This window comes from Cohnella cellulosilytica (assembly GCF_042431195.1).
GTDB classification, from domain to species: Bacteria; Bacillota; Bacilli; order Paenibacillales; family Paenibacillaceae; genus Cohnella; species Cohnella cellulosilytica.
Genome location: NZ_JBHMDN010000035.1, coordinates 57,672 through 115,342, shown reverse-complemented (window position 1 = coordinate 115,342; position 57,671 = coordinate 57,672). Strand labels below are relative to the sequence as shown.

The 57,671-nt window shown below is 58.4% G+C and carries 50 protein-coding genes and 1 other RNA gene (2 of these 51 cut by a window edge); 35 read left to right on the top strand and 16 right to left on the bottom strand.

Translation table 11 applies throughout. From position 1 onward, the window contains the following. The 6 genes from ACFFT4_RS25240 to ACFFT4_RS25215 all read left to right on the top strand — a co-directional run. Nucleotides 1-733: the 3' portion of a pyrimidine-nucleoside phosphorylase gene (locus ACFFT4_RS25240; RefSeq protein WP_378051740.1), read on the top strand. 578 nt of this gene lie to the left of the window's left edge; the window shows 733 of its 1,311 coding nt (coding positions 579-1,311); the start codon falls outside the window, past its left edge; it ends in the stop codon at nt 731-733. A 56-nt stretch (nt 734-789) separates the two neighbouring features. Beyond that, complete coding sequence (locus ACFFT4_RS25235; protein ID WP_378051739.1) at nt 790-1,611, top strand: purine-nucleoside phosphorylase; 822 nt, start codon at nt 790-792, stop codon at nt 1,609-1,611. 75 nt (nt 1,612-1,686) lie between these two features. Then, nucleotides 1,687-2,778 (top strand): BMP family lipoprotein, encoded by a 1,092-nt coding sequence (locus ACFFT4_RS25230; protein ID WP_378051738.1) that lies wholly within the window; start codon nt 1,687-1,689, stop codon nt 2,776-2,778. A 26-nt stretch (nt 2,779-2,804) separates the two neighbouring features. After that, nucleotides 2,805-4,361 (top strand): ABC transporter ATP-binding protein, encoded by a 1,557-nt coding sequence (locus ACFFT4_RS25225; RefSeq protein WP_378051736.1) that lies wholly within the window; start codon nt 2,805-2,807, stop codon nt 4,359-4,361. Further along, nucleotides 4,345-5,421, top strand: coding sequence for an ABC transporter permease (locus ACFFT4_RS25220; protein ID WP_378051735.1), 1,077 nt, complete (start codon nt 4,345-4,347; stop codon nt 5,419-5,421). The genes ACFFT4_RS25225 and ACFFT4_RS25220 overlap by 17 nt, the downstream gene beginning before the upstream one ends. Further along, the gene (locus ACFFT4_RS25215; protein ID WP_378051734.1) at nt 5,422-6,381 is read left to right on the top strand and encodes an ABC transporter permease; all 960 of its coding nucleotides are present in this window, start codon (nt 5,422-5,424) and stop codon (nt 6,379-6,381) included. 680 nt (nt 6,382-7,061) lie between these two features. Here ACFFT4_RS25215 and ACFFT4_RS25210 read toward each other — a convergent pair. Together ACFFT4_RS25210 and ACFFT4_RS25205 are read right to left on the bottom strand one after the other, a co-directional pair. Further along, nucleotides 7,062-8,228, bottom strand: coding sequence for a putative glycoside hydrolase (locus tag ACFFT4_RS25210; RefSeq protein WP_378051732.1), 1,167 nt, complete (start codon nt 8,226-8,228; stop codon nt 7,062-7,064). 120 nt (nt 8,229-8,348) lie between these two features. Beyond that, nucleotides 8,349-9,176: a YitT family protein gene (locus ACFFT4_RS25205; protein ID WP_378051731.1), complete on the bottom strand. Its 828-nt coding sequence runs from the start codon at nt 9,174-9,176 to the stop codon at nt 8,349-8,351. Nucleotides 9,177-9,382: 206 nt separating this feature from the next. On the opposite strand from ACFFT4_RS25205, the gene cshA reads away from it, so the two are divergent. From cshA to ACFFT4_RS25185, 4 genes are all read left to right on the top strand, one after another. Then, complete coding sequence (gene cshA, locus ACFFT4_RS25200) at nt 9,383-11,023, top strand: degradosome RNA helicase CshA (RefSeq protein ID WP_378051730.1); 1,641 nt, start codon at nt 9,383-9,385, stop codon at nt 11,021-11,023. 43 nt (nt 11,024-11,066) lie between these two features. Beyond that, nucleotides 11,067-11,852 carry a YesL family protein gene (locus ACFFT4_RS25195; RefSeq protein WP_378051729.1) on the top strand — a complete coding sequence of 262 codons (786 nt, stop codon included), beginning with the start codon at nt 11,067-11,069 and terminating at the stop codon, nt 11,850-11,852. Between the two features lie 38 nt (nt 11,853-11,890). After that, nucleotides 11,891-12,073, top strand: a non-coding RNA gene (gene ssrS / locus ACFFT4_RS25190) — 6S RNA. A gap of 38 nt (nt 12,074-12,111) precedes the next feature. Further along, a complete protein-coding gene (locus tag ACFFT4_RS25185) occupies nt 12,112-12,537 on the top strand; it encodes a DUF1499 domain-containing protein (protein WP_378051728.1) in 426 nt (141 codons plus the stop codon). An 80-nt stretch (nt 12,538-12,617) separates the two neighbouring features. Here the strand turns inward: ACFFT4_RS25185 and tpx are convergent, their stop codons facing one another. Continuing rightward, nucleotides 12,618-13,130: a thiol peroxidase gene (gene tpx / locus ACFFT4_RS25180; RefSeq protein WP_378051727.1), complete on the bottom strand. Its 513-nt coding sequence runs from the start codon at nt 13,128-13,130 to the stop codon at nt 12,618-12,620. Between the two features lie 110 nt (nt 13,131-13,240). Here tpx and gltC point away from each other — a divergent pair, with 110 nt between their 5' ends. Next, nucleotides 13,241-14,143 (top strand): glutamate biosynthesis transcriptional regulator GltC, encoded by a 903-nt coding sequence (gene gltC / locus ACFFT4_RS25175; protein ID WP_378051753.1) that lies wholly within the window; start codon nt 13,241-13,243, stop codon nt 14,141-14,143. A 68-nt stretch (nt 14,144-14,211) separates the two neighbouring features. Here gltC and ACFFT4_RS25170 read toward each other — a convergent pair whose 3' ends face one another. Together ACFFT4_RS25170 and ACFFT4_RS25165 are read right to left on the bottom strand one after the other, a co-directional pair. Then, the gene (locus ACFFT4_RS25170; RefSeq protein ID WP_378051726.1) at nt 14,212-14,895 is read right to left on the bottom strand and encodes a zinc metallopeptidase; all 684 of its coding nucleotides are present in this window, start codon (nt 14,893-14,895) and stop codon (nt 14,212-14,214) included. A 29-nt stretch (nt 14,896-14,924) separates the two neighbouring features. Further along, complete coding sequence (locus ACFFT4_RS25165; RefSeq protein WP_378051725.1) at nt 14,925-15,380, bottom strand: MerR family transcriptional regulator; 456 nt, start codon at nt 15,378-15,380, stop codon at nt 14,925-14,927. Between the two features lie 427 nt (nt 15,381-15,807). Here ACFFT4_RS25165 and ACFFT4_RS25160 point away from each other — a divergent pair, with 427 nt between their 5' ends. Genes ACFFT4_RS25160 through ACFFT4_RS25150 form a run of 3 tightly spaced genes read left to right on the top strand, consistent with a single transcriptional unit; the run spans nt 15,808 to nt 19,045 of the window. Further along, a complete protein-coding gene (locus ACFFT4_RS25160; protein ID WP_378051724.1) occupies nt 15,808-17,169 on the top strand; it encodes an ammonium transporter in 1,362 nt (453 codons plus the stop codon). 47 nt (nt 17,170-17,216) lie between these two features. Further along, entirely contained in the window at nt 17,217-18,296 is a 1,080-nt protein-coding gene (locus tag ACFFT4_RS25155; RefSeq protein ID WP_378051723.1) for a DUF294 nucleotidyltransferase-like domain-containing protein, read from the top strand. Nucleotides 18,297-18,301: 5 nt separating this feature from the next. After that, nucleotides 18,302-19,045 (top strand): exonuclease domain-containing protein, encoded by a 744-nt coding sequence (locus ACFFT4_RS25150; RefSeq protein WP_378051722.1) that lies wholly within the window; start codon nt 18,302-18,304, stop codon nt 19,043-19,045. Here ACFFT4_RS25150 and ACFFT4_RS25145 read toward each other — a convergent pair. Together ACFFT4_RS25145 and ACFFT4_RS25140 are read right to left on the bottom strand one after the other, a co-directional pair. Next, on the bottom strand, nt 18,978-19,469 hold the full coding sequence (locus tag ACFFT4_RS25145) for a M67 family metallopeptidase (RefSeq protein ID WP_378051721.1): 492 nt from the start codon (nt 19,467-19,469) through the stop codon (nt 18,978-18,980). The genes ACFFT4_RS25150 and ACFFT4_RS25145 overlap by 68 nt on opposite strands. Nucleotides 19,470-19,528: 59 nt before the next feature. Further along, a complete protein-coding gene (locus ACFFT4_RS25140) occupies nt 19,529-20,839 on the bottom strand; it encodes an MFS transporter (protein WP_378051720.1) in 1,311 nt (436 codons plus the stop codon). Nucleotides 20,840-21,036: 197 nt separating this feature from the next. Between ACFFT4_RS25140 and ACFFT4_RS25135 the strand changes: the two genes are divergently transcribed. Then, nucleotides 21,037-21,603 (top strand): TlpA family protein disulfide reductase, encoded by a 567-nt coding sequence (locus ACFFT4_RS25135; RefSeq protein ID WP_378051719.1) that lies wholly within the window; start codon nt 21,037-21,039, stop codon nt 21,601-21,603. A gap of 112 nt (nt 21,604-21,715) precedes the next feature. Here the strand turns inward: ACFFT4_RS25135 and cimA are convergent, their stop codons facing one another. Next, on the bottom strand, nt 21,716-23,329 hold the full coding sequence (cimA, locus tag ACFFT4_RS25130) for a citramalate synthase (RefSeq protein WP_378051718.1): 1,614 nt from the start codon (nt 23,327-23,329) through the stop codon (nt 21,716-21,718). Nucleotides 23,330-23,467: 138 nt separating this feature from the next. On the opposite strand from cimA, the gene ACFFT4_RS25125 reads away from it, so the two are divergent. The 8 genes from ACFFT4_RS25125 (at nt 23,468) to ACFFT4_RS25090 (ending at nt 37,522) form a co-directional block, all read left to right on the top strand. Continuing rightward, nucleotides 23,468-24,742 carry a DNA polymerase IV gene (locus ACFFT4_RS25125; protein WP_378051717.1) on the top strand — a complete coding sequence of 425 codons (1,275 nt, stop codon included), beginning with the start codon at nt 23,468-23,470 and terminating at the stop codon, nt 24,740-24,742. A gap of 135 nt (nt 24,743-24,877) precedes the next feature. Then, on the top strand, nt 24,878-25,114 hold the full coding sequence (locus tag ACFFT4_RS25120; protein WP_378051716.1) for a ferredoxin: 237 nt from the start codon (nt 24,878-24,880) through the stop codon (nt 25,112-25,114). Between the two features lie 187 nt (nt 25,115-25,301). Next, nucleotides 25,302-27,134, top strand: a complete 1,833-nt coding sequence (locus tag ACFFT4_RS25115) for a CHASE2 domain-containing protein (protein ID WP_378051715.1) — start codon at nt 25,302-25,304, stop codon at nt 27,132-27,134. Nucleotides 27,135-27,202: 68 nt separating this feature from the next. After that, entirely contained in the window at nt 27,203-30,208 is a 3,006-nt protein-coding gene (locus tag ACFFT4_RS25110; RefSeq protein WP_378051713.1) for a FecR family protein, read from the top strand. A 26-nt stretch (nt 30,209-30,234) separates the two neighbouring features. Further along, nucleotides 30,235-31,812 carry a stalk domain-containing protein gene (locus ACFFT4_RS25105; RefSeq protein ID WP_378051712.1) on the top strand — a complete coding sequence of 526 codons (1,578 nt, stop codon included), beginning with the start codon at nt 30,235-30,237 and terminating at the stop codon, nt 31,810-31,812. A 236-nt stretch (nt 31,813-32,048) separates the two neighbouring features. Next, a complete protein-coding gene (locus ACFFT4_RS25100) occupies nt 32,049-33,887 on the top strand; it encodes an assimilatory sulfite reductase (NADPH) flavoprotein subunit (protein ID WP_378051711.1) in 1,839 nt (612 codons plus the stop codon). A 33-nt stretch (nt 33,888-33,920) separates the two neighbouring features. After that, nucleotides 33,921-35,636 (top strand): assimilatory sulfite reductase (NADPH) hemoprotein subunit, encoded by a 1,716-nt coding sequence (gene cysI, locus ACFFT4_RS25095; RefSeq protein ID WP_378051710.1) that lies wholly within the window; start codon nt 33,921-33,923, stop codon nt 35,634-35,636. Between the two features lie 404 nt (nt 35,637-36,040). After that, a complete protein-coding gene (locus ACFFT4_RS25090) occupies nt 36,041-37,522 on the top strand; it encodes a L,D-transpeptidase (protein ID WP_378051709.1) in 1,482 nt (493 codons plus the stop codon). Between the two features lie 18 nt (nt 37,523-37,540). Here ACFFT4_RS25090 and ACFFT4_RS25085 read toward each other — a convergent pair whose 3' ends face one another. The 3 genes from ACFFT4_RS25085 to ACFFT4_RS25075 all read right to left on the bottom strand — a co-directional run bounded on the left by ACFFT4_RS25085 (nt 37,541) and on the right by ACFFT4_RS25075 (nt 39,683). Next, nucleotides 37,541-37,684, bottom strand: a complete 144-nt coding sequence (locus ACFFT4_RS25085) for a hypothetical protein (protein WP_378051708.1) — start codon at nt 37,682-37,684, stop codon at nt 37,541-37,543. 112 nt (nt 37,685-37,796) lie between these two features. Beyond that, nucleotides 37,797-38,690, bottom strand: coding sequence for a carbohydrate ABC transporter permease (locus tag ACFFT4_RS25080; protein WP_378051706.1), 894 nt, complete (start codon nt 38,688-38,690; stop codon nt 37,797-37,799). 21 nt (nt 38,691-38,711) lie between these two features. Beyond that, entirely contained in the window at nt 38,712-39,683 is a 972-nt protein-coding gene (locus ACFFT4_RS25075) for an ABC transporter permease (RefSeq protein ID WP_378051704.1), read from the bottom strand. Between the two features lie 194 nt (nt 39,684-39,877). Here ACFFT4_RS25075 and ACFFT4_RS25070 point away from each other — a divergent pair, with 194 nt between their 5' ends. From ACFFT4_RS25070 to ACFFT4_RS25035, 8 genes are all read left to right on the top strand, one after another. Then, nucleotides 39,878-41,431, top strand: a complete 1,554-nt coding sequence (locus ACFFT4_RS25070) for a response regulator transcription factor (RefSeq protein ID WP_378051703.1) — start codon at nt 39,878-39,880, stop codon at nt 41,429-41,431. Continuing rightward, the gene (locus ACFFT4_RS25065) at nt 41,406-43,229 is read left to right on the top strand and encodes a sensor histidine kinase (RefSeq protein ID WP_378051702.1); all 1,824 of its coding nucleotides are present in this window, start codon (nt 41,406-41,408) and stop codon (nt 43,227-43,229) included. Before ACFFT4_RS25070 ends, ACFFT4_RS25065 begins: the two co-directional genes overlap by 26 nt. A 157-nt stretch (nt 43,230-43,386) precedes the next feature. Beyond that, entirely contained in the window at nt 43,387-44,994 is a 1,608-nt protein-coding gene (locus ACFFT4_RS25060) for an ABC transporter substrate-binding protein (RefSeq protein WP_378051701.1), read from the top strand. A gap of 55 nt (nt 44,995-45,049) precedes the next feature. Then, the gene (locus tag ACFFT4_RS25055) at nt 45,050-47,284 is read left to right on the top strand and encodes an alpha-galactosidase (RefSeq protein WP_378051699.1); all 2,235 of its coding nucleotides are present in this window, start codon (nt 45,050-45,052) and stop codon (nt 47,282-47,284) included. 509 nt (nt 47,285-47,793) lie between these two features. Further along, nucleotides 47,794-48,888: a quinone-dependent dihydroorotate dehydrogenase gene (locus ACFFT4_RS25050; RefSeq protein ID WP_378051698.1), complete on the top strand. Its 1,095-nt coding sequence runs from the start codon at nt 47,794-47,796 to the stop codon at nt 48,886-48,888. An 11-nt stretch (nt 48,889-48,899) separates the two neighbouring features. Then, nucleotides 48,900-49,706: a GTP diphosphokinase gene (yjbM, locus tag ACFFT4_RS25045; RefSeq protein ID WP_378051697.1), complete on the top strand. Its 807-nt coding sequence runs from the start codon at nt 48,900-48,902 to the stop codon at nt 49,704-49,706. A gap of 208 nt (nt 49,707-49,914) precedes the next feature. Further along, nucleotides 49,915-50,349 (top strand): DUF309 domain-containing protein, encoded by a 435-nt coding sequence (locus ACFFT4_RS25040; protein WP_378051696.1) that lies wholly within the window; start codon nt 49,915-49,917, stop codon nt 50,347-50,349. A 5-nt stretch (nt 50,350-50,354) separates the two neighbouring features. Beyond that, nucleotides 50,355-50,804, top strand: coding sequence for a hypothetical protein (locus ACFFT4_RS25035; RefSeq protein ID WP_378051694.1), 450 nt, complete (start codon nt 50,355-50,357; stop codon nt 50,802-50,804). A gap of 23 nt (nt 50,805-50,827) precedes the next feature. Here ACFFT4_RS25035 and ACFFT4_RS25030 read toward each other — a convergent pair whose 3' ends face one another. Together ACFFT4_RS25030 and ACFFT4_RS25025 are read right to left on the bottom strand one after the other, a co-directional pair. Further along, complete coding sequence (locus tag ACFFT4_RS25030) at nt 50,828-51,283, bottom strand: PCYCGC motif-containing (lipo)protein (RefSeq protein WP_378051693.1); 456 nt, start codon at nt 51,281-51,283, stop codon at nt 50,828-50,830. Next, entirely contained in the window at nt 51,283-51,786 is a 504-nt protein-coding gene (locus ACFFT4_RS25025) for a thioredoxin family protein (protein WP_378051692.1), read from the bottom strand. The genes ACFFT4_RS25030 and ACFFT4_RS25025 overlap by 1 nt, the downstream gene beginning before the upstream one ends. A gap of 150 nt (nt 51,787-51,936) precedes the next feature. Here ACFFT4_RS25025 and ACFFT4_RS25020 point away from each other — a divergent pair, with 150 nt between their 5' ends. Beyond that, nucleotides 51,937-52,776 carry a pseudouridine synthase gene (locus ACFFT4_RS25020; protein ID WP_378051691.1) on the top strand — a complete coding sequence of 280 codons (840 nt, stop codon included), beginning with the start codon at nt 51,937-51,939 and terminating at the stop codon, nt 52,774-52,776. Beyond that, the gene (locus tag ACFFT4_RS25015) at nt 52,773-53,570 is read left to right on the top strand and encodes a Cof-type HAD-IIB family hydrolase (RefSeq protein WP_378051689.1); all 798 of its coding nucleotides are present in this window, start codon (nt 52,773-52,775) and stop codon (nt 53,568-53,570) included. The genes ACFFT4_RS25020 and ACFFT4_RS25015 overlap by 4 nt, the downstream gene beginning before the upstream one ends. A 131-nt stretch (nt 53,571-53,701) precedes the next feature. Here the strand turns inward: ACFFT4_RS25015 and ACFFT4_RS25010 are convergent, their stop codons facing one another. The 3 genes from ACFFT4_RS25010 to ACFFT4_RS25000 all read right to left on the bottom strand — a co-directional run bounded on the left by ACFFT4_RS25010 (nt 53,702) and on the right by ACFFT4_RS25000 (nt 56,332). Beyond that, entirely contained in the window at nt 53,702-53,794 is a 93-nt protein-coding gene (locus tag ACFFT4_RS25010) for a sporulation protein YjcZ (protein WP_106359402.1), read from the bottom strand. A gap of 336 nt (nt 53,795-54,130) precedes the next feature. Beyond that, a complete protein-coding gene (locus tag ACFFT4_RS25005) occupies nt 54,131-55,081 on the bottom strand; it encodes a D-2-hydroxyacid dehydrogenase (RefSeq protein ID WP_378051687.1) in 951 nt (316 codons plus the stop codon). A 63-nt stretch (nt 55,082-55,144) separates the two neighbouring features. After that, a complete protein-coding gene (locus tag ACFFT4_RS25000; protein WP_378051686.1) occupies nt 55,145-56,332 on the bottom strand; it encodes a GGDEF domain-containing protein in 1,188 nt (395 codons plus the stop codon). A gap of 134 nt (nt 56,333-56,466) precedes the next feature. On the opposite strand from ACFFT4_RS25000, the gene ACFFT4_RS24995 reads away from it, so the two are divergent. Next, a complete protein-coding gene (locus ACFFT4_RS24995; RefSeq protein WP_378051685.1) occupies nt 56,467-57,648 on the top strand; it encodes a glycosyltransferase family 4 protein in 1,182 nt (393 codons plus the stop codon). A gap of 5 nt (nt 57,649-57,653) precedes the next feature. Continuing rightward, a protein-coding gene (locus ACFFT4_RS24990) for a metallophosphoesterase family protein (protein WP_378051683.1) crosses the window boundary here: on the top strand, nt 57,654-57,671 show its start. 1,266 nt of this gene lie beyond the right edge of the window; only the first 18 of its 1,284 coding nucleotides appear in the window; the start codon lies at nt 57,654-57,656; its stop codon lies beyond the right edge, outside the window.

The following is a 57,671-nucleotide window of genomic DNA, read 5'->3' as shown; positions in this document are numbered from 1 at the left end:
GGACGCCATCGTGCTCGACGTCAAAACGGGCGACGGAGCTTTCATGAAGGAAATGTCCGAGGCGGAGGAGCTTGCAGCCTGCATGGTGGATATCGGCAGCCGCGTCGGAAGAAAGACGGTTGCCGTGCTGTCGGACATGAGCCAGCCGCTCGGCAACGCGATCGGCAACGCCCTGGAGGTCAAGGAGGCGATCGATACGCTCCGCGGCCGGGGGCCGGCCGATCTGACGGAGCTGTGCCTGACGCTGGGCAGCCATATGGCCGTCCTGGCGGGAGTCGCTACGGACCGGGAGGAAGCGAGGGTGATGCTGGAGCGGGCGATCGAGAGCGGCGAGGCGCTGGAGAAGTTCAAGGCGTTCCTGACGGCGCAGGGAGGCGACGCTTCGGTCGTGGACGAGCCCGAGCGGCTGCCCGCGGCCAAGCGGCTGATCGAGGTGCCGGCCAGGGAGTCGGGCTATGTGGCCGCGATCGCCGCCGAACGGATGGGGCTGGCGGCGATGCTGCTGGGAGCCGGGCGCGCGACGAAGGAGTCGCGGATCGACCTGGCGGTCGGCATCGTGCTGCGCAAGAAGATCGGCGATCCGGTGCAGGCCGGCGAGCCGCTCGCGACCGTGCACGCCAATGAGATCGGCGCGGAGGAAGCGATTGCCCGCATCTACGAAGCGATAACGGTTCGCCCGGAGCCGGTTCGGCCGCCCGCGCTGGTCGTCGGCGAGGTGCATGCGGACGCGTAAAGTCGGACGGGAGATTGGCGGGATTGGGTAATACTTTTAAAGGGGGTGAAACAATAATGGGCCAATTGCTGCAAAGAATGAATGAGGCGACAGCGCATATTCAGTCTTTGATCTCAAGCCGGCCGCGCATCGGACTGATTCTCGGCTCCGGCTTGGGCGAGCTTGCCGACGACATTCAAGATGCGGTTCGGATCGCTTACGAGTCGATTCCGCATTTTCCGGTGTCGACGGTGGAGGGCCATGCGGGTCAGCTTGTCATTGGCCGGCTTCAAGATCAGACGGTAATTGCGATGCAGGGGCGGTTTCATTACTACGAAGGCTATACGATGCAGGAAGTGACTTTTCCGGTTCGCGTCATGAAGGCGCTCGGAGTCGATCATCTCATCGTCACCAACGCGTGCGGGGGCATGAATCCGGGCTTCGAGCCGGGAGACTTGATGCTCATCCGGGACCATCTGAACATGACCGGAGCGAATCCGCTGATTGGCGCCAACGAGCCCGAGCTGGGTCCCCGTTTTCCGGACATGAGCCGAGCGTACACACCAGATTTGCTCAAGCTTGTTCGCGAGACGGCGCAGACGCTGGGAATCGGCGTCAAAGAGGGCGTATACGCCGGAATTACCGGTCCGTCGTACATGACGCCGGCGGAGCTTACGATGCTGGGATTGATGGGCGGCGACGCGGTAGGCATGTCCACCGTGCCGGAGGCGATCGTGGCGAGCCATATGGCGATGAAGGTAATCGGAATTTCCTGCGTGACCGACATGGCGATCGGCGAGCATCTCGAACCGCTCAGCCACGAGCAGGTGATCGAGGTCGCGAATCGCACGAAGCCGAAGTTTATCGCTTTGGTGAAGGCGGTTGTACAGCGGCTGTAAGAGGGAGCGCGGCCAACGTCCGATCGGAGACGGAACGCCGGAATTCTCTACCTCAATAGAAGGAGAGCGAAAACAATGAATAAATCGACCAAGCTTCTTACCGGAATTATGCTGGCCGCTTCTTTGACCTTGACGGCATGCGGAGCAAAAAACAACAACGACGGAGGCGGCGCGGCCAGCCCGAGCCAATCGCCGAGCGCTTCCCCAAGCGAAAGCGCGGCGCCGGGCCAGACGGTGGACGGCAAAGACTTCAAGTTCGCGATGGTCACCGACGTCGGCGGCATCAACGACAAGTCGTTTAACCAGAGCGCGTGGGAAGGGCTGAACAAGCTTAAGGCCGACACGGGCGCGGAAGTCAAAAATCTCGAGAGCAAAGAAGCTTCTAACTATTTAACGAACCTGAACAAATTCGTGCGCGACGGCTACAACCTTACTTGGGGCATCGGCTTTCTGCTCGAGGACGCCGTAAAGGAGTCCGCGGACAAAAATCCGGACGCGCGGCTGGCGATCATCGACGGCGAAGTTCAGGCTCCCAACGTGGCTTCGATCAAGTTTGCCGAGAACGAAGGCGCGTTCCTCGTCGGCGTAGTGGCCGGATCGATGACCAAATCGAACAAAATCGGCTTTGTCGGCGGCATCGACATTCCGGTCATCAAGCGGTTCGAGCTCGGCTTCCTGGCCGGCGTAGCCGCGGTGAACCCGGACGCGAAGGTCGAGATCAACTATACGGGCGCGTTCGACAAAGCGGACCTGGGCAAAGCGGCGGCCGCTTCGCTCTATAACGCCGGCGCCGACATCGTTTTCCACGCGGCCGGCGCCACGGGCAACGGCGTCTTCAACGAAGCGAAGGAGCGCAACAAGAACGCTTCGGCGGACAAGAAAGTATGGGTCATCGGCGTGGACAAGGACCAATCGCTGGAGTTCGGAGACGACGTTACGCTGACGTCCATGCTCAAGCGCGTGGATGAAGCGGTATACCGCGTGTCGATGGAAATGATCGAGGGCAAATTCCCCGCCGGTCAAGTGACGACGCTCGGCCTCAAGGACGACGGGGTGGGCTTGCCGGACACTTCCAAGGCCAACGTGCCTCAGGACATTCTGGACAAAGTCGAAGAGTACAAGCAGAAAATCATCAGCGGCGAAATTACGGTGCCGACGGCCGAGTAATTCATTAACCGATAAAGGGTGCGACTATGGAACAGGCGAAAACAGTCGTAGAAATGCGCGGCATTACGAAACGTTTCCCCGGCATCGTCGCCAACGACAGCGTCGACTTCAAGCTGAGGAAGGGCGAGATTCACGCCCTTCTCGGCGAGAACGGCGCCGGCAAGTCGACGCTTATGAACGTTCTGTTTGGCCTGTACCAGCCGGAAGAAGGGGAAATTTTCGTCAATGGGCAGCAGGTCGTCATAGACGGGCCCAACAAGGCGATTAAACTCGGTATCGGAATGGTGCACCAGCATTTTAAGCTGGTGCATCCTTTTACCGTGGCGGAAAACATCATTCTCGGAAGCGAGCCCCGGAAGTGGATGGGACTTGCGGTGGACAAGAAGCGGGCCGGCGAGCAGGTCGACCGGTTATCCAAGCAATACGGCTTAAACGTGGACCCCTATGCAAAGATCGACGAAATTTCGGTCGGCATGCAGCAGCGGGTCGAAATCTTGAAGACGCTGTACCGCGGAGCGGACATTCTGATCTTCGACGAGCCTACGGCGGTGCTGACTCCGCAAGAGATCGGGGAGCTGCTCGTCATTATGCGCAACCTGGTCGCCCAGGGCAAGTCGATCGTGCTCATTACCCATAAACTGAAGGAAATTATGACGATTGCCGACAGCGTGACGATTGTGCGCCGCGGCAAAGTCATTGACAGCTTGCCGGTTGCCGGCACCAACCCGAACCAGCTGGCCGAGAAGATGGTCGGCCGGGAAGTGTCGCTTAAGCTCGACAAGAAGGATGCCGCGCTCGGCGAGCCGATATTGGAGGTCGACGGCCTTGTCGTCAAAGGACGCCAAGGGCTGAATGCGCTTAACGGAACGTCGTTCGTGCTGAAGCGGGGAGAGATTCTCGGCATCGCGGGCGTGGAGGGCAACGGACAGAGCGAGCTGATCGAGGCGCTGACAGGACTTCGTTCGGTCGCCGGCGGATCGATCAAGATCGCGGGCGCGGAGATGGCCGGGGAGAAGCCCCGAACGATTTCCGAGGCGGGACTCTCCCTGATTCCCGAAGACCGCCACAAGCACGGGCTCGTGCTCGATTTTCCGGTACGGGACAATATGGTGCTCGAAACGTATTACCAGCCCCCATTCAACAAGCGGGGATTTCTGGACTACAAGGCGATCGGCAAGCATGCGGAGAAGCTCGTCAAGGATTTCGACGTGCGGACTCCGTCCATTATGACAGATGCCCGGGCGCTGTCCGGCGGCAATCAGCAAAAAGCGATCATCGCCAGGGAAGTCGACAAAAATCCCGAAGTGCTGATCGCGGCCCAGCCGACCCGCGGCCTGGACGTCGGCGCGATCGAATTCATTCACAAGCGGCTCGTGGAGCAGCGCAACATGGGCAAGGCGGTGCTGCTCGTCTCCTACGAGTTGGACGAGATCATGCAATTGTCGGACCGAATCGCGGTCATCTACGAAGGCCGAATCGTCGGGGAGGTCAAGCCTTCCGAGACGAACGACCGGGAGCTCGGCCTGATGATGACCGACTATAAGCAGAAGCAGGGGGGGCCGGACAGTGAACAAGCTGATTAAAGCTTTTACGAAAGAGTCCGCGCTCGTCCCCCTGATCGCCATCCTGCTCGGCCTGATCGTCGGGGCGGTCATTATGCTGCTCGGCGGCTACGACCCGATACTCGCTTATCGCTCCCTGCTGGGGGCCGTGTTCGGCCATCGGTACGACTTCGGCGAGACGCTGACGGCGATTACTCCGATTTTGTTCACGGGACTTGCAGTTGCGTTCGCTTTCCGCACGGGGCTATTCAACATCGGAGCCGAAGGCCAGTACATTATGGGCATGACCGGCGCGACCGTGATCGGCGTCACCGTACATCTTCCCTGGTATCTTCATGCACCGCTGGCGATTATCGTCGGCGCGCTTGCGGGCGGCGTGTGGGGAATGATCGCCGGTTACCTGAAGGCGGCCAGAGGCGTAAACGAAGTCATCACGACGATTATGCTCAACTGGATCGCGCTGCATCTGGCAAACTACATCGTAAGACAGTTCCTGCTTGAACCGGGCAAGGGCAGATCGTATAGGGTGGACGATTCGGCTTCCGTAACGATCGGCTGGCTGTCGCGGTTTATGGACGACGCGCGCATGCATTGGGGGATGGTTGCGGCGCTGCTCGGCGTCATTTTCTTCTACTATTTCTTGTGGCGCACCAAGCAGGGCTTTGAGCTCAGGGTCGTTGGCGCGAACCCGGACGCGGCCAGCTATGCAGGCATCAGCGTCAGCAAGAGCGTCGTCAAAGCGATGTTCATCTCGGGAGCGTTGGCGGGGTTGGCGGGCGTATTCCAGGTGCTCGGCGTGTTCCATAACCAGGTGATCTCCGCCGGCCATACCGGGCATGGCTTCGACGGCATCGCCGTCGCGCTGCTCGGGGGCAACAACCCGTTAGGCGTGTTGTTTGGCGCGATTTTGTTCGGAGTTTTATCGCACGGCGCCGCCGAAATGAGCTTTGGCGCGAACGTGCCTCCGGAAATTATTCGCATCGTCATCGGCTCGGTCATCTTTTTCGTCGCCGCGCCGGGAATTATCCGCTGGCTGCTGAAGCGGGCAGCCTGGAAGAAACGCAAAGAGGAGGCGATCTAGATGGATGCGGCAACGATTGGTCATATGCTGAATACCGCATTCGTATTCTCGACCGCGCTGATCCTGGCTGCGTTAGGCGGTATTCTTTCGGAGCGCTCGGGCGTCGTGAACATCGGGCTGGAGGGACTCATGACCGCGGGAGCGTTCGCGGCGGCCGTAGCGGCCTACAAGGCGCAGGAGGCGGGTCTCGGAGCAGCGTCTCCGTGGATCGGCGTCCTTGCCGGGGCGATCTTCGGCGTTCTGTTCGCGCTCATTCACGCGGTGGCGACGGTTACGTTCCGGGCCGATCAGGTCGTCAGCGGGATCGTTATCAATTTTATCGCGGGCGGCTCGACTTTGTATCTTGTCAAGCTGTTATTCGATGGGGCCGGGGACACTGCGCTCGTCAACGAAGTGTTTCATAAAATCAAAATACCGCTGCTCTCGGACATTCCGATTCTCGGAGAAGGCTTGTTCAACGCTTATCCGACAACGTATCTGGCGCTTATTCTGGTCGGCGCGATCTATTACATGCTGTACAAAACGGCGTTCGGCCTGCGGCTGCGCTCCGTGGGGGAGCATCCCGGCGCCGCCGACACGGTCGGCATCAAGGTGCTGCGCATGCGTTACGCGGCCGTGCTGATGAGCGGCGTGCTCGCCGGCATCGGCGGCGCGACGATCGCGATGACGACAACCGGCTCGTTCTCGCACAACACGATCTCCGGTCAAGGCTTCATCGCGCTGGCCGCGGTCATTTTCGGCAAGTGGAATCCGCTCGGCGCGCTCGGCGCAGCGCTGTTTTTCGGATTCGCGCAGTCGATCAACAACGTGCTTCAATTGTTCGACTTCTCGTCTCACGTGCCCCCGGAATTCATCTACATGCTGCCGTACGTGCTCACCATTCTGGTGCTCGTCGGCGCCGTGGGCCGTTCGAGGGCTCCCGGAGCGTTGGGCGAACCGTATTCGCCGGGCAAACGATAGTAGGAGCAGGACTCCATACAATATGGGGCATAGACAGATGGGGCTGATCCGCTATAAGTCGCCAGAACTGTACCGAACGATAATCTGTGGAATGATATAAGCCGCATCTGTCACCCTTTGCAGGATTCCCCGCAAAGCAACGTTAAGCTTCGAACGCTTAATCCGGTTGCTTTGCGGGGACCCTTACCTATTCGCCCATCATCGGCACCGTCGGATCGATTAAGTTCCTCACAAGTGCCTATGCGCTCCTCTTCGGCCCCGTCGAAGCGTTTAAGCCCCTCACAAGTGCCTATGCGCTCCTCTTCGGCCCCGTCGAAGCGTTTAAGCCCCTCACAAGTACTTATGCGCTCCTCTTCGGCCTCGTCGAAGCGTTTAAGCCCCTCACAAGTGCCTATGCGCTCCTCTTCGGTCTCGTCGAAGCGTTTAAGCCCCTCACAAGTACTTATGCGCTCATCATTGGCCCCGTCGAAGCATTTAAGCCCTTCACACATACCTATCTGCCTGTCTCCAGCTCCCCCGGATCGTTTAAGCTCGCCGCACGTGCTTATTCGTCCATCCCTGGCACCGATAAGATCGTTTAAGCGCGTCTCGCTTCTCGCCTCTCGTGTCTTGCGTCTCGGGTCAAAAAAAGAACCAGCGCCCGTCAAGAGAGCGCTGGTTCAACGATTTAAAAGTGCATCTTAATATTTAACTCCTTCGGAATAGCGGTTGCCGGCGTTCCACAGCAGGAATTCCTCGACGCCGCTGTCGTTCAGCGCTTTGATCTGGGCTTGAACCTCGGCCGCCCCGTAAGGAATATAGTGGCCTTTGCCGAGCCATTTGGCGGTGAAGTCCTGAATCCACGGCCGGATAATCGGCTTGTCCTCGCCAAGAGGCTCCAGCTTCTTGTGCGTGTCGTCCATTGCGCCCTTGATCGTCTCGTACGGCGCCCTGTCCGGGTCCTTCTGCTTAAACCAGCCGGTGCTGTAATGGCTCGGATAGATCATCGGGCTGATGACGTGCACTCCGCTGGAAATTTTCACAAAGTCCTGTCCGATGCCTTCGGCGGCGGGAACGGAGGCGGCATAGCCGAAGATGTCGACGGACACTCGCACGCCGAGCGGCTCCAGCTCCTGCTTGGCGTACTCGACGAAGCCGCTCACGATGTCCACGCGGCTCTGATCGTTCTTCGTGTACTTCAAGGCGTCGGCCCGCTTCTCGAAGCCTTCCGGAAAGCGGACGTAGTCGAACTGGATCTCCTTGAAGCCCAGCTTGGCCGCTTCCTTGGCGACTTCGACGTTGTACTCCCATACTTCGTTGCTATACGGATTAACGAACTTGTCCTTGTTGCCGTTCTGCCAGATCGAGCCGTCCTTCTGCACGAAGGAATATTCGGGATGCTTCTTGGCGAGCACGCTGTCCTTGAAGACGACGACACGGGCGATCGGATAAATGCCGTGCTCGTCCAAGGTCGTCATCACTTTGCCGATGTCCTTGATGTAGGGCTGGGGATCGCCCAGCTCCTGAAGCTTCGGATTGTCCGTCTTGTACGTAATGTTGCCGAGGTCGTCCTTGATGTCGATGACCATCGAATTGAGATCGGTGCGGTCGAGCAAATCCAGCAGGGTGGCCATCCGCTCCCCTCCGGCGCTGTACGCGGTCACGTAAATCCCTTTAATGACCGGGGCGTCAGGCTGCGGGTCTCCCTCCGGCACGGCGGACGATCCGTCGTCGAAGCCTCCGGGCGCCGTCGATTGATGCATGGCGGTCCTTACTATGTTCCATAGCCCTTCGGACGGTTTGCCGGCCGACGGCCCTCCGCCCAAAACGCTGTTAAGCAGCAAAAAAAACGTCAAAAAAATACTCATTCTACTCTCTCCCCATAAGCTCTGTAACAAGATTATAAACGAGTTAGGGGGGAGTAGACACAGGTATTTTGTAGTATTTTGCTGAAAAATCCAGAATTTTCGCCTTTCGATTTATTTTCTTTATTTTTTGCGAAAATCCCCGATCACATCGACCGTCTGGACGACGTTAACGAAAGCTTTGGCGTCGATTTCCTTAATCATTTTGCGCAGTCCGGCAAGCTCCAGACGGGTCGTGACCGTCATCAGCATATCCCGCTCCTCGCTGGTAAACGCCCCCCGGGTCTTAATAATCGTCACGCCTCTCGGCATGCCGAGCAATCTCGAGGCCAGCTCCTGCGTGCGGTTCGTTACGATAAACGCGGTCACCTTATGATGCGGCGTATGTACGGCGTCAATTACTTTTCCCGTTAAGTAGATCGACAGCATAGAATAGAGGGCGGCGTTCCAATCGTCCTTGAGAAAACCGAGCGCGGCCACGACGATCGTGTTGAGCGCCACGATCAGGATGCCGACGGGGAGGTTGCGGTAACGCGATATGACCGATGCGATAATGTCGAACCCGCCCGTGGAGCCGCCGTAGCGGAGCGATACGGTCGTGCCCAGGCCGACGAGCACGCCGCCGAACACGGCGGCAAGCAGCCGATCGTCCGTCAGCTCGACCAGCGGAATGACCTGCAGGAAAAAAGACGTGGCGGCGACGGTCACAATGCTGAGCCCGATGAAGCGCCGGCCAAGGACGCGATACCCCCAGAACAGGATCGGCGCGTTTAGGGCAAAATAAAGCCAGCCGATGTTCCAGCCGGTCAAGTAGCCGACGACCATCGCTACCCCGGACACCCCGCTGCTGAGCAGCTTCTCCGGAATCAGAAGCATCTGAAAGCCGAAGCCAACGGCCGCGGCGCTTAAAATCATCAAAAATACGGGACCGATTACGGCAAGCCTCTTCATGAAAGCACTCCTCTCGCGCGCGGGAACGCCTGCGGCGGCGCTCGCAACGACGTACGAATAGGTTCCCCAGGGACAAGAGGGTCATGCAGCGAATGGTACTCTTTTCCTGAGACTGGAGTTTTCGGGCAGGTTTGTGCTATAATGAACTGATCATTTTTTTGGAAGCCGTAAGTTGAAGGCCCAACACAGAAGGAGATTGAAAAAGTTTGAGCACATTTGCAGAGTTTGGTTTGGAGCCGGACGTACTTCAAGCCATATCGGAGATGGGATTTGAAGAGGCGACCCCAATCCAAGCGAAAGCTATTCCCGTTGCCATCGCAGGCAAAGACATGATCGGGCAGGCCCAGACGGGCACAGGCAAGACCGCTGCGTTCGGTATCCCGATGATCAGCAAGATCTCCGCATCGGAGGACCGCATTGTAGCTTTGATCATGGCGCCGACTCGCGAACTCGCGATTCAGGTATCGGAAGAAATTGAGAAGCTTGGACGTTTCAAGGGACTGCGTTCCTTGGCTATATATGGCGGTCAAGACATCTCACGTCAAATCCGGTCGTTAAGACGGAAGCCGCAGATTATTATCGGAACCCCCGGTCGTTTGCTCGACCACATCAACCGCAGGACGATCAAGCTCGACGACGTGCAGACGGTCGTGCTGGACGAAGCCGACGAAATGCTGGACATGGGCTTCATGGAAGATATCCAATCGATCCTGAAGCTGGTTCCGGACGAGCGCCAGACGCTGCTGTTCTCGGCGACGATGCCGGCGAACATCCAGAAGCTGGCGCAGCAGTTCCTGCGCGAGCCCGAGCACGTGAAAGTCGAATCGAAGCTGCTTAGCGCCCCGTCGATTCAGCAGTATTACGTAGAAATTCAGGAGCGCATGAAGTTCGACGGCCTGTGCCGTCTGCTCGACATGGAGCCGCCTGAGCTGGCCATTATCTTCGGCCGGACGAAGCGCCGCGTGGCCGAGCTGTCCGAAGCGCTCATGAAGCGCGGATACGCCTGCGACGGATTGCACGGCGATCTGTCCCAGAACCAGCGCGATGCCGTTATGCGCAAGTTCCGCGACGGCAGCATCGACATTCTGGTGGCGACGGACGTGGCGGCGCGCGGATTGGACGTATCCGGCGTAACCCACGTGATCAATTTCGACCTTCCGCAGGACCCGGAGAGCTACGTGCACCGGATCGGCCGTACCGGCCGCGCGGGCAAGGAAGGAACCTCCTGGTCGTTCGTCACGCACCGCGAGACCGACCACCTGCACTTCATCGAGAAGGTAACCCGTCACCGCATCTCCAAGAAGATGCTCCCGACTTTGTCCGAAGCGATGGAAGGCAAGCAGAAGGTGCTGGCCGAGCGCATCATGGAAACCGTTCGCTCCGAAGAGGAAGTCAACCCTTACAAGTGGGTTGCCATGCAGCTGCTGGAGCAGTACGACTCCGTTGAATTGCTGGCGGCTGCCTTGAAGCTGCTGAACGGCGACAAGAAGGACGTCAACATCGAGCTGACTCCGGAGGATCCGGTTCGCTCGAAGAAGCGCAAATTCGAAGGCGGGCGCAGCGGCGGCTACGGAAGCGGCGGCGGACGCCGTTACGGCGGATCGTCCGGCGGCGGGCAAGGCGGCGGCTCCTGGCGCCAAGGCGGCCAAGGGCGCAACGATCGCGGCCCGGGCGGCTATAACGGCGGACGCAAGCCTTACGGCGGCGGAGGCAGCCGTTACGGCGGCAACCGCGACGACAACGGCTACCGCGACAATCGCGGCGGCGGTGGAGGCGGCGGACGGCCTGAACGGAGAGACGATTATCGCGGCAGTCGCTCGCAGAACGAGGATTTCGTAAAGATCTAACTGCAGCAGTAAACTGACCAACAGTCATCAGGGAGGATTCCCCATGGAAATGCGGGGCATGATGGGCGGCTTCTACAAAATATCCGAGTGGATCATGAGGCTGTCGGTTACTAACGTGTTATGGCTTCTCACTTCATTTCCGTTTTGGTTCTTGTTCATTACGCCGTTTATCAGCCAGCCGGCGGAGGGGGATGCCGAAGGCACCCTCATCTCCGCCGTCATCATGATGGCGATCGCAGCTCCTTTTACCTTGTTTCCGGCGACCTCGGCGATGTTCTCGGTCGCCCGGAAATGGGTGCTTGGAGACGTCGACGTTCCGCTGTTCAAGACGTTCTTCCGCAATTATAAGCAGAATTACGTTCAGGCGATGATCGGCGGCGTATTTTATGCCTTGTTGTTCGCGATTCTGATTATCGACTTCCAGGTGTATCTCAAGCAGATCAGCGGTTTTCAAATTTTGGCCTATCTCTTTATCGCCTTAATGCTGCTGCTGCTTATCTCGATGCTTCACTTCTTCTCTTTGTTGTCCCATTTTCATATGAAAACGGTTCAACTGTTCAAGAATGCGCTTATTTTGACGATCGGTCGTCCTTTCCGCTCGCTGGCTATGGCGATCGGAGCGGTGGTCGTCATTGCCATCAGCATGAGATTTACCTTTTTGCTGCCGTTCTTCTTCGGAAGCATTATCGCGGTCTATACGTTCTTTAATTTCAACATCGTCATTCAGAAGATGATGCTGATGAAGGAGCAGGCCGAAGCGGCTGCGGAAGAGTCCGAATCGGAAGAAGAGAAGGAACCGGTCGGCGAAGGGAACAACTCCCAAGGCTAATTGATTTTACTTTTGCGCTTTGCCTGCTTATAATGGGGATATTCCTGCCCTGTGCGTTACGACGCTTTATTGTTTTGAACCAATGTTTGTTTCCAGGGAGCTCTACATTGCCAGGCGGCTGACAGGCCCTCGAAAAGGGAAGTCAAAATCCGGGTTGCGGGCACCCACCTGCCAAAGCAGGTTCAGAAACATGCACGTCGGACGGCAATGGCGGGTTTTTTCTGTCTTATAGGTCTTTAATCCCCGGGTAAGGCGTGGTATGATAGAATGTAGCGCCAAGGGTACTCGGAGGGAGAGAGAGCGTTTGAAGCGGATTCTGATCGGATTGATCCGGAGTCATGAACATACGAGCGACAAGGCGAAAGACCCGAAGCTTAAGTCCCATTATTATCGCCTTTCGAAAGATCGCGCTTGGGATGAGATTAGCTCCATTCTGAAGAAAATGAAGGGTTATAAAGTTCTTCACGAGGTCCAGACGGTCGGGGAAATCGTCATGGAGAAGAAGTCGATGTCCGGGCGGACGATGGACATTACGATCCAGCTCGTAGGTACAAGCCCTGGCAATACGGCGGTCGATATTTATTCCGCTTCCCGCGGCTCGCTTGGCGATCTCGGAGCGAACTATCGGAACATACAGGAAATATACAGCGTGCTGGATCGCAAGCTGTCGAGCCACAAAGCTTAGACAGAGGCGCTCCGCACGACATAATAAAGCGAGGAAGGCGCCTGGCCTGTCCTCGCTTTTGTCATGCATAGCTTTGCGGATTAGAGAAGCTTCTTGACGGCTTCGATCGCCGCTTCGTAGTTCGGGTGCTCGGTCATTTCGTTCAGTACTTCGACGTAGGTGATGCGGTCGTTCGCATCGAGAACGAAAATAGCGCGCATGTCCAGATGGAATTCCTTAATGAACACGCCGTAAGCTTTGCCGAAGCTGTTGTCCTTGTAATCGGACAGCAGGAACACACGGTCTACTCCGGCGGCGGCGCACCAGCGGGCTTGGGCGAACGGCAGATCGGCGCTAACGGTCAGGATGGCGACGTTGTCTCCGAGCTTGGAGGCTTCCTCGTTGAAGCGGCGGGTTTGCGCGTCGCATACGCCCGTGTCGATCGAAGGAACGACGCTGATGAGTTTGACTTTGCCCGCGAAATCTTGAAGGGACGAAGTTTCGAGCAGATTCTTCGGCAACGAGAAATCGGGAGCGGAATCGCCGACTTGTAATTCCGGACCGACAAGCGTAATCGGATTGCCTTTGAAAGAAACGGAACGTTCTTGGGACATGGGACGAAATCCTCCTTCATTGATAAGGTTTGCCGTAATCATTATAATCGTTATGGAATACCGTTGTCCAATCATTGGAAGTCGGCAGTATGCGGAAAAGGGGTGGGGGCGTGGAACTGAGGCAGTTGGAATATTTCGTGCAGGTCGCTCGGCTCCAGCATGTAACGAAAGCGGCGGAGGAGCTTCACGTCGCTCAATCGGCGGTAAGCAGGCAAATTCACCGTCTCGAAGAGGAGCTGGGCATACGCCTGTTCATGCAGCGGGGACGCAACGTGCAGCTTACGCCGGTCGGCCAGCTGTTTCTGCGGCGGGCGGAATCGATTCTCGGAGATCTCGATCGCGCCGTCATGGAAATTCACGAGTTCCTCGACCCCGAAGTCGGGGAGATTCGCCTCGGCTTCCCGCACAGCTTGGGCATTCATCTCGTGCCCCAAGTCGTAGCCGCCTTCCGCAAAGTACATCCGAACGTCAAGTTCCGCTTCCGGCAGGGCATGTACCCGTCCCTGATCCGGGACATCGTAGACGCCGAGGTGGATCTCGCGTTTATTTCGCCGTTCCCGGAAAATAACGAGCAGGTGACGGGAGAGGTGATCCTGACCGAAAGCCTGTACGCGATTCTGCCGACCAATCATCCGCTGGCGGCCGAGGAAGCGATCAATCTAAGCGAGCTGAAGGACGAGACGTTCGTGCTGTTCGGCAACGGCTACTCGCTGCGTCCGATCGTCTGGGATGCGTGCAAGGAGGCCGGATTTACGCCCCGCATCGGCTTCGAGAGCGAAGAGTCGGGGACGATCCGCGGGCTGGTGGCGGCCGGAATGGGCGTCAGTCTGCTGCCGGAGATGGCGATGTACGAGACGAGCTCGATGATGCCGGCCGTGGTGAAGATCAGCGAGCCCGAGGTGACGCGAACGATCGGAATCATTCATCGTTCCTCGGAGAAGCTGCCGCTTGTCGTGCAGATTTTCCATTCGTTCCTGGTGGATTTTTTCAAAAACGATTACAAGTCGTTATAGAGGAAGAAGGGGCGGCCGAAGGATCTTGGAGATCCGGGCCGCCCCTTCTTGGTCTAACCGGGATTGCGTTAATCCCGATTGCTGTTGGTGAAGATCAGAATATATTTGACGAGCTCGAGCAGCGAGATTAGCGCAGCGGCGACATAGGTCAGCGCGGCGGCGTTCAGCACTTTGGCGACGCCGCGCTCTTCGTCGCGGCGGATAAACCCTTCCGCGACCATCAGATCGCGGGCTCTCGAGCTGGCGTTGAATTCGACCGGCAAGGTGACAAGCTGGAACGCGACCGCGGCGGAGAAGAAGATGATCCCGAAGCCGATCAGATTGAGCGAGCTGAACAGGAAGCCCGCCAGAAGCAGGAACGGCGCGATGCCGGAGGCGAAGCGAACGACCGGGAACATCCGGTGACGCAGCACGAGCATCGGATAGGAATGCTGATGCTGGATAACGTGTCCGACTTCGTGGCAGGCGACCGAGATCGCGGCGATCGAACGTTCGTAATACACGGGCTCCGACAGCCGCACGACGCGGGCGATCGGATCGTAGTGATCGGACAGCGTGCCGGGCACCGGTTCGACCGGGACGTCGCGCAGACCGTTTAAGTCGAGCATTCGTCTGGCCGCCTCGTAGCCGGTCAGTCCGCTGGCGGCGGGTACCTGTGACCAGCGGTTAAACGTCCCTTTGACTCGGAATTGGGCCCATAGCGACAATACGAAGGCGATGATGATCAGAAAATCCATCGGGTGAAAGAACATGATGTTCAACCTCCATTAGGGTAACTTGTTCACATGAAGTTACTTTTCCCCAAAAGAAGAAGAAGAGCCTCGACGCAGGCTGCGGTTTGCGGCGTAATCGCCCTGTACAGCCTCTTGGCCTGCCTGGGCTTCAATTGCTCGAGCACCGGTTCAAGCTCCTTGACTTCCCGTTCGAGCTGGGCGAGATGAACTTGAAGGTCCGCAAGCTTGCGGTTGACGGCTTCGTCCCCCGCGACGCGATTGTGCGGGGCGAACTGCTCCCGAATCTCTTCCAGGGAGAACTTCTGCGCCTTTAATTGTTCAATACGATGCAGTCTGCTTAAAGTTTCGTCATCGTATAAGCGATAATTGCCGGTCGACCTCTTGGCCGGCAGAAGCAGACCGAGGCTGGTGTAATAATCGATCGTGCGCGGGCTGATGCCGGCCAAAGAGGAAAGCTCTCCGATCCGGTACAGGCGCTGAGCGGGCGGTTGATCTTTACGCATCGTTATCCCCTTCCTTTGTGACGTAGTTCAAAAAGACCGCTTTTGTCCATCATACAGAATCCTCAACCGTACAGTCAAACGTGATGCTTGGCCGGAGCGCGCCGCCTGCGAAAGGAATCTTGTCGCATGCGAAGAGAGCGCGGGCCTAACCTTCCCGTCCGCTAAAGTTCGAGTTTTCCTGCGTTACAATACCTCACGCAAATTCGGGATCCAGTCCTCTTTTCCTAGATAATCTCTAGTTCCAAGAGCTTTTCTCTCTACAAAACCTAAGAAAATCGTTTAAAATCAATAAAATGTGATGTTCGTGTAAGATATAATTGCTATTTTTTCTGAAAATGATATTGCCAAACAAGGAGTAGCGCCCTATAATGACACTATGCATTTCATTTGGTGATATGTTACATGACATAAGTGAGGAGTGGTCGTTGTGTTGAAGAAAAGTTTGGTATCGATTGGCGCGCTTTTGATCCTGTTTCCGACAGTCGCTTTCGCGGAAGATCCGTCCGCAGGGCAGCTGAACATGGGGCTTAATGCGCTGTGGGTAATGCTGGCGGCAATTCTGGTTCTGCTCATGCAAGGCGGATTTATTCTTCTGGAAGCCGGATCGACCCGGATGAAGAACGCGGGGCACGTAGCCGGCAAGACGATTTTCACGGTAGGTCTTGCTTCCCTGGTCTACTGGGCCGTAGGTTACGGATTCGCGTTCGGCGGCGACGCTTCGGCTTCGCTGAACAAGTTTATCGGACTCGGCAACTTCTTCTTTAGCCCGGCTAACGGCGTCACCGATGGCAGCCTGCCGGACTCCGTCTTCTTCGTCTTCCAGCTCGCGTTCGCGGCCGTATCGCTGTCGATCGCATGGGGCGGATTCGCGGAGAGGGCGAAGCTATCCTCTTATCTGATCTTCACGCTGTTCTTCGTATCGGTCATCTATCCGGTGGTCGCGCACTGGATTTGGGGCGGCGGCTGGCTCGCGGACGACGGAGCGCAGGACTTCGCCGGCTCCACGGTCGTTCACTTGACCGGCGCCATCGGGGCTCTGGCGGCTACGATTCTGCTCAAGCCGCGTATCGGCAGATTCAACAAGGACGGTTCGGCGAACGAAATTCTCGGCCACAATCAGGTGTTTACGGCTCTGTCCGTCCTGATTCTGTGGGTCGGCTGGTTCGGCTTCAACGCGGGCAGCACGGTAGAGATCGGCGACGGCTTCTTCGGCTTCGTAGCGTTTAATACGCAGCTGGGCGCTGCGGCGGGCGCCGTAGCGGCGCTGCTGATCTCCTGGCTCGTCAACGGCAAAGCCGACATTACGGCTACCTTGAACGGCGCACTGGCAGGTCTCGTCGCCATTACCGCTTCCTGCGCGTTCGTAGATCCTTGGGCTGCGGTTGTCATCGGTCTTGTCGCCGGCGTGCTCGTCTTCTTCAGCGCCAAGTTCTTCGAGAAAATGAAAGTCGACGATCCGATCTACGCCTTGTCCGTGCACGGCGCGGCAGGGATCTGGGGAACTTTGGCGAATGGTTTGTTTGCAACGGAAGAATTGGCCGGCAAAGTCGGCGTAGGCCAAGCGGGCCTGTTCGCGGGCGGCGGCTGGAAGCAATTGTGGGTGCAATTCGAATCGGTCGTCGTGGCCGGCGCGTTCGCTTTCGCGGCTTGCTTCATCGTTCTCTGGGTCGTGAAGCAGGTCATCGGCTTCCGCGTCACGGAAGAGCAGGAGATTATCGGCCTCGACTTGAGCGAGCACGGCACCTATGGTTATCCGGAGCAATTGAAAAAAGCCGGTACGTCCGTATAAAGGTTGAAAAGCTGCTTGCCGGCGTATCACGGGAGGGTATAGACCGCATGCACAATCCCATCGGGGAAAAGCGGTGGCCAGACATCGACTGCGCCGACGGGCTCGACCCATTGAAGTCGGCGCGGGAGAGGGGGCAGCGGCTGCTGGAGGCCGAGCTGCCTTCCTTGCCCGCCGATGAGGCGATCGTCAGGCTGAACGCGCTGCACGATGCGCTGATTGTCCGAGTGCTTGCGCTGGCGGAGAACGAGGTGGCACGGTCGGGGCTTGGCGCTCCGCCCGTGCCTTACGCGTATATGCTGTACGGCAGCGGCGGGCGGTCCGAGCAGACGATGCACAGCGACCAAGACAGCGGACTCGTCTACGCGGATGCGAACGACGAGGCGGAAGAGGAGCGCAACCGGAGTTATTTTCGAAGGCTGGCCGAGACGGCGGTCGACTATTTGATCGAGATCGGGTATCCGCCCTGCGAAGGCAACGTCATCGCCTCGAACCCGGCATGGTGCATGTCGCTGAGGGACTGGTCGGACCGGATCGCCGGCTGGTTCGCCGAGCCGAGCTGGGAGAACGTTCGTTACTTGCTGATCGCGGCGGACGGACGCGCGGTATGGGGAGACGTCGGGCTGGCGGATCGGCTGCGCGGCCGCTTCTTCGGCGACTTGCTCGGCCATCCGGTCATCGAGCGAAGAATGCTGGAAAATACGCTGCGGCACAAGGTGCTGGTAGGCGTATTCGGTCAATTGCTGACGGAGAAGTACGGAGACAACGCGGGAGGCCTGGACATTAAATACGGGGCCTATATTCCGATGGTGAACGCCTTCCGGCTGCTTGCCGTGCGCGCGGGCATTCGCGAGACGAGCACCCTGGGCCGGATCGACGCGCTGCACGCGGCCGGCGCGCTGAGCGAGGAGGAGGCGGAGGAGGCGAGGACGGCCTTCCTCCTGTTTCTCAAGTTGAGGCTGTTCACGTCGGTAGCGCTGGAGGACGGGCGTCTCGTAGGCACGGGCAAGCTTCCGGCAAGCCGGTTGACGAAGGAGATTGTCCCCGCTCTGAAGACCGCGCTGAAGACGGGCAACAAAATTCAGCGAAAGGTGCAGAAAGAGCTGCAGTACCGGTTAGGCGGGAGGTGAAAGCGGTGAAGGAGCCCAAGGACGCGAATGCGGGAGGGCGGATATGGAACCTGTACAAAAAGGGAGGACTGACTCCGGCGATCGCGTCGATGTTCGGCTCGGCCAACGCCCAGCAGATGGCTTTCATCCGCTCGATGACCAGGGAACAGCGCAGGGAGAACGCGCTGGAGATGCGGCTTGCCGATATGGAGGCGGTCGTATTCGATCTGGAGACGACGGGATTCTATCCGTACAACGGAGACGAGATTCTGTCGATCGGCGGCGTCATGATCCGCGGGAGCGGCTTCGAGGAGGTCGAGCCGTTCTATCGGCTCGTCAATCCGAAGCGGAAAATTCCGCCGCACATTACGGAGCTGACCGGCATTACGAACGAGATGGCCGCGAACGCCCCGGATCTGATGCAGGCGCTGCACGACTTTATGGACTTTATCGGCAAAAGGGTGCTCATCGCGCACGGCAGCGGCCATGACAAGCAATTTCTGAGCAGCGCCTTGTGGCGCACGTCTAAGGTGAACCTGACGCACCGGATTGTCGATACGATGATGATCGCCAAATGGCTGGAGCCGAAGGCGATTCATTACGGTCTCGACGAGGTGCTCGAGCGTTACGGCATCGAGGTGACGGAGCGGCATCACGCGCTGCACGATTCGGTGATGACCGCCAAGCTGTACTTCGAGCTGCTCAAACGGATTGCGGACCGGCAGGTGACGACGCTGGGAGACCTGTACGCTTATTTGAGCCGGCACTGACGATCCGAAGCGGCAGGCTTGTCCATCGCTCCTCCGCCGGGCGGCGCGCGAAGACGCCGATCTCGTGGCTTTCCTCGCCCAGCCCGACAATCCAATACGTCTTCCAGGGAAGGGACCCCGCGAGATCGCTCGCGCTCGGGACGACCGTTCCCGTCGGATGGCTGTGAAATAAACCGACGATTTCGCGTTGGTTTTTTTGCGCTTCGAAGAAGGCTTCGATCCAGTCCCCGGGATGGAAGGAAAACTGCGCCGCCGGATGAGCGGAGGCGTTGCGAATGAGACGAAACCCGCTCGCTTCGACCGTCTCGCCGTAGATCGTCCCAACGACCACTCCGCACGCTTCCCAGGGCAGGCGGCTTCGCAGCGCATGCACGAACCTTTTCTCCACGTCGATATCCATGATGACTTCCGCGATTGTGCCCATATTCGGCGCCCCCTCTTCACCCCGAGTATGAACGATGGAGGCGGACGCTGGCAACCCCGTTACTGCACCTGCTTGCCCGGCTTGACGAGGAAAAAGACGAGCGCCAGCGCGATCAGCGACAGCGCGGACACCGTCACGAACACGATCGTATGCGACTTGGCCATCATCCACCCGAACAGGGGCGGTCCGAAGGCGACCCCGAAAAACCGCAGGCTGCTGTACAGGGACGTAATCATTCCGCGCTCCGCCTTGTCGACCGCTCCGGTGATCATCGTATTCAGGCAGGGCAGGAGCAGGCCGGTGCCGATGCTGCTGACGGTGAGCAGTCCGATAAAGACGTACAAATTCGCGTTAAACCAGATCGCAAGCGCCAGCGAGACGACCATCAGAGCGAGTCCGATATTCATGAGCCAACGGATGAGCACGCCGTTCTTGCGGATGACGGTGCCGGTGATGTAAGCGGTCGTGACCATGCCGAACAGCGGGATGGCGAGCACGAACCCTTTGCGCACGCCTTCGATCGAATAGGGCGGCTTCTCCAGAATGTCCGATAGAAAGAAGAGCACGCCGAACAAAATAAACAAGGCCAGCGATCCCGCGAAAAAGGAGGAGATGAGCCAGCGGCCGCGCTTGGCGAAAATTTGCCGGACGGACCGGAGGTAGCCGGAGATCGGCTGCGGCTCGTCCTGGCGCTTCGGTTCCTTGATGAGAAAAATAACGCCGAGCAGGGAGAGCAGGCAGAAGACGGGAAACGCGAAGAAGGCGGCATACCAGACGATGAGCGCAAGCAGCGAGCCGAGAATCGGGCTGACGACCTTCCCGGCTCCGTTGGAGGCTTCGATCAAGCCGAGCGCCTGGCTTTCCTGTCCGTCCTTGTACAGGTCGCCGACGAGCGCCATCGCGATCGGCGCGGTGCCGGCCGCTCCGATGCCCTGCAGCGCCCGGGCGGCGATCAGCACGCCGTACGAGTCCCAGACCGCCCCGAAGCCGGCCAGCACCCCTGCGCTTCCGTAGACGACAAGGGAGGGGATGATGACGGCCTTGCGGCTGAAGCGATCCGACAAGTAGCCGGCCAGCGGAATGATCAGCGCCGCGCATACCGAAAACAGGCTGATGACGAGGCTCGTCTGGAATTGGGAAATGCCGAGCTCGTTTCTGAGCGTCGGGAGGATCGGAACGAGCATGGAATTGCCCAGCACGAGTACGAGCGGCACCGTGGACAGGGCGACGTACTCGCGGATTTTGCTTTGACCCTTGCCTTGGCCCCGGCCGCCCGGGGAAGACGCCGATTCCGATTCCCGGGTATCTGTGCCGATGTCGCTCGTGAACGAGACGGACAGCTTGCGTCTGGATTTCGTGGTTGCGGACACTCCTGTTTCCTCCTTAACGGCCGCATATTCTCGCCGAGCCTCATCTGCGGTTCCCTTAACGTTCCCTTGCGGTTGAGGCGATATGCGCCGGTACGGCGCCGGGATGTTCATCATTCCGACACGTCTGGGCCGTGGAAGGTTCCCGGGAAATGGGGTAAGATAAGGGTAACCTTATGAATTGAAAGTTGAGGATTCTTATGCGAAGAAACCTGATCATTTTGGCGATTGCGGTCATTGCGGTTGCCGGAGTTTGGATATGGGACGGAAGCGGGCGCGGCGCTTCGTCCGGGCAAGCGGCGCGCCCGGTCGATCTTGAGGGGATTCCGGCTTCTCCGGCGCCGAAGGCGGATCATTTCGCGCCGGCGTTCCAGCTTAACGGGCTGCTGGACGAGACGGCTGCCTACAGCGTAGGGGGCAAGCGGGACAAGGCGCTGATCGTCAACTTCTGGGCGGCCTGGTGCGGGCCTTGCGAGGTCGAGGCGCCGGATCTCAAGGCGATCTACGAAGAGCATCAAGATAAATTGGATCTATATGCGGTAAATGCGACGAATTACGATCGGGTCCGGTCGGCCAAGGAATTCGTGGCGGAGCAGGGACTGGAATTTCCCGTCCTGACCGATCCGCAGGGCGTGGCGGGCGATTTGTACAAGATCACCGGATACCCCGTAAGCTTCATTATCGACCGGGACGGCGTCATCCGCCACCGGATCGAAGGCATCGTCGAGCGCGAGGAATGGGATAAAATGCTGCGGGACGTGCTGTAGCGCCGCCGCTGGGATCGGGCAGGCGCAAAAAAAAGGGATTTCCGCGAAGATCGAACAAGCCGATCGGACGCGGAGATCCCTTTTTTTATGGAGAGGCCGCAGCCTCTCTTCGTTAATGGTTGACCAATCCGTTCGTCTGCGCCAGCATCGGAGCGATGCCGCCATTCTTGTCCATTCCGATCAGGGCATAGCGGATGCTGTCGACGAGCGCTTCCCAGCTTGCTTCGATCACGTTGGAGGAGACGCCGACGGTGCTCCACGTGTCCTTGAAGTTGGTGGACTCGATCAACACGCGCACCTTGGCCGCCGTAGCGTCTTTCTCGTCCAGCACGCGGACCTTGTAGTCGGACAGGTGAATGTCGCGAATGTCCGGAAAAAACTGCACGAGCGCTTTGCGCAGCGCATTGTCCAGCGCGTTAACCGGCCCGTTGCCTCCCGCCACCGTATAGACCTGCTCTCCGGCTACGTTAACCTTCACGACAGCTTCGCTGGTCATCTGGCCGGCATTGTTCTCGACGGTAATCTTGAACGAATCAACGGAGAAAATCTGCACGGCGTCGCCGTAAGCGTCCCTGAGCAGCAGCTCCAGGGAAGCGTCCGCGCCTTCGAACTGATAGCCTTGATGCTCCAGATCCTTGATCCGGTCGATCACCTCGCGCGATTTCATGCCCTCCGGATTGACGTCGAGTCCCATTTCCTGCGCCTTGGACAAAATGTTGCTCTGGCCGGCGAGCTCGGATACGAGCACCCGCTGCTTGTTGCCGACAAGATGAGGCTCGATATGCTCGTACGTTTTCGAGTCCTTCATAATTGCGGAAACGTGGATTCCGCCCTTATGCGCGAAGGCCGCGTTGCCGACGTAAGGCTGGTTGACCGGCATAATGACGTTGGCGATCTCGCTTACGTACCGCGCCACGCCGGTCAGCGACTTCAGCTGTTCGTCGCTGACGCATTCGTAGCCCATCTTGAGCTGCAGCGTCGGGATGATCGAGCAGAGGTTGGCGTTGCCGCAGCGCTCGCCATAGCCGTTGATCGTGCCTTGAATCTGACGCGCGCCCGCCGTGATCGCCGCCAGCGTGTTCGCCACGGCCAACTCGCAGTCGTTATGCGTATGGATGCCGATCGGAGCGTCGATGACCGATACGACGCGCGAGACGATCTCGCTGATCTCTCCGGGCAAGGTGCCGCCGTTCGTGTCGCAGAGAACGATCCAGGCCGCTCCCGCTTCTTTGGCTTTGGCCAGCGCGGACAGTGCGTAGTCGGGGTTCGCTTTGTAGCCGTCGAAGAAATGCTCGGCGTCGAATAAAGCTTCCATCCCGCTGCTCTTCACGAAAGCGAGCGATTCGTAGATCATCGCCAGGTTTTCTTCGAGCGTCGTCTGCAGAGCGGTGTGGACGTGAAAATCCCACGTCTTGCCGACGAGCGTCGCCGCGCGCGCGCCGGATTCCGTCAAATGCTTCAGGTTGACGTCATGCTCGCAGGAGCTATTCTTCCTGCGGGTGCTCCCGAACGCCGTCAGCTTGGCCTGCAGCTTCGACTCGCGAACCCGGCGAAAAAACTCGATATCCTTGCTGTTGCTGCCGGGATTGCCGCCTTCGATATAATGGACGCCCAGAGCGTCGAGCTTCAGGGCGATTTTAACCTTGTCCTCAGCGGTCAGGCTGATCCCCTCGCCTTGCGTGCCGTCGCGCAAAGTCGTATCGAAAATACAAAGTGGAGTAGACATGCGTTACCGGAAAGCCTCCTTAAAAATAAAAACAGGTGAAACTATTATACCACGGTTGGCATTAAATGTAGAGAGCGCGCTTCATTGCGGGGGCGTCCGGTTCCTCTGTATAATGTAGAGAAGTCAGGAGGGATGGACGTGGGCGAGTACGCGGGAAAAGGGCGGATTATTCTGCATATCGACATGAACGCGTTTTACTGCTCCGTTCATGCCGCCGAAGAGCCGAGCGTGTACAGGGGAAAACCGACGGCCGTTGCCGGAAGCGTGGAGCTGCGCAAAGGGATCGTCGTTACCAGCTCCTACGAAGCGCGGGCCCGGGGCGTTCGCACGGGCATGACCGTTCGCCAGGCGCTGGGCGTCTGTCCGGAGCTGATGCTGATCTCGCCCAACTTCGATCTGTACCGAAAATACAGCCGCGGTTTTATGCGAATTGCGGGCAGCTTCACGCCGCTCGTGGAAGCCGTGTCGATCGACGAATGTTTTCTGGATATTACGGGCAACTCGCAGTTCGGCAGCCCCTTGGAAATTGCCGAGATGATCGCCCGGCGGGTCAGAGAGGAGCTGTCGCTTCCGTGCTCGATCGGAATCGCTCCGAACAAGCTGCTGGCCAAGATGGCCTCCGATATGCGCAAGCCCAACGCCGTTACCGTCCTGCGCAGGCGGGATATGCCGGCGCTGCTGTGGAGCAAACCCTGCCAGACGCTGTACGGCATCGGAAGCCGAACGGCGGATAAGCTGCTGAAGCTGAACATCCGCACGATCGGGGAGCTGGCCGCCGCCGACGAGACCGTGCTCGTCCAGCGCTTCGGCGTGTACGGAACGTGGATGAAAAACGCGGCCAACGGCATCGATCACGCACCGGTGGAGCCGCTGCACGAAGCGCCGAAATCGATCGGCCATACGACCACTCTCCCGGCGGATCTGACCGAGCGGGATCAGTACCGCAGGGTGCTGCTTAACCTGGCGGATCAGACGACCCGGCGGCTTCGCCATCAGCGAATGGTGAGCTCGACCGTGCAGATTACGATTCGCGATCCGGATATGCGCACGATTACGCGCTCGCTGACGCTGCCGGTGCCTACCGAGGCGGCAAACGACGTATACGAGCTGGCCTGCAAGCTGATGGACGCGCATTGGCAGGAAGGGAAGCCGGTAAGGCTGCTCGGAATTACGCTGCAAAGCTTGTCCCCGAAAAAAGATACGCCGCTGCAGCTCGATCTGTTCACCTACGAGGAGGAGCCGAGGAAGCAGCGATTGATGTCCGCCATGGACGCGCTCAGAGATAAATTCGGCGAAAGCGCCGTGCTGACCGCCGGAATGCTGGGAGACGATCCGTCGACGCTGATCCGCAATAAAAAAGTCAGAGGCACCTCGCTTGAGAAGGATTTTTTGCGCGAGCGTCCCGACGATTGAGAAATGCCCGAACGAAGCGGGCCAAAAGGCGAGACGGCTGTAATTTCGTTTGATCTTGGACCGGTTTTGTATTATATTGGACAGTAGTGGGACTACTTACGTACGCGACAAGGATTGAAAATAGGAGGTTATCACATGGCTAAGTTTACCTACGTAGATAAAGACACCTGTATCGCTTGCGGCGCATGCGGAGCGACGGCGCCGGACATTTACGATTATGATGACGAAGGCCTTGCCGAGGTGATTTACGCCAATGATGGCAACCACGGCGTTACCGAAATTCCCGAGGATCTTTACGACGATCTGCAGGACGCTTCCGACGGCTGCCCGACGGATTCGATCAAAATTGCGGATTCACCTTTTAATATGTAAATCGTGTGCAAATCGTGAAAGACCGGGAGAGTTCTTCTTGGGCATTTGGGCCTAGAGGAACTCTCTTTTTTTGTCATTTTTGTGACTGCCGTCACAAAAGTTGATTTTTAGATAATTTGCAACATAAAGCCTTGTGCCTACTGTATAATAGAGAGGGTTTCCATCTTTTACATAGGCGGGATTTGATTTGAAGGGGAAAATCAAGAGAATAGCGATCGCTCTGAACGCCGTTCTGTTGCTCGGTTTATTTTTCATCCATCAGTCGGGAGTCCTGCAGAGAATCGATACGCTGCTGTTCGACTACGAGATGAAGCAGGCGGCCGGCCATCAGCCCGATCCGCGCATCGTTATGGTCGCGATCGACGACGCTTCACTTGCGGAGCTGGGCCGATTCCCGTGGGATCGTGCGGTGTACGCTCCGTTTCTGGCTAACTTGAACCCGGAGGGGAACGAGCCGAAGGCGATCGCCTTCGACATCATCTTCGGAGAGGCAAGCGACAATCCGGACAGCGACATGGCGTTCGCGGAAGCGCTCGCCTCCTATTCGAATGTCATTTTGCCCGTGACGGGCATTATGGGAGACAACTTCGGCACCTCGGTCGTCAGACGCGACGAATATATTCAAGCGCAGGCGATCGTCAAACCTTACGAGCTGTTTGCGGACCTTGCGCAGCTCGCTCATATCAATCGCGTCGTGAGCAAGGACGGCGTCATTCGCCAGACCTGGCTCAATCTCCGGGGACCGGACGGCGAAGTCGTTCCTTCCTTGGCTTGGCAGGCGGCGGAGATGGCGGGGGCGGACTTAAGCCGGTTCGCGAACCTTACGGACCCCGTGCAATTCGGAGAGCCGGTCGCGAAAAATACGGTGACGATCGATTACCAGCTGATGACGGACGATTTTCTGACCGTGTCGTTTACCGACGTGCTGAACGGCGAGCTGCCTGCGGATCTGTTCAAGGACTCCATCGTGTTCGTCGGCTTTACGGCGGTCGGACTTACGAGCGACGGGGGGCAGGACACGGGCGCATCCCCGATCGAAAGAAACTTCAAGCTGATGTACGCGCACGGAAATATCGCCAATCAACTGCTCAACGGGACCACGGTATCCTATTCGCCGGATTGGGTTGAGCTGGGGCTTGCTTTTATTCTGTTCCTGCTTTTTGTTTTCCTGCCCTGGAGATTGAAAAATATTTATTCGATTCTGCTATTCCTGGCCGCATTCGCGGCAGTGCTGTACGGCCAATATGCGATGTATCAGGCCTCCGCTTTGCACGCGAACGCGGTGCTCGCTTTGCTGGCCATGCTGCTGGCTTACTTGGCGAACGTCTCTCTTAAATCGTATATGGACAGCACGCAGAAAAGCTTCGTCACGCGCCAGTTCGGCCGCTACATTTCTCCCGATCTCGTCAAACAGATCGTAGCTCAGGATATCGAAATCAAGCTGGGCGGGGATTTGAAGCAGATTACGATCCTGTTCCTCGACATCCGCGGGTTTACGCCGCTGTCCGAGAAGCTGTCGCCTCCCGAGCTTGTAGATACGCTGAATACGATGTTTAACATGATTACGGAGACGACGCTTCGCAATGCCGGCACCATTGACAAGTTTATCGGGGACGCGGCGATGATTCTGTTTAACGCGCCTCTGGATGTGGCCGAGCATGAACGGATGGCTGTGCAGACGGCCTACGAGATTCAGCAGGGAATGAACGGCATTCGCGACCAGATTTTGGAGAAATACCAATGCGAGGTCAATGTCGGCATCGGCATACATACCGGCAACGTCGTCGTCGGCAATATCGGCTCCTACCTGCGGGTCGACTATACGGCCATCGGCGATAACGTCAACATAGCCGCGAGAATCGAGTCGCAGACGAAAAAAGGACAGGTCCACGTCTCCGAGCAGGTTTACGAGAAGACAAAGCCATGGTTCCGCTTCGACGAGGGTGAGGATCGCATGTTCAAGGGCAAGTCTCATCCGATCCGCGTATATGAGCTGCTGGGACGTCTCGACGACTCGTGAACGCATTACCTTGAATGATAGGATAGGCAACTAGAACAAAACTGAACAAATGGAGAGGGGCAATTCGAATGAAGAAGTTTGTCGTTAGTCTGCTGGGCATGCTGCTGCTGGCGCTGCCTTTGCTCGGCGTTCCGGGCCAGGAGGCGTCCGCGGCGTCGTCCAGGGTCGCCGTCATCAAGGAGCTTAAGGGCTCGGTTACAGTGAAGAAGTCCGGCGGCTCCAAGGAATTTACGGCGTTCGCCAAAATGAGCCTGAACGAAGGGGACATTCTGACCGTCGGCAAAGGCGGCTCCGCGGTGCTTCAGTTCGCGAACGGAACGTCGGAAGACGATAAGATGGCCGTGTCGGCCAATACGACGCTAACCTTCTCGAAGCTGAAAGAAGGCAAAAATACGGTAACCAAAGTCAGCGTACGGAACGGCTCGGTCTGGTCGACGGTGAAGTCGATCAAAAACGCGGGCGACCAGTTCACGCTGGAGACGCCGACCGCCGTCATGGGCGTGCGGGGGACGAATCTGTTCGTGGCCGTCGATCCGGTGACGGGAGACGCCAGATTCATAATTGCTTCCGGCGTCGGTCAGGTTTCGCCGACGAACTCGCGGCAGGGGAAAACAACGCCGCCCGTACCGGTGTATCCCGGCCAGCAGGTCACGATCGACGATCGCGACGAGACGAACGAATTTCCGGACGAAGTGATTCCGGTCGATTTGTCGGCCCTGGCGAACAACCTTTCCGCCGACGTGCTCGCGGCGATCCTGCAAGCCAAAAACGAGATCGACCGGGAGAACGAGGAGTTCATCCGGAAGAAAAGGGAAGAGCTGCAGAGCGGACAGAACGATCCGGCGATCGGGCTCGACACGCAGGCGGATTTGGATCGGCTTATCCAGAATTTGAACTATCTTGTCGGCAATGTGCTGCAGGAAGCGTTGAGAAACAATACCATCGGTCAGGAGCAGCTGCAAGGGCTGATCGACGAAGCGAACAAGACGCTGACCAACAAAATCGATCTGGCCAACACGCCGCCGCCAACCTTGACGGAGATCGAGAAGCGGAAGGCCGAGCAAATCAAGAAGCAAGAGGAAGCCCGGCTTGAAGCGGCCAAGAAGCAGAAGGAAGCCGAGCAGCAGAGCCGGTTGGCAGAACTGGTGAAAAAAGTGGAAGAGGAAAAGAAAAAGCGGGAAGAGGCGAACCAGAAGGCGCTGGAGGACGCGAAGAAGAAAGCGAAGGAAGAATACGAGAAGAAGCTGTCCGAGGCCGAGAAGCAGCGCTTTGCGGAAGCGAGCAAAAGCCGCGAGGATGAGTTGAAAAATCGCGCGACGCCGTCGCCAAGCACGGTTCCCAGCCCGTCGGCCGGAGGCGGAGGCGGCTCAAGCGGAGGCGGAAATAACGGCGGCGGTACGAATCCGACCCCGGTCGCTCCGTTCGGGCTGTACCTTAAGAGCGCCGCGTCGCCGGAGGTTCAACAGAATTTTACGTACACAGCTTCGCAGACGCACTATTCCTTTAACGTGCAGGACCACGTTCAGGAAATCGCGATCAAACGAAATCCGTCGTCGTCGAGTGAAATCATATTCGTGAAATATAGCCTCCAATCGGAATGCGGTTTGGGCGAGGGAACGGACTATTGCTATGAGTATGCGCAGGGGGGAATAGGGGGCTACGTCGTTCCGCTTGCGCCGGGCAGCAACAGCATCGTCATCGAAACCATGACTTCGGGAGGAAGCTCGGGAATGACGCGTGAATTTACGCTGGACATCCACAGGAGCGAAACGCCGGCGGGAATTCTCGGGTGGAATGTTGGAATTTCGGCTGGAATCCCTGCGGAAGAGCACGATTTGGAGTGGCAAGTAACGGGAATCGACCGATATGCTCTTGATTTTAATGAATACTCCGAATCCGTCCCTATTCCCGAATTAGAGATGGGGCTGGAATTGGCGCCGGGCATTACAAGGGCGGAATTGACTTACGAAGGCAGTCCGATTATTCAAGGGCAGCCACAGCTGTTAACCGCGACATGGACGGAGAGCGGAGTACAGACGGTCGCTGGATTAACGGAAGGCTACCTGCGCATGACCTTGGATCTGTACGCTGGAACAACCAAAAAGTATTCGAAAGAGCTGTGGATCCTTAACGGGTTATCCGAAATGAATGACACAGAGCCTTTCAAACTGACCGACAACCAGGATCGGGACGTGTTTTACGAGCCGTCGTACGAAAGCTACTATCAACTTGCAGCTTACTTGCAAGAGGAAGCCACAGCTTTAACGATCAGCGAAATTAGCGACGCCGCCGAATCCTCTATGAGGCTTCAATCCGTGATGTATGGCGGAAGCGAATATTTTGCGAGCAACGGCTCCGTGCAGTTGATTCTCAATTCCAATATCGATAATGTGGTTGTTCATGCGACCGATCCAAGCGGGCTGTATCTGTACGAATACGTGCTGGAAGTGGTTCGTGTACCCGCAGGAATTACCAGTTGGCAGCTAGATTACGGCGGCTCTTCGGCAAACCTGCGCAAAGTTTCGGGAGCAGACAAATATTACGCGGATATTCCGGAATTTGAGCAGCCGGAACAGCTGCTTGGCTTTGATGTTACCGGGACCGGCACTATATCGTTAAAACATTCGGGGGAACTGATCTACGGCAATGAGCAAGGACAAGGGCCAATGTACAACCTGACCCAGTACGCGTATTACCCGGGAATCCGCGTATTCGATCTGGAGATTACGAATGAGGGATCGTCTAAAACTTATGAGATTGTCTTTAGAATCGGCGATGTCTCGCAGAGGGAATTGGTGGAGTTATGGGAGCAACAAAGTCCAAGCCAAATCTCCTGGAATGGCCAGTATCTTGAGACGACCGTGTCCTCGTCGTCTGCAAGTCTATATCTAGGTACCGATCCGCGATATGCCCGAGTTGTCGTGGGCGACACTGAGATTCCGGCTGAAGATGGAGCATACCCGTTATCGCTCAATCAAGGAGAAAATATCGTTCAAATCTGGATTCAAAATCCGATTACATTGGAAGAAGAGACGATTATTTTTAAGATTACGAGTATGACCGGACAAATCTAACATTTATGACTGAAGGAGATTACGGTATGCATAAGAAGAACCGTTATTTGCTGGCCGGGACCGTCTGTCTGGCTATCGGACTTTCGAGCTCCGCCATTGCGTCGGCTGCCGTTCCGGGCTGGACCAAGTCCCCCAAGCTCTATGAAGTGCATGCTTGGGCCGGTCAGACCGCGAGCGGGCATCACGACGGCTCGCTCTCCGAGACGACCTTCTATCAGCCGCGAGCGGCGGTGGAGCTGGCAAATGGGCGCTTGCTCGTCGCCGATTCCTCGAACCATCTGCTGAGAGCGCTGGATGCGGACAAATCGGCTTTGTATGCCGGCTACTGGCTTGGCGAAGACGAAGCGGGCAACCCGGTCGGCGGTTTAAACGACGATTCGGCCGAACGGGCGGTTTTCGATTCGCCCGCCGGGCTGGCCGTCGATGCGAAGGGGAACGTCTACGTAGCGGACAGCGGCAATCATTCGATCCGCAAAATTTCGCCGGACGGAACGGTATCGACCCTGGCCGGCAGCGGTCTGTTCGGCTCCGACGACGGCAGGGGAGCGGAGGCGAAGTTTCACTCTCCGTCCGACGTTGCCGTCGACAGCAAGGGCAATGTTTACGTGGCGGATACGCTGAACCATCTGATCCGCAAAATCGCGCCTAACGGCACGGTGTCGACGCTGAACGCGCCTTCGACCCGCGTTATCGAATACGTGCCGGGAGCGGCCGAGGACGCAGGGGATTATCAGGACGGACCGCTCGCTTCCGCCAAGTTTAACGAGCCGAGCGGGCTTGCGGTTGACGAGAAAGACAATCTCTATGTGAGCGACCGCGGCAATCAGCGAATCCGGTACGTCGACTTTGCCTCCGGACAGGTGTCCACCGCAGCCGGAGGCGGGAGCTACGCGGACGCGAACGCTTATTTCGTCGAAGGCGACTATCTGGACGGCGAAGCCTCGGCGGCCCGTCTGAATTCGCCCGAAGGCCTTGCCGTAACCGCCGACGGAGCGCTTGTCATCGCCGACAGCTTAAACCATGTCGTTCGGCTGCTTAAAGACGGCCAAGTCTCGACGGTCGCGGGCGTTCCGACCGAGCCGGGCTCTGCCGACGGCGTAACGACTTCCGCCGAGTTCAATCGCCCGACGGACGTCATCGTGCTGGCCGACGGCAGGCTGGCAGTCGTAGACGAGCACGGCAACAAAGTGCGCATCGTTCAGAAATACGCCGCACCGGCCAAGCTTCCGGAGAATAAGGGCATCGCAGTGCTGCTGAACGGGGCGTTGGTGCCGACCGAGGTGCCGGCGCAGCTGAAGTCGGGCGCGGTGCTGCTCCCGGTTCGCGACGTGGGCAAGGCGCTCGGCTATCAAGTCGGCTACGACAAGAAGACGGGAGAAGCGCTGCTGTCCAAGGACGGAGTCGTATACGCGATCTCGGAAGGCAAGGATACCGTGAAGAAAACCGTCTCGGGCGAGAGCGCCAGCTTAAAGCTTAACGCCAAGACGCTTTCGATCGACGGCAGAATGTTTATTCCGGTTCGGTTCTTCGCCGACGAGAGCGGGCTCGATATTCAATGGGACGGGGCGGCGAAAACCGTCGTCATTCGCGATAAGACCTTCTAAAGCCGGCCCTTTCGGAATCAAACAAGCAGGCCGAACGGCTCTTCGGAGCGTTCGGCCTGCTTTTTTTGTCGGCCGGGCGTCGAATTGGCGCGTATATTAGCTTATTTGATTAATGCTATAAGATCATTCTAATTGACCCGTCCCGCCGGCTGTGTTAGGTTCAATAAGTAAAATAAATTAAGGTAACATGAATACTGGGGAATAGAGATTAGCATACGCGCGCGAGGTGGATAACGTTGGTCTTTCAAGTATCAAACAGTCCTTTCGATCAGGAGCAAGTCGACCTGCTGAATCGGCTGCTGCCCCGCTTAACGGAATCGCAGCGGATCTGGTTAAGCGGTTATTTATCGGCCTATTCCGGTGCGGCCGCGGTCGCGCCGACGACAGGCGTCCCGGCCGGACTGCCCGCGGAGACGCCAAGCGCGCCTGCCGCGCCGGCGGCGCCGAAGGAAGCGACCGTGCTCTTCGGCTCGCAGACCGGCAACAGCAGCAAGCTGGCGAAGAAGCTGACCAAGAAGCTGGAAGAGCAGGGCCTGCAGGTTACGCTGGCTTCGATGAACGATTTCAAGCCGAATGCGCTTAAGAGCGTCAGTCATCTTCTGATCGTGGTCAGCACGCACGGAGAAGGAGAACCGCCCGACAGCGCGCTCGCCTTCCACGAGTTTCTGCACAGCAAGAGAGCGCCGAAGCTGGAGGCGCTGAGCTTCTCCGTGCTGGCGCTGGGCGATACGTCTTACGAGTTTTACTGCCAGACCGGCAAAGACTTCGACAAGCGTCTGGAGGAGCTTGGCGGCAAGCGTCTCGTCGAACGCGCCGATTGCGACGTAGACTTCGACGAGGCGGCCGAGCAGTGGATGGGCCAGGTCGTATCGGCGCTTGGCGCGCCAGCTGCCGGCGCGGCGGCGAGTACGGCGGCGCCGGCTGCGGCAGGCGGAGCGGTCGAATCCGAATTTTCGCGATCGAAGCCTTATGCTGCGGAAATTCTGGAAAACTTGAATTTGAACGGACGGGGCTCCGACCGGGAGACGAGACATCTGGAGATTTCCCTGGAAGGCTCCAACCTGCAATACGAGCCCGGCGACAGCTTGGGCATCTACCCGGAGAACGATCCGGAGCTGGTTGCCGAGCTGATTGAAGCGATGGGCTGGTCGGCCGCCGAGCAGGTGGCGGTGAACAAGAACGGTGACAAGCTGCCGCTGGGCGAGGCGCTGCGCAAGCATTACGAAATCACGGTGCTGACGAAGCCGCTGCTGGAGCAGATCGCGAAGCTGGCCCCCGGCAGCGGAGTCGGCGAACTGCTTCAGGCGGGCAAGGAACAGGAGCTTCGCGCTTATCTTGCCGATCGGGACCTGCTCGATCTGGCGACGGATTACGCGATCAAGGGCGTGCCCGCAAGCGAGTTCGCGACCGTGCTGCGCAAGCTTCCGGCGCGTCTGTATTCGATCGCGAGCAGCCCGAGCGCTTATCCGGACGAGGTTCACGTGACGGTAAGGGCGGTGCGCTACGAGGCCCGCGGCCGCGCCCGCAAAGGCGTCTGTTCGGTGCATCTGGCGGAGAGAGCCGCGGCGGGCGATACGCTGCCCGTATTCGTGCAGCAGAACGACAACTTCAAGCTTCCGCAAAATCCGGAGGCCCCGATCGTCATGATCGGCCCCGGCACCGGCGTTGCGCCGTTCCGGGCTTTCCTGGGCGAGCGGGAGGAGACGGGCGCGACGGGGAAATCGTGGCTTTTCTACGGCGACCAGCATTTCGCGACCGATTTCCTGTACCAGATCGAATGGCAGCGGTGGCTCAAGGACGGCGTGCTGACGCGCATGGACGTTGCCTTCTCCCGGGATACGGATCAGAAGGTGTACGTGCAGCACAGAATGCGGGAGCATGCCAAGGAGCTGTACGAATGGCTGCAGGCCGGCGCATACGTCTATGTGTGCGGGGACGAGAAGAAGATGGCGCACGACGTTCACCGCGCGTTGTTGGACATCCTCGAACAGGAAGGCGGCCTGACGCCGGAAGCGGCGGGCGAGTATATGGCGCGGCTGCAGCAGGAGAAACGTTATCAGAGGGACGTCTATTAATCGGTCCCGACGATCGCGAGAGGAGAAAACAAGATGTCGGAAAATAACCTGATGAACCCAAACAGCGCTCCGCACAGCGATGTCGAAGATATTAAAGTCCGCAGCAATTACTTGCGCGGCGTATTGGCGGAGGTGCTCGAGGATCGCATTACCGGCTCCATCCCCGAGGACGAGAACCGGCTGATGAAATTCCACGGCAGCTACATGCAGGACGACCGCGACCTGCGCAACGAGCGGGCGAAGCAGAAGCTGGAGCCGGCTTATCAGTTTATGCTGCGCATTCGCGCCCCGGGCGGCGTCGTCACGCCGGAGCAGTGGCTGATGATGGACCGGATCGCGCAGCAGTACGCAAGCGGATCGATCCGGCTGACGACCCGTCAATCGGTGCAGCTGCACGGCATTATCAAGTGGAACATGAAGCAGACGATCCAGGAGATCAACGCCTCGCTGCTGACGACGCTGGCCGCGTGCGGCGACGTTAACCGGAACGTGATGGCGTCCCCGAACCCTTATCAATCCGAGGCGCATGCCGAGGTGTACGAATGGGCTTCGCGCATCAGCCGCCATCTCGAGCCGCAGACGAACGCCTATCACGAAATTTGGCTGGACGGCGAGAAGGTCGTGGACACGAATGCGGAGCAGGAGCCGATCTACGGTCCGGTATACTTGCCGCGGAAGTTCAAGATCGGGCTGGCCGTGCCTCCGACGAACGACGTCGACGTCTTTTCCCAGGACCTCGGCTTTATCGCCATCCTCGAGGACGGCAAGCTGCAGGGCTTTAACGTTACGGTCGGCGGCGGCATGGGCATGACGCACGGCGATCCGAAGACGTACCCGCAGGTGTCGCGCGTCATCGGCTTCTGCAAGCCGGAGCAGATGATCGACATCGCCGAGAAAACGGTGACGATCCAGCGCGACTATGGGGACCGCGCCGTGCGCAAGCACGCGAGATTCAAGTATACGATCGACGATCACGGCCTCGACTGGTTCAAGGGCGAGCTGACCAAGCGGCTCGGATGGCAGCTGGAGGCAGCGCGCGAATTCCATTTCGACCATAACGGGGACCGCAACGGCTGGGTGAAGGGCATTAACGGCAAATGGCACTTCACGATATTCATCCAGAACGGCCGGATTAAGGACGAGGAAGGTTATCCCTTGATGACGGGGCTGCGCGAGATTGCCAAGGTGCATACCGGGGATTTCCGGCTTACGCCGAACCAAAGCCTGATCATCGGCAACGTCAGCGCCCAGAAGAAGAAAAAGATCGAGGCGCTGATCCAGACGTACGGGCTGACGGACGGCAAGCACTATTCGGCGCTGCGGAGAAATTCGATGGCCTGCGTCGCCCTGCCGACGTGCGGACTGGCGATGGCCGAGTCCGAACGGTATTTGCCGGACCTGCTGGAGAAAATCGAGCCGATGCTGGAGCGCAACGGCCTGCGCGACGACGACATCGTCATCCGCATGACCGGCTGCCCGAACGGCTGCGCCCGTCCCGCGCTCGCGGAGATCGCGTTCATCGGGAAAGCGCCCGGCAAGTACAACATGTACCTGGGCGGAGGCTTTGCCGGCCAGCGGCTGAACAAGCTGTATAAGGAAAACATCGGCGAGAAGGAAATTTTGGACTCGTTGTCCCCCATCTTCGAGCAATACGCGAAAGAGCGCAACGAAGGCGAGCATTTCGGGGATTTCGTCATCCGGGCGGGGCACGTCAAGGAAGTGCTGTCCGGCCAGGATTTCCACTCTTAATTCGAACGGAGCTTTTCCGAAAGAAGTCAGGAAGTAACGCTAAGAAACATCGATATCAGAAAAAGGGCTATCCCAAAAGTGTAGAGAGTCGTATCGAACGATGCTCGATGGAATGATGCAAGTCGCATCTATCTCCTTCCGCTGCTATACGATCCTGAAATTTTGAACTGGCAAACCCGTAAATGGGTCATTTCAGGAACGTATAAGGCAGTCTCCAGGAGATAGATGCTCTTCTTTTTCATCGATCCTCTTGTACGACCTGACTTATGGGACAGTCCCGTTTTTTTTCCCGATGATCCAGCTACCTGACTTACGGGACAGCTCCGTTCTGTTTGTTCTTTAGAACAAGCCAAGAAAATCCGATAATAAGGGAGGGATAAACGAACAGTCGCGGAGGTGACGCCATGAGCAAGGAATCTCGCATTGACGAACAGATCCAGCACTTCTATGACAACGTTCCCAATGTCGGAGACGCTTTGCCGCTCAAGGAGTACCTCCTTAAGCACGAAGACAGCCGGATGGCCTGGTATTTGCTGGGCAAGGAATACGAAGGCAAGGGAGACAAGGCGAAAGCCACTTACTGCTTCGCGCAGGCGGGGGAAATCTACGAGGCGTTCGAATCGAAGCCGGCGCCCCAGCTCCCTGAAAATAAAGCAAGCGAGAAAGCCGGGTGGAAAAAGTGGACGATCGCGCTGCTCATTCCGATCCTGCTCGTGGGAGGAGCGGTCGTAGCCGTGCGGGAGCTGCTGCAGGACGGGGACGATCCGGCGGCCGTCGAGACCGCTGCGGCCGTTACGGAGCCTCCCGCTGCGGCGACGGGCGTTCCGCCCAAGCCGCCGGTCGGCGGCAAGCCGGCGCCGCTCCCGGCGGGCGTAGTGCCGCCCGATCAGATCGCGGGCGCTCCGGGACCGGAGGAGCAGGGGCGCAGCGTGCTCGGGGAGCTGCTGACGAGCCAGCCTTCCCGCCAGCCCCGTCTGCTGGTCGCCGTACCGAAGCTCGGAAAGTGGAACGACTGGGTCAAAAGCGGCAAGCCGATCGCGACGGTCGCTTCGGACCGCGAATCGGGTCTGGCGGGCGTCGAATGGTTCGATCCGAAATGGTGCGACTGCAAGCCGGAGGACGGCAAAGCCAAAGCCGCGGCCAAGCTCGTCGAAGGCTGGAAGCCGCTGCAGGAGGAGAAGCTGGCGCTGCGCTCCGCGATGACCCGCTACAAGGAAAGAACCGGTCAATGGCCGGATTCGCCGGAGGCGATGGCTGGGGATTATCCGGCGAACACGATGGCGGGCTGGACGGAGAGCATGTCGTCCTGGTTCGAAGAGCTGAAGGCCGTGCTCACGGACAAGACGGACGGCAAAATCCCGCAGACCGCAGGCTGGCCGGACCGTACGGGACCGGATTCCGGGCATGGCGCGCCGGCCGGCACGCTCGCTCCGCTGACGGAGCTTCCGCTGGAAATTATCGTCGATAAGAGCAATCACCGGCTGGCCGTCGTCAGCGGAGACGTTATTGTGCGCAACTACGAGGTCGGGCTGGGCGGCGACAAGACGCCGGAAGGCAAGTTCGTCATCTCGGAGAAGGTGAAGGATCCGAACGGCAGCAGCACCGGCGCCTTCGGCAGCCGGGGCATGACGCTGTCGGACACGCGCTACGGCATTCACGGAACGAACGAGCCGAAGAGCATGGGCAAGGACGAATCGCTCGGGTGCGTGAGAATGACCCAAGAGGACATCGAGGAACTGTACGATCTCGTCCCGCTAGGAACGCCGGTCACGATAGCAGAAGAAGGAGGTTTGCCCGACGAGCTGCGGGCGCCGCCGGAACGCTTCCGGCTGCCAAGCACGCAGAACGAGACAAACCCCCATAAGGTTTATGATTGGCTAGGTTAATGAAACGGCGGTCGCGGCTTAAATGTCCAGCGCGAGCAGCACCGCCATGACCACAATAATGAGACCGACGGCCGCCCCGATCCAAATGAGCGCCTTCTTGTTGATCTGCTCCTTATCTTTTGGACGTGACGTGACGGGCGGTTTCTTTTTGTGCGTGCTCATGCATATCAACCTTTCTATCCTATGATTCGCGAACTCCCTCTATTGTAATCGTTTTCCCTATAAAATGCCAGACAAGCCTTGCATATTGCGCAAGCAAGGTCCGCCCGGGCCTTCAGTTTTTGATCGCGCCCATCATAATCCCTTTGACGAAATATTTCTGCACGAACGGATAAACCAGAATGATCGGAAGGGTGGCGACCATCGTGACCGCCATCCGGATGCTTTCGCTGGATACCGGTATCCGTTTGGAGCTTTGCGCGAGCTGTTGGGCGTCCGTCATCATCGCGCCGGTCTGGAACTGGTTGAGGATTTTCACGAGCACCGCCTGCAGCGTCTTCAGCTCGGGCTTGTAGGTGTAAATGTACGAATCGTACCAGGCGTTCCAATGGCCGATGGCGAGAAACAAGCCGATCGTGGCCAGCACGGGCACGCACAGCGGCATGACGATGCGGGCGAAAATTTGCAAGTCGTTGGCGCCGTCGATTTTGGCCGATTCCTCGATTTCCCCCGGAAGCTGTTCGATGAAGGTGCGCACGAGAATCATCAGGAACACCCCGATCGCCCCCGGAAAAATAAACACCCAGAACGAATCGATCAGCCCCAGCGACTTGATGATCATGTAGGTCGGAATAAGTCCGCCGCCGAAATACATCGTAAACACGAAGAAAAACGAAAAGTATTTCCACCCGAGCAAATGCCGCTTGCTCAGCGCGTAAGCGAGCAGGGAGATGCAGAAGATGGACAGAATCGTGCCGACGATCGTCCGCAGCACGGTCACCTGCAGCGCGCTCCAAATTTCGGGATTGCGGAAAATGGTGTTGTAGCTGGCCAGGGTGAACTCCCGCGGCCAGAAATACAGGCTGCCGCGCAGCGTATCGGTGGCGTCGTTCAGCGAGATGACGAGAATGTTCCAAAACGGATAAAAGGTAGCCACAAAGATGCAGGCGAGAAACAGGTAAAGAGCGGCGTCGAACAGATGCTCGGGAATCGTTTTAGTGTTGTTCATGCGGGTTCCTCCAAAGTCGGGCTAGAATAAGGATTGGCCGTTGATTTTTTTCGCCGAGTAATTGACGATCACCACGATGATAAAGGCCACGACGGAGCTGAACATGCCGACGGCCGACGCGTACGAGAACATGCCGTTCTGGATGCCGTAGCGGAACGAATAGGTGGACAGCACATCCGAGTAGTCCTTCGTCAGGTTGTTGCCGAGCAGGAAGTGCTGGTCGAATCCGGCGTTCAGGACGCCGCCCAGCGCGAGAATGAGCAGAATGACGATCGTCGGCTTGAGATGGGGCAGCGTAATGTAGCGAATCTGCTTGAACCGGTTCGCCCCGTCGACTTTGGCCGCTTCGTACAGCTCCGGGTTGATGGCGGAGATGGCCGCCAGGTACATGATTGAGCTGTAGCCCATGTCCTTCCAGGTATTGCCGAGCGCGACGATCCACCAGAAATATTTGCCGTTTTGCAGGAACAGCACGCTTTCGTCGGTCAGATGCAGAAACTTCAGCAGCGCATTGATCGCGCCGTCGGAGGACAGCAGCGTGACGATGATGTTCGCCGCGATTACCCAGGAAATGAAGTAGGGCAAATAGGACGACGTCTGGACGATTTTTTTGAAGCCGGCGTTCTTGATCTCGTTGATCGCGATGGCGATCAGAATCGGCATCGGGAACGAGAACAGCATTGTGATCAGGGTGGAAGCCAGCGTGTTGCGCATAATGATCAGGAAATCGCCGTTGTTGAAAAAGTAGCGGAACCAGTCCAGGCCGACGAACTCGCTGTGGAACAGGCTTTCCCAGAATCTTCCCAGCGTAGGCTGGTAGTTCACGAAAGACATATACAAGCCGGCCATCGGGGCATAAGCGAACAGGACCGCCCAGATCAGCGCCGGCAGCATCATCAGGAACAGGAACTTCTGTTGTTTGAAAGCAGGCCATACCGCTCTGCGGGTGCTTCTCGCCGTCGGCCGGCCGCGTACGTTCGTGTCGGTTTGCAAACAGGTCACCTCGTCGTTTCGTAATCGTCTTGATCGCAGCAATCAAATTATAAGACGGTCCGAAAAAGGCTGTCGATAAAGCAAACGATCGAAAGATGCTTGAAAACGACTTACATTTGCCGAGAGCATTCAGCAACCGAAGATGTAAGCGCTATAATGGATTCGAAGGCTGCATGCGAAGGAGGAGTCGGGAGATGTACAGTATTTTTCTGGTGGACGACGAGGAACTGGAACTGGAAATGATGCGGGACTTCATTCGCTGGGAGGACATGGGAATCTACGTGGCCGGAGTCGGCGTTAACGGGAAGGATGCCCAGGAAAAAATACAGGCGATTCAGCCGGATATCGTTCTGACCGACGTGCAGATGCCGCTGATGGACGGACTGGAGCTGGCCAAATGGGTCAGCGAGCAATACGCCTGGATGCAGATCGTGTTTCTGACCGGACACGACGAGTTTGCGTACGTCAAATCGGCGCTGCACGTCGGCGCGGTCGGGTATTTGCTGAAGCCGCTCGACCTGGAGGAAATCTCCGGGGTGATGGAGCGGGTGAAGCGCAAGTGCGAGGAGGCGCGCCTGAAAAATAAATCGCTGCGGGTGACGAAAGCGAATTTGCTGAAAGAATTGCTGGACGAGAAGGAGGCCGGACGGCGCGACAATCTCGCTGCCGGCCTGCTCGCGCTGGAGCGGCGAGCCTCGGAAAGCCGATATGCGCTGGCGCTCTGCTGCGTGGACCGGGATTTCTCCGCCCATGCGGGGGAAACCGGGGCGCTCTCGAGGCTGGCCGACGCGGCGGAGGATTATTTTCGCGAGCTGGGGCTTGAGGTTGCGATTGTTCGGCACAGGGAGGACGAGCTGGCGATTTTCCGGGAAGCGGGGGAGTCCGACGCGACGAGAGAGCAGTGGGCCGCGCTGGGCCGGACGATTCGCGGGCGGCTCGGCCTGTCGGCGACGATCGCGGTCGGCGGGGAATACGCGGAGCCGGGACGGATCGACGAGCTGTACGGGCAGGTTCGAAGCCTGGGCGACGAGCGGTTTTATCTCGGGCCGGGGCAAGTGATCGAGACGGGAGACGTGAAGCCGGGCTATAGCTGCGATACGCTTCCTCCGTTTCCCGAGGAGCGCTGGCTCAGCGATCTGCAGCAGTCGAACCGGGAGGAGGCGGAGCGGAAGCTCGCCGAATACGGCGGCAATCTGAGGCAGCTGCGGATTGGCAGGGCGGTCGTGTCCGAATGGGCGATCGGGCTGCTCGCCCGCCTGGAGGAGCTGCTGCATCCGCCCGGACTGGGCGGTCATGCCGCGCCGGGCAAGCGGGCGGCGCTCTACCATGCCGTATACGACTGCCAGACGCTGCAGGGGATCGAAGCGATTATCCGGCAGGCGGCGGAGCAGTATATGAACCTGCTGGAGGAACGGTCCGGCGACAAGAACGCCAAGCTGGTGCGCCGGGTCTGCGAGATCATCGACCGCTCCTATCACGAGCCGATCACGATCAACGGCTTGTCCGCGCAGGTCTACCTTTCTCCCAATTATTTGCGTTCGCTTTTCCGCGAGAAGACGGGCATGACGATTCACGATTATTTGACCAGAATCCGCCTGGACAAAGCCAAGGAGATGCTGGCCGATCCGGCGCTTAAGGTGCAGGACATCGCGCAGAAAATCGGCTACGAAAGCGCGTCCTATTTTATCTCCCTATTCCTTAAAAACCAAGGAGTTACGCCCAATGAATACCGAAAAAACCTGCGATGAGCCCCGGGAGGCGAACGGACGGAGCGGGCTTTACCGGCGCATCTCCCGTTTTCGTCGGGACTGGTTCAGAAATTTGCGCCTGCGAAACAAGTTTTTTCTGATCTTCCTGATCGTTTCCTTTATCCCGATATCCGTGCTCATTTCGTATTCCTACTCTTCGACGAGAGACACGATTACCGAGCAGACGTATTCCGCCCTGGGCGGCACGCTGGACCAGATCGGCACGAATATCGAGAACCGGCTCGGCTATTACGATCAGCTCTCGAACATTTTCTACATGGACGCCCAGCTGCGCAATTACTTATCCAACGATTACGAGCAGGCTTTCTATTATTTGGACGCCTTCCGCTACATTAACCGAACAATGTCCTCGATGCTGATCTCCAACGCCAACATTCAGGGCATCACGGTGTATATCGACAACAAGACGCTTTATTCCGACAAGCAGTTCGTCAGATATACGGAGGAGCTTCCGGAGACGGCGAAGCGGGCCGCGCTGGAAGCGGCGGGGAAGCCGGCATATACGCAGATCGACGATCCGCAGACGGGAGAATCCTTCGTCACGCTCGTTCGCTCGTTCAGCTATTTCAGCCTGACGCACCCCTACGGGATTTTGGCGATTATGATCGACGACGCCGAGATCTACTCGCTGATCGAGAAGGAAAGCGGCAATAAAAGCGTCTATATTATCGACGCCTCCGGCCGCGTCGTCAGCTCCGGAGACCCGGACATGAAGGGCGGATCGCTGTACGATACGTTCCCGATCAAGGACAGGCTGAACGCGTCCGGCGGCAGCTTCGACGCCCGGATCGACGGGCAGGAGCGCTTTTTTACTTATAAAAGGCTGGACAACGGCTGGACGACGGTCATTACCGTCCCCTACGACGAGCTTCTGGCCAATGCGAACGAAGCGACCAAACGGATCGTCTGGATATCGGTTGCGGTGATCGCGGTGGCCGCGCTGCTGATCTTCGTGACCGCGCAGGTCATTACGAAACGGATCGAAGGGCTGCTGCAGCAAATTCGCAAGGTGGAGCGGGGCGTGTTCCAGGTCAAGCTGAAGCCGATGGGCGACGATGAGATCGGGCAGCTGGCCTTCGCCTTCCAGAAGATGGCGTCGCGGGTTCAGGAATTGATCGACGAGGTGTACGTGAAGGAAATCGCCGTCAAGGAATCGGAGCTGACGACGCTGCAGGCGCAGATCAATCCGCATTTTCTGTACAATACGCTGTCCTCGATATCCGCGCTGGCCGTGAAGGAAGGCAGCATGCAGGTGTACCGGATGGTGAACTACCTGTCGAAGTATTACCGGATTTCGCTGAACAAAGGGAAAAGGGTCATTCTGCTCGAGCAGGAAATCCAACTGGTGAAGAACTACATCTCGATTCAGGAAATCCGCTTCCGCGGCAGATTGCGCATGCATTACGAGCTGGACGAATTGCTGTTCAACCGCACGGTCATCAAGCTGCTGCTGCAGCCGTTTGTCGAAAACTGCATCCACCACGCGATCTGGAGCGAGGACGGCATCAACATCGTCGTGAAGCTGAGGGCGCAGGACGAGGACATTCTGCTGCAGGTCATCGACGACGGACTGGGCATGACGCGGGAGCAGCTGGAGCAGGCGTTCAGCAAGACGAACAATCCGTCCGGCTACGGGATCAAAAACGTCGACGACCGGATCAAGCTGGCCTACGGGGAGCGTTACGGCGTGGAAATTTTCAGCCGGCTCGGCATCGGAACCAGCGTAACCGTGCGCATTCCGCTGAATACGGCCGATTCCGCGCTGCCTGCCGGCTGAGCCGGGGGGGCCGCTCCCGGTGAAGGCGAAGAAAGACATTTTCCACTATCGATTGTAACTTTGCGTTATAGATTATCCCTATGCGGCTTTCTACAATTGAGGTGAAGCTTGGAAGCTGATAGCCAAGCGCAAAAGCCGAAGAGAGGGGTTTACACGTATGAACAAAAAATTGCCGTTCCTCGTATCCGCGGCGCTGACCGTCGCTCTGCTCGCAGGGTGCGGCTCCGGAGACAAGCCGGCGGCCGGCGAAGGGGCGGGCGCGGACGAGCTGGCTCCGATCAAGTTGACGTGGTTCGATAAAAACGTAGGCGACCCGTTTACGAATCCGGTAGCGAAGAGAATTACGGAGAAAACGGGGATAACGGTGGAAATCCAGCAGCCGACCGGCAATCCGGCGGAGAAGCTGAACCTGATGCTGGCCAGCAACGACCTGCCCGACGTCGTCATGCTGGACCGCGGAAGCGATATTATGAACAAGTATATTTCCTCGGGCGCCGTCGTTCCGCTGAACGACCTGATCGATCAATACGGACCCAACATCGCGGCGATGTATGGAGATACGCTGAAGAAGACGCGCAGCGCCGACGGGAAAAACTATTATTTGGCCAACTGGTACGGTCTGGAGCAGTATCCGGTGTTCGGCTTCCTGATGCGGATGGACTTGATGAAGGAGCTCGGCGTCGGCGACAAGGTGAACAACGGCGAGCCGTTCACGGCCGAGGAATTCGAAAATCTGCTGAAGCAGTTCAAGGAAAAATATCCGACGATCGACGGCAAGGTGACGATCCCGATGACGCTGAACGGGGAAAACATGAGCGACGTGGTCGGAACGTTCAAGGGCATGTTCGGCATTATGCCTTATTACGAGGCGGACGGCCAGTTGAAGAAGGATATTCGCGATCCGCGCTATCTGGAAATGATGAAGTTCATGAACTCGCTGTACCGCCAAGGCTTGCTGGACAAAGAATGGGTCACGATGAAATCGAAGCAGTACGAGCAGAAGCTGGCCTCCGGCAGCGTGTTCGCCACCGCGGCCGCCTCCTGGAACGTCGGCAATCCGAATGCGCTGCTGAAAGCCGACGCTCCGAACGAAGCCACGAAGGAAGAACGGCAATTTTATCAATATAAAGTGCTGGCTCCGGGGATCGGTCCCGATCAAACGTCCTACGGTCCGAAAAGCTCGCTCGGCTGGGACGGCGTCGCGATCAGCAAGACGAACAAGGATCCGGTGCGCACGATCAAATTCCTCGATTTCCTCGCCAGCGAGGAAGGCCAATATTTGATGATGTGGGGGCTGGAGGGCGAGCATTGGGATACGGTGGACGGCAAGCACGTGCCGCGCCAGGAGGTGCTCGACGCCTTTAAGGAGAACTGGGACGAAGCTTCGCGGTCGACCGGCATCCGCAAATGGACCTGGACGATCAAAAACGGCCCCGGCTCGGACGGCACGCCGTACGATCTGATCGGCCGCTACGCCAGCGATCCGACGACCGATCTGGCGATCAAAAACCTCGCGGACACGTCGTTCGACACGGCGCCGTACGACAGTCTCGGGCCGGCCGGCGGCACGCCGGAGGCGATTATGGACACGAAGGTCAACGAGACGATCAACGAATATTTCCTGAAAATGGCGCTTGCGCCAAGCGAACAGGACGTCGACAGCCTGTACGCCGCGATGATGAAGGAGGTCGAAGCCGCCGGCTTGTCGAAGCTGGAGCAGGTCTACGACAAAAACTATCAGGAACGCATGACGCTGTGGAAATAAACGGACGTCGCGAAAAAGCGGGAAGTCGTCGCTGACGATACGAGGAGGGATCGGCATGGACAACGCATCCGGCGCAACCGTCGGCAGCAGCGGGGAACTCGGCGCAACTATCGGGGGTGGCGGAGAACTCGGCGTAACGATCGGCGGAAGCTGGGAATCCGGCGCAACCATCGGAGGTGGCGGAGAACTCGGCGTAACGATCGGTGGAAGCTGGGAATCCGGCGTGGCGGTTAGCGGAAGCGGACAATCCGGCGCGTTCGTGGAAGCGGACAACGGTCTGGCGCGGCTGCGGATCGACCTGGAGAAGGGCGAATTCGCCTGGAGCTGCGGGGAGCGGTTCGCCTGGACGGACATTCGCGGCGCCTTTCGCTGGCAGGGTCGGGAATACGATACCGCCATGTACGACCGTCATGCGCTGAAGGAGGAGCCGCGCGACATCGCGGACGGCTTCGGCCAGGGCAAGCAGGTGACGGTCGTGCACGACAAAGCGGGCCTTCCGGGCATCGAGCAGCACTTTTACGTCTACGAGCAAACGCCGTTTTTTCTGATGCGAACGATCGTCGTCGGGGAGCCGACTATGAAGCTGAACCGGATCGTTGCGCTGCGCTCCGCCAAGCTGCATTGGGGGCAGGAAGCGGACGACGCACACCGAGAGGCCGAGGAGCTGCGCGTGCTGCGCATTCCTTACGACAACGACAAGTGGGTGCGCTATACGGCCGCTGCGCTGCCGCTTGATCTCGAAAGCTACGAGGCAACCGCGTTGTTCCGCCCGGGCAGCCGTCGCGGATTCGTGCTCGGCTCGGTATCCCACGACGTCTGGAAAACTGGCATCAGCGTAAAGGCTGAACGGATCGACAAGCTGAACGGGCTGGAGCTGTACGCCGGAGCCGCCGGGGAAATGACGCGCGATACGCTGCCGCACGGCTACGTGAAGGGTGCGCGGATCGAGGCTCCGCTTGTATTCGCAGGCTACTACGACGATTACCGCGACGGGCTGGAGGCTTACGGCCGCGCCAACGCGCTGGTGGAGGCACCGCTGCGCTGGGAGGGCGGCGTGCCGTTCGGCTGGAACAGCTGGTCGGCGGCGATGAGCACGCTCGATTACGAGCTGTATACGTCGACCAGCGATTTTCTGGCCGCGGAGGCGCAGCCGCTCGGCTTCAAGAACGAGGAGACGCTGTACATCAATTTCGACGCCTTCTGGAACCGGCTCTCGGCGGAGGAAATGGAGGACGCGCTCCGGCGGGTAAGGAGGAACGGGCACAAGCCGGGCACGTACTGGACGCCGTTCGCCTTCTGGGGCAGTCCGGCCCAGTTCGCGCAGTCCGTGGAAGGGACGGACGGCAAGTATACGTATGCCGATATTCTGCTGCGCGACCATGAAGGGGAGATCGTGGCGGACATCGCCGGAGGGCTGGCGATCGATCCGACGCATCCCGGATCGCTGCAACGAATCGACTGGTTTACGGGCAAGATGATCGCCGACGGCTTCGAGTATATTAAGCTCGACTTCATGGCGCACGGCGCGCTTGAGGGCAAGCACTACGCTCCGGACGTGACGACGGGGATCGCCGCTTATCGGTACGGGCTGTCGTACTTGGCCGCCAAGCTGTCGCCGGAGGCGGCGGGACGGCCGATCTTCGTCAACCTGTCGATCGCGCCGTTGTTCCCGTACGCGTTCGCCCACAGCCGCCGCATTTCCTGCGACGTGTTCGGCCGAATCGGGGACACGGAATATTTGCTCAACTCGCTGGCTTACGGCTGGTGGATGAACGATTGTCTGTACCGCTTCAACGACCCGGACCATACGGTGCTCTACAAAAGCTTTAACCAGGAGACGACCGGCTGGCAGGAAGGGAGAAGCCGTCTGACCGCTTCGGTCATCTCCGGCACGGTGCTGCTGCTGGGCGACGATTTCCGCAAGGAGGAGGCGGCCGAACGCGCCAAAGCCTGGCTAAGCAATCGCGCCGTCATGGACGTCGCCCGGCTGGGCCGAACGTTCCGGCCGATCGAGGCCGGCGTCGGCGACAAGGCCCCGGACGCGTTCGCGCTGCTCGAGCCGGCGGGCGAACGGGGCGCTTCGGGCGCGGCGGCTTACGTGGCCGTATTCAACTTCGACGCCAAGGCGGGGACGCGCAAAACCGTCTCGCTGGAGCGGCTGGGGCTGGACGGAGGCAAGCGCTACGCGGCCGCGGACCTGTGGGAGGGCACGGAGCGCGTCGTGGCCGGGGAACTGGCGGCGGAGCTGGAGCCGGCGGAAGCGAAGCTGTACAGAATCAGCGAATTGTAAGGCGAAATCGCCAATTAACAGGCCTGCTGTCCGGATGTTCGTACCGGCGGCGGGCCTCTTGCAGATAGGGATACGATGTACCGTTTATAACCTTCGAAACCTGCGCTTTTCTGCGGCCTGCGGCCGCGGAAGGCGTTTTTGCATGCAAATGTGAAAATTTGGTTAACTCGACTTGTCCGATCCGGCCTCGGAAAGGCAGGTTGCCCTTTTCTTTTGCTCGCGAAAAGGCTAAACTGATACCCGAAAGGTTTTCGTTCGCGCTCGTAATTTATGGCATTTTTTTGACTTGCCGACTAGGGCGTGTCTGAAAACCCGCTCAGGGGCATCTTTCACCGCCTTTTCGCCCCCTGCTTCGTCACTTTTGTTTGACGTACCTCCGGTACGCCTTCACAAAAGTTCCTTGCATGGAACGAAAATTCGGCCAAATCTGCTTGCCCTCGGAGTATTCAGACACGCCCTAAGCTTATAGGTAGAATTTATATTGGCGCCGTGAAAGGATGTCGACTTCATTGCTGTATCGTTTGGCCAAACCGTTCTTATTTAAAATGGATCCGGAGGATGCCCACCACCTGATTATCGACGGCATGGGAGCCGCAGGGAAGGTGCCGGGCGTGCCGGGCCTGCTGTCGGCGATCTGGGGAACGAAAGCTTCGCCGGAGCTTGCGGTCGATCTGTTCGGTCTTCATTTTCGCCATCCCGTCGGCCTGGCCGCGGGCCTGGATAAAAACGCGAAAGCCGTCGCCGGATTGTCCCGGGTCGGCCTGTCGTTCATGGAGGTGGGCACGGTTACTCCGAAGGGACAGCCGGGCAACGAGCTGCCCCGCTTGTTCCGCCTGCCTCCGGACGAGGCGTTGATCAACCGGATGGGCTTTAATAACGACGGGGCGGACGAGATGGCCGGGAGACTCGCCAAGCTGGGACGGCGCCGCATTCCGCTGGCGGTTAACATCGGGAAGAACAAGGCGACGCCCAACGAGAACGCGGCCGACGATTATCGGGCGTGCGTGAGCAAGCTTTTTCCGTACGGGGATTTCTTCGTGGTGAATATCAGCTCGCCGAATACGCCGGATTTGCGCGCGCTGCAGCACGGAGACGAGCTGAGAAGCCTGCTTGACGCGGTGAAGGACGAGATGGGCAAGCAGGCGGAGCGCCACGGCGAGCTGCCGAAGCCGATTCTCGTCAAGATCGCGCCGGACAACACCGAGGAGCAGCTCGAGTACATGGCCGAGGCGATCCAGCTCAGCGGCATGTCGGGCGTTATCGCGACGAACACGACGATCGGCCGCGACGGATTGACGCACCGCAACGCGGGAGAGACCGGCGGCCTCAGCGGACGTCCGCTGACGCAGCGTTCGACCGAGGTGGTGCGCAGTCTGTACAAGATGACGCAGGGCAAGCTGCCGATTATCGGCTCGGGCGGAATTTTCACGGGGGACGACGCTTACGAGAAAATTCTTGCGGGCGCAAGTTTGGTAGAGGTGTATACGGCAATGATCTATAAAGGGCCTGGATTGCTGAAGGAAATTCATGCCGGCCTGCTGCGAAGGCTGAAGCAGGACGGATTCACCCGAATTACGCAGGCGATAGGAGCGGGCGTTCGTTAGGAGGTACGTCGATGGACGGAATGGATTGGGGGAAGTTCCTGCTTCCCTACGAGCAAGCGGTGGAAGAGCTGAAGGTCAAGCTGAAGTCGCTGCGCTCGGAACTGAAAGCCAGGGACGAATACGCGCCGATCGAATTCGTCACCGGCAGGGTAAAGCGGGTATCCAGCATTTTGGAGAAATCGCGCAGACTGGCCGTTCCGATGGACCGGATCGAGGTCGGCATCGAGGACATTGCGGGCATCCGCATCATGTGCCAGTTCGTGGACGATATTTACCGCGTCGCGGAGATGATCCGCCAACGCAAAGATTTGACGATGGTGTACGAGAAGGATTACATTACGAACTACAAGGACAGCGGCTATCGCAGCTACCATTTGATTATCGAGTATCCGGTGCAGACGTCGCTCGGCTCCAAGCCGGTGCTGGCGGAAATTCAGATCCGGACGCTGGCGATGAATTTCTGGGCGACGATCGAGCATTCGCTGAACTATAAATATCGCAACCAGCTGCCCGAGCACGTGAGGGAGCGGCTGCGCAAGGCGGCGGAGGCGGCGTTCTCCCTGGATAACGAGATGTCGAGCATCCGCCAGGAAATTGTCGACGCCCAGCAGGATTTCGAGGAAAGCTCGCTTGTCGTAAGGCGGGTGCTTAACGAGATCCAGGAGCTGTACTTCTTCCGCAGGGTCAGGGAGGCCGCGCAGTTCCAGCGCCGCTTCAACGAGCTGTGGGAGCAGGACGACCTGTGGGGGCTCAAGGAGCTGTCCGTCGAGGTGCAGGCTGCGCTTAAGCGCGCGGGCAAAAACGGCGGACACTCCTAATGGGCGGACGGGGCTAAAGCGGGCAGGATGGCTTGAACAGGGCGGATGCGTGTAAGGAAGATATGCCGAGCGGGCCGCGTTGAAGCGGTAGCATAGAGCGAGTCGAGGCGGCAGGAACGTCTGGAAAGTGATGCGTGTAGGGAACAAATCAGGGTTGAAACGGATAGGAACGGCCTGAAAAGGTAGTGCGCGTAAGGAGCGGGGCGGTATGAGAAACGCAAGTTGGGAAGCCATCGTGGACGATTCGCGTTATCTGGCCTTTGTCGTCTATTTCAATCGGGATCGCGATTATTTCGAATGTCATGAAGTGATGGAGGAGCTGTGGCTGGAAAACGGCCGCAGCTCCTTGCTGCAGGGACTGCTTCAAGCGGCGGTCGGCCTGCACCATTGGGATAACGGCAACCGCTCCGGCGCGGTCAAGCTGATGACGGCTTCGCTGGAGAAGCTGGGCGCGTATGGCGGAGATATCGCGCTCGGTCTGGATCTGGCGGATTTGCGGCGGAGCTTGAAGCTTTGCCTGGCAGAGTTGTTGGCCGAGCGGCCGCTTGACGCTCCGTTCCGAGCCTTCGAGCTGCGGATCGTCGACGAGAGCCTCCGCGCGGCGGTGGAACGCTGGAGCGACGCCGGAATTGAGGCGGAGTAGCGAAGATGGTGGTGGTGGGCCTGCTAACGGCGCGTGAGGCCGTTATTCCGGAGATAGTGCCGATGGTGGGGCTGTTAACGGTGCGTGAGACCGTTATTTCGGCGATAGTGCCGATGGTCGGGCTGTTAACGGTGCGTGGGACCGTTATTTCGGCGAGAGTGCCGAAGAACGGGCCATTAGCGGTGCGTGAGACCGTTATTTCGGCGAGAGTGCCGAAGAACGGGCCATTAACGGTGCGTGAGACCGTTATTTCGGCGATAGTGCCGATGGTCGGGCTGTTAACGGTGCGTGGGACCGTTATTTCGGCGATGGCGGCGACGATTGGGCCGTTAACGGCGTGGGAGACCGCTAGCGGAGGCTTCGGCCGATTTTGTCGCCTGAGTGGCGGGGGAGTGAGCGAAGGAACCGCACATCGAGGATGGAAAAAAACAAACCGTCGGAGCCTCGCGAAGTGAAGCGTACCGACGGTTTGTTCTCATTAGGCGTTCGGGTTAAAATTGTCTTCGATAAGCTGATGAATCTCATCCGGCGACTTGCCTTGCTTGCTCCATTCTTCGATCTTGGCAAGCTCCTCGGAGCAGATGCCGCAGGTGCCGCTGTGATCCGTCCAGGTGATGCCGTCCTCGTTCTGGGACGCGACGTAGCAGCGGAAGAGGGAGGCATGCGGATCGTCTTCGTACTCCATGCAGCCGCAGTAGCAGTTGACCAGCTTCATGATGTCCTCGTACTTGCCGACAACCGAATACAGGTGCTTTGTTCTTCCCGAATATTTCTCGAGGAAGGAAGGCATGTCCGCGAGCGACGCCTCGGCTTCCCACGTTTCGTTCCCATGGCGGTGGGGTTCGCTGTTTTTATCCCCTCCGCCGCAAGCGACGAGCAGTATCCCGCCGGCGAGCAGCGCGGCCGGCAAGGCAAGCAGCCATTTGGCGTTCATTAGTCGTTGCCCTCCGGCTTATGTTTTTCGAAGAACGCTTTGAAATCGTCCAGCGAGTAGCCCACGGTCGCCTCCGATTGCCGCAAGCCGCCCTGCATGCGATCGGTTTCCACGCCTTCCTTGAAGTAGACCAGCGTAGGAGTGGCGTCGATGTTCATTTTGCCGAAGTAGTCCTCGAACTCCCTCAGGTTGAACTGGTGCATATTAATGCCGAGCTCGTCCGCGAGCGGCTTCAGCTCGGGTGTCGTGGCTTGACAGTGCGGGCAGTTCGAAGCGTAGAAGTAGACGAAGAAGCTTTCCTTGTCCTTCAGCTTCTGATTCAATTCGTCCGGAAGAATAAGATTGCTGTAATTCGGATCGTTCAATTGCGCGCGCGTCTCGGGCCACAGCTTGTCTTCCGGCTTGCCGTAGACGGTGTCCGGCTTCAGGTTGTTCAGTACGACGAGAGCGATGATCAACACGGCCAGAATGCCGAAGAAGATCGATAGTTTTTTCGCATTCATGAACTATTCCCCCCAATTCGAATCGGTAAATATGTACGGAAACATGGACATTCTCCTCCAACTCTCTTACATTATACCTAATAAGGCCGCCGAAAAAAACCGCGCGTTCGGCAATGACATGAAACTGTCAAAAAGAAAGCAGGTATAAAAATGAAAGCAACAATCAGACTCGATAAAATGCTCGGGAATCTCGGATACGGGACGCGCAGCGAAATTAAACAGTGGATCAAGCAGGGAACGGTGACGGTAAACGGAGAGGTAACCAAGGACCATGGGCGAAAAGTGGACCCGAACGCCGATGCGGTAACGTTAAACGGAGAGACGATTCGTTATCGCGATACGGTGTACGTGCTGCTGCACAAGCCCGCAGGGGTCGTATCCGCGACCGAGGATTACCGCGATCGGACCGTGATCGATCTGCTGGACGAAGACTTGACCGTGCTGTCGCCTTTTCCGGTCGGGCGGCTGGATAAAGATACGGAGGGGCTGCTGCTCATTACGAACGACGGAAAGCTGTCGCACGAGCTGCTCTCTCCCCGCAAGCACGTTCCGAAAACGTACCGCGCGCTGGTCGCCGGCGTCGTCGGCCAAGCGGACGCGGAGGCGTTCGGCAGCGGCGTAAGGCTGGATGACGACTATGTGACGATGCCGGCGCAGCTTCGGGTGCTCGCGTCCGCCGAATCGGCGGCTGGCGGCGGCATGAAGGCGGACGCGCCGGACGATGCCGCGGAGATGGCCGCGGTGCTCGGCTTCGCGCCTTCCGGCCAGGAAGCCCAGCCGTTAAGCTGGATCGAGCTGACGATTCACGAGGGCAAGTTCCATCAGGTGAAGCGGATGTTCGAGGCGGTGGGCAAAAAGGTGCTCTACCTGCGCCGGGTGGCGATGGGGCCGCTGCGGCTCGATCCCGGTCTTGCGCCCGGGGAGTGGCGCGAATTGACGGAAGAGGAAATCGACAGCTTGAGAAACTATCGGAAGGATGGACAGGAATGAATTATCGCTTGATTGCTTTGGATGTGGACGGCACCTTGCTTAACGACGATCACGAGCTGACGCCCAGAGTCGGACAGGCGGTTCGGGAGGCGGCGGAGCGGGGAGCGGAAATCGTCATCTGCACGGGCCGCGGCTCGACGAGCGCGCTCGGCGTACTCCGGGAGCTGGGCTTGCGGGGCACGATGATTACCCATAACGGCGCTTCCGTCGTCGACAGCGAGACGAGGGAAGTGATTCACGATACGGCCATCACGCATGAACGCGCGCGCCGCTACATGGACTTTTTACGGGAACGGGGCATCCATTACGATCTGAACACGGCGTTCGACCTGTTCGTCGAGGAGATGAACGAGGAGGCCGCGGCGATGTACGGAAATCTGCTGGCCAAGCCGATTAAGACGAGCTTTGCGGAGAGCCTGCCCGAACGGCTGGTAAAAATGTCGATCTACGCGCCCAAGCCCGTGCTCGACGAGGTCGAGTCGGAATGGCAAAGCTGGGCTCACGAGCTTCAGACGATTCGCAGCGGGGATTATTTTATCGACGTGCAGCATCCGAACGCAAGCAAAGGGCAGGCGCTGCAATGGCTGGCCGAACAGAGGGGAATACCGCGCGAGTGCATTCTGGCGATGGGCAATTATTATAACGATATGGAAATGCTGGCGTATGCGGGATGGGGCGTGGCGATGGAAAATTCGCCGGACGAGGTGAAGGCCGCGGCGGACGAAGTGACCGTCTCCAACAACGAGGACGGCGTCGCGGTCGTGCTGGAGAGGCTGGCGATCGCGCGGGCGTGACGCCGGGTGACACTGCCGCCGCATAGCTCTCGTAGGCCCGAGCATCCCGGCGCCGCATGAAAAAAAGCAAGCCGGTATCCGGCTTGCTTTACGCGCAAAGCTGGCGAACGCGCAGCGGTTGCTCCCGCGGTTTAGTAACCAGCGCGTAAAATGATGACGAGCAGAATAAACAAGACCAGCACGAAGGCTGCCGATGCATAATATCCGCCGACTGCACCAGACATGCAAATTCCTCCTTCATGAAGATGATAGTGGGGGGCGTGCCGAAGCGGGCGCATCTTGTGCGTGATTCGGAGAGTATAAACTTCGCTCTACTTTTCCGAATCAGCTCCGACAAAAACGCGATTCTGCGTCAGGAGGACGCCGAAGCCGTTTTTGTTTGTGTCCCTCACTTCGGTCTACATCTATATTATGAAGAAGGATGAGCGCGGATTGGACATTTACCCCGGGATGGACGATTTTGGGTAAATGCGGAGTAGGCGGTACAAGAAGGGGCTGTTCCCTAAGCCAGGGCGACTAAAATGACCCTCTATTGGCTTATGGAACACCCCCTAAAGTCATTAATAGCTGCGGCTGAAATCGACTACGTTGCGGACGGGCTTGCCTTCCTGCAAGTACGCATCCAGATTGTCCAGGAGGATTTCGGCGACCCGCGTCTTGTAATGGTCCGTCCAGCCTCCGATATGCGGAGTCACGATGACGTTGTCCATCTTCCAGAGCGGATGGTCCGATGGCAGCGGCTCGACTTCGAAGACGTCCAGACCCGCGCCGCCGATCGTCCCCTGCTCGAGCGCCGAGACGAGCGCGTCGGTGTCGACGGACGGTCCGCGCCCGAAGTTGAAGAACAGGCCGTCGGATTTCATGCGGGAGAACTTCTCCGCATTAAAAAGATGATGCGTCTCCTCGGTGTAAGGGAGCACGTTCACGACCATGTCGCTGCGGGACAGCACGTCGTCGAGCTTGTCCATGCCGTACATTTCGTCGATTTCGGCGATCGGACGGGCGCTCTTGCGCACGCCGAGCGTCGTCATGCCGAACGCCTTGGCCAGGCGGGCCATCTCCGTGCCGATCGCGCCGACTCCGATGATGCCGATCGATCGTCCGGCCAGCTGATAATACCGTTCCGACACGTGCCATTCTCCGCGGCTCTGCTGGCGGATCGCCCGATGCAGATTGCGGCTGAAGGCGAGCAGCATCGCGAACAGCGTCTCGGTCATCGACACCGGATGAATGCCGCTGGCGCTCGTCACGGCGACGCCGCGTTCGCGAAGTCGATCGAGCGGCAGCTTGTCCACGCCGGCCGAGTTCGTCTGCACCCACTTTAACCGGACGGCGGAGTCGACGGCTTCCTCCATCTTGGCGTTCCAGCCGAGCACGATCTCGGCATCGCGGTAGTGCTCCGCCGTAATTTCCGTATCTTGAGCCGATACGATGGTCCACTCCGGGATTCTCTGGCGGATTTGCTCGATATGTTCGTTTTTCAGCGGGAACAGCAGCAATAAAGTCGGCATGTTGAAAGTTCTCTCCTCATAATGAAGTAGTTGTCGATGCTCGATTTCAGGGCGCCCGGCCAATCAGCCTTTGCGGCGCTTCGGAACGGCAGCCGGACCTTCCGGCCGGCCCATCGCGGCGTAATCGGTAACTCGGTTTTTGCCGTTCGTCTTGCTGTGGTACATCGCCTGATCCGCCTGCTTCAACAAGGATTCGGCCGTGTCTCCGGGGGAAGCCATGCTGAAGCCGACGCTTACGGTGACGATCGTCTCCTTCTCGGTGCGGGAGCGGATGCTCTCGGCCGCTTTCGCCGCGGCGGAAGCCGGCCCGACAACGAAGGCGACAAGCTCCTCCCCTCCATACCTTCCGGCCAACCCGATCCCGTCCGTCTCCTCCACCAACAATGCGGCCACCTGCTTCAGCACGCCGTCGGCTTTATGGTGCCCGTGCGTGTCGTTCAGTTTCTTAAAATTGTCGATGTCGCAAAAGATCACCCCCGCCTGCCTGTCGCTTTTTAGAATCGGGTCCAGTCTGCCCATGAAGTATCTGCGATTGTACAGATTGGTCAAGCCGTCCGTAATGGAGGAACGATAGACGGATTGCAAAATCTCGACGACCCGTTCGAAAATGATGGCGAAGAGCAGAATATAGTAGAAGACCGGCAGCAAGCCCGCGATGGTTTTGAAAATGGACGCCTCGGGCGCCCAGTAGACGGAAGAAATGCTGGACAGCTGCATCGTAAAGGCGATCCACAGGCTGGTCATATACTTGCGGGGCTGACCGATATGCGGAGCGAACATCAGCACGAACAGCGGGCCTAACAGCAGCAAATAGCCGTCAAGAGCCGGCGCGGAGCGGATGGCGCCGATCCAGGACTCATCGGACGACAGCGCCACGGGAAGGATATCTCCGACGGCGGCCAGCAGGCCGCCCGCGAGCAGTCCGAAAAACCAGAGCCGCGTTCGCGGACGCCTGCGGTGATACAGCTCGAAAATCGCGAAGTTGATCACGATAAACGCATAGACCTCCAGGAGCTTGCCGACGAAAGCGAGCACCGGGGCGGACGGAGCCAGCTCCAGCGAAATCGCGATCTGCAGCAGCTGCTGGATTAAAATAAACGCGAGGGAGGTCAGCAGAGACCGGTAAGCGTGCCGACGGTTGCTCGCGAACAGCCGATAGGACATGAACAGCATGAGCGAGACGATAACGACGGCCATTGCCGACGAGAACAGCAAGGCGAATTTGTCGGAACTCAGCGTGATCAGAAACATGGGAGTCTCCTTAACAAGACGGTCTATGAAACTTGCAGAACATATGTTTCTAATATATCATATTTTGTGAGAGGTACGCATCAAGAACGTCGGAGACGAGCACCAAGAACGCCAGAACTAAGGAGGTAACGCCGTTGAACATCCTGCAGGCGCTGTTTTTTCCCCCGGAGCAGCCGGGAGGCGTTTCGTCCATGGTTCCCTATATTGGAGAGAGATTTCGCAAGGTCGGCTGGGAGATGGAAATGTTCTCGCTCCCGAAGCGCATTCGCAACAAAGGACAGGACGAAATCGACTTTGCCTCGTTCGATTGGCGGCCCTATGCGGGCAATGCCATTGTAGACAAATACATTCAGACTTACAAGGATTATATTTGGTGGGTGAAGCTCCGCCTGTCCGGGCAGCGCTTCGATTTGATTCATGCGCACCATCCGATCGCGGCGCTTGCCATGAAGCGGATTTTTCCCGATACGCCGCTGCTGGTGACGGTTCACTCCAGCTACGAGCGCGAGCTTGTGCTGAACGGGCGAATCGCCGAGGGCGGACCGGAGCACCGGTTTCTGACTTCCATCTACGGAGAGCTGGAGCGTCAGGCCGATCGCCTGATGACGGTGTCGAAGTCCTTTGCCCAATATATCGGCACTTACCTTCGGGATCCTGACAGCACGATCGTAATTCCGAACGGCTACGATGAGAAAAGGTTCAAGCCCGTGCCGCACGAAAACGAGGTGGCCCAGCTTGTCGCCGTATGCCGGCTCGTTCCGGCCAAAGGACTGGACGTTCTGCTGAAGGCGTGCGCGGAATTGCGGAAGCGGGACGCGAAATTCGTGCTTCACATTATCGGAGACGGTCCGATTCGTGAAGAGCTGGAACAGCTGTCGCAGAGGCTGGGCATTTACGACGATACGATTTTCTACGGCTACATGCTTCACCCGGAGGAACTGATGCCTTTCTTCGACGTGTTCGTCCTGCCCTCCCGGGCGGAAGCGTTCGGCTCGGTGTTCGCGGAGGCGGCGCTCTGCCTGCTGGCGCTCGTCGGCACGAACGTCGGCGGCATCGCCGAGCAGATCGAGGACGGGATCAACGGCCTGCTCGTGCCGCCGGAGGACCCGGTCGCTCTGGCGAACGCGCTGGAGACGGTGATCGGCGATCCGCACTTCCGCTACGAAATGGCCAGGGCCGGCTGGAATAAGGCCAAGGATATTTATTCGCTGAATCGGGTGATCAGCGAGCTTAAGCGGATTTACGTTTCGTTCGGCCCCGCCGAAGCGGACGCCGAGATCGCGGCCGACGCGGGGGACCGCGAAGGGGAGGCGTAAGCGGAATGGGCGCTGCTTTTACG

Excerpts from the sequence above, each read along its gene's own strand:
- ACFFT4_RS25235 (WP_378051739.1), top strand. The coding sequence starts at position 790 with ATGGGCCAATTGCTGCAAAGAATGAATGAGGCGACAGCGCATATTCAG.
- tpx (WP_378051727.1), bottom strand. The coding sequence starts at position 13,130 with ATGTCCCAAGAACGTTCCGTTTCTTTCAAAGGCAATCCGATTACGCTT.
- ACFFT4_RS25195 (WP_378051729.1), top strand. The coding sequence starts at position 11,067 with ATGGAAATGCGGGGCATGATGGGCGGCTTCTACAAAATATCCGAGTGG.
- ACFFT4_RS25105 (WP_378051712.1), top strand. The coding sequence starts at position 30,235 with ATGCATAAGAAGAACCGTTATTTGCTGGCCGGGACCGTCTGTCTGGCT.
- ACFFT4_RS25080 (WP_378051706.1), bottom strand. The coding sequence starts at position 38,690 with ATGAACAACACTAAAACGATTCCCGAGCATCTGTTCGACGCCGCTCTT.
- ACFFT4_RS25010 (WP_106359402.1), bottom strand. The coding sequence starts at position 53,794 with ATGTCTGGTGCAGTCGGCGGATATTATGCATCGGCAGCCTTCGTGCTG.
- ACFFT4_RS25070 (WP_378051703.1), top strand. The coding sequence starts at position 39,878 with ATGTACAGTATTTTTCTGGTGGACGACGAGGAACTGGAACTGGAAATG.
- ACFFT4_RS25135 (WP_378051719.1), top strand. The coding sequence starts at position 21,037 with ATGCGAAGAAACCTGATCATTTTGGCGATTGCGGTCATTGCGGTTGCC.
- ACFFT4_RS25090 (WP_378051709.1), top strand. The coding sequence starts at position 36,041 with ATGAGCAAGGAATCTCGCATTGACGAACAGATCCAGCACTTCTATGAC.
- ACFFT4_RS25185 (WP_378051728.1), top strand. The coding sequence starts at position 12,112 with ATGATAGAATGTAGCGCCAAGGGTACTCGGAGGGAGAGAGAGCGTTTG.
- ACFFT4_RS25000 (WP_378051686.1), bottom strand. The coding sequence starts at position 56,332 with ATGTTTCTGATCACGCTGAGTTCCGACAAATTCGCCTTGCTGTTCTCG.
- ACFFT4_RS25055 (WP_378051699.1), top strand. The coding sequence starts at position 45,050 with ATGGACAACGCATCCGGCGCAACCGTCGGCAGCAGCGGGGAACTCGGC.
- ACFFT4_RS25170 (WP_378051726.1), bottom strand. The coding sequence starts at position 14,895 with ATGTTCTTTCACCCGATGGATTTTCTGATCATCATCGCCTTCGTATTG.
- ACFFT4_RS25085 (WP_378051708.1), bottom strand. The coding sequence starts at position 37,684 with ATGAGCACGCACAAAAAGAAACCGCCCGTCACGTCACGTCCAAAAGAT.
- cimA (WP_378051718.1), bottom strand. The coding sequence starts at position 23,329 with ATGTCTACTCCACTTTGTATTTTCGATACGACTTTGCGCGACGGCACG.
- ACFFT4_RS25110 (WP_378051713.1), top strand. The coding sequence starts at position 27,203 with ATGAAGAAGTTTGTCGTTAGTCTGCTGGGCATGCTGCTGCTGGCGCTG.
- ACFFT4_RS25120 (WP_378051716.1), top strand. The coding sequence starts at position 24,878 with ATGGCTAAGTTTACCTACGTAGATAAAGACACCTGTATCGCTTGCGGC.
- ACFFT4_RS25230 (WP_378051738.1), top strand. The coding sequence starts at position 1,687 with ATGAATAAATCGACCAAGCTTCTTACCGGAATTATGCTGGCCGCTTCT.
- ACFFT4_RS25035 (WP_378051694.1), top strand. The coding sequence starts at position 50,355 with ATGGTGGTGGTGGGCCTGCTAACGGCGCGTGAGGCCGTTATTCCGGAG.
- ACFFT4_RS25040 (WP_378051696.1), top strand. The coding sequence starts at position 49,915 with ATGAGAAACGCAAGTTGGGAAGCCATCGTGGACGATTCGCGTTATCTG.
- ACFFT4_RS25025 (WP_378051692.1), bottom strand. The coding sequence starts at position 51,786 with ATGAATGCGAAAAAACTATCGATCTTCTTCGGCATTCTGGCCGTGTTG.
- ACFFT4_RS25020 (WP_378051691.1), top strand. The coding sequence starts at position 51,937 with ATGAAAGCAACAATCAGACTCGATAAAATGCTCGGGAATCTCGGATAC.
- ACFFT4_RS25065 (WP_378051702.1), top strand. The coding sequence starts at position 41,406 with ATGAATACCGAAAAAACCTGCGATGAGCCCCGGGAGGCGAACGGACGG.
- ACFFT4_RS25215 (WP_378051734.1), top strand. The coding sequence starts at position 5,422 with ATGGATGCGGCAACGATTGGTCATATGCTGAATACCGCATTCGTATTC.
- ACFFT4_RS25155 (WP_378051723.1), top strand. The coding sequence starts at position 17,217 with ATGCACAATCCCATCGGGGAAAAGCGGTGGCCAGACATCGACTGCGCC.
- ACFFT4_RS25165 (WP_378051725.1), bottom strand. The coding sequence starts at position 15,380 with ATGCGTAAAGATCAACCGCCCGCTCAGCGCCTGTACCGGATCGGAGAG.
- ACFFT4_RS25015 (WP_378051689.1), top strand. The coding sequence starts at position 52,773 with ATGAATTATCGCTTGATTGCTTTGGATGTGGACGGCACCTTGCTTAAC.
- ACFFT4_RS25145 (WP_378051721.1), bottom strand. The coding sequence starts at position 19,469 with ATGGGCACAATCGCGGAAGTCATCATGGATATCGACGTGGAGAAAAGG.
- cysI (WP_378051710.1), top strand. The coding sequence starts at position 33,921 with ATGTCGGAAAATAACCTGATGAACCCAAACAGCGCTCCGCACAGCGAT.
- ACFFT4_RS25005 (WP_378051687.1), bottom strand. The coding sequence starts at position 55,081 with ATGCCGACTTTATTGCTGCTGTTCCCGCTGAAAAACGAACATATCGAG.
- ACFFT4_RS25210 (WP_378051732.1), bottom strand. The coding sequence starts at position 8,228 with ATGAGTATTTTTTTGACGTTTTTTTTGCTGCTTAACAGCGTTTTGGGC.
- ACFFT4_RS25205 (WP_378051731.1), bottom strand. The coding sequence starts at position 9,176 with ATGAAGAGGCTTGCCGTAATCGGTCCCGTATTTTTGATGATTTTAAGC.
- ACFFT4_RS25060 (WP_378051701.1), top strand. The coding sequence starts at position 43,387 with ATGAACAAAAAATTGCCGTTCCTCGTATCCGCGGCGCTGACCGTCGCT.
- yjbM (WP_378051697.1), top strand. The coding sequence starts at position 48,900 with ATGGACGGAATGGATTGGGGGAAGTTCCTGCTTCCCTACGAGCAAGCG.
- ACFFT4_RS25225 (WP_378051736.1), top strand. The coding sequence starts at position 2,805 with ATGGAACAGGCGAAAACAGTCGTAGAAATGCGCGGCATTACGAAACGT.
- ACFFT4_RS25030 (WP_378051693.1), bottom strand. The coding sequence starts at position 51,283 with ATGAACGCCAAATGGCTGCTTGCCTTGCCGGCCGCGCTGCTCGCCGGC.